The sequence below is a fragment of the Rhizobium sp. Root1203 genome, from assembly GCF_001424945.1.
GTDB lineage: Bacteria > Pseudomonadota > Alphaproteobacteria > Rhizobiales > Rhizobiaceae > Rhizobium.
Map to the genome: position 1 here is coordinate 503865 of NZ_LMCW01000012.1, position 55809 is coordinate 559673.

At 60.9% G+C, this 55809-nt stretch carries 57 protein-coding genes and 1 tRNA gene (2 of these 58 running past the window's edge); 13 read left to right on the top strand and 45 right to left on the bottom strand.

What is annotated here, in order from left to right; genetic code table 11:
- Window positions 1–798: the 5' portion of an L-serine ammonia-lyase gene (locus ASC97_RS13020; RefSeq protein WP_057468741.1), read on the bottom strand. Its footprint begins 609 nt before the window's first position; the window shows 798 of its 1407 coding nt (coding positions 1–798); it begins with the start codon at window positions 796–798; the stop codon falls past the left edge of the window.
- Window positions 799–988: 190 nt separating this feature from the next.
- Between ASC97_RS13020 and ASC97_RS13025 the strand changes: the two genes are divergently transcribed.
- Both ASC97_RS13025 and ASC97_RS13030 read left to right on the top strand, forming a co-directional pair.
- Complete coding sequence (locus tag ASC97_RS13025) at window positions 989–1753, top strand: DUF599 domain-containing protein (protein ID WP_057469353.1); 765 nt, start codon at window positions 989–991, stop codon at window positions 1751–1753.
- Window positions 1754–2740, top strand: a complete 987-nt coding sequence (locus tag ASC97_RS13030) for a heparan-alpha-glucosaminide N-acetyltransferase (protein ID WP_057468742.1) — start codon at window positions 1754–1756, stop codon at window positions 2738–2740.
- Window position 2741: 1 nt separating this feature from the next.
- Here ASC97_RS13030 and ASC97_RS13035 read toward each other — a convergent pair whose 3' ends face one another.
- Window positions 2742–3134, bottom strand: coding sequence for a MerR family transcriptional regulator (locus ASC97_RS13035; protein WP_057468743.1), 393 nt, complete (start codon window positions 3132–3134; stop codon window positions 2742–2744).
- A 76-nt stretch (window positions 3135–3210) separates the two neighbouring features.
- Window positions 3211–4623 (bottom strand): magnesium transporter, encoded by a 1413-nt coding sequence (mgtE, locus tag ASC97_RS13040; protein ID WP_057468744.1) that lies wholly within the window; start codon window positions 4621–4623, stop codon window positions 3211–3213.
- Window positions 4624–4790: 167 nt separating this feature from the next.
- Here mgtE and ASC97_RS13045 point away from each other — a divergent pair, with 167 nt between their 5' ends.
- Window positions 4791–5285 carry a peptide deformylase gene (locus ASC97_RS13045; protein WP_057468745.1) on the top strand — a complete coding sequence of 165 codons (495 nt, stop codon included), beginning with the start codon at window positions 4791–4793 and terminating at the stop codon, window positions 5283–5285.
- A 10-nt stretch (window positions 5286–5295) separates the two neighbouring features.
- Here ASC97_RS13045 and ASC97_RS13050 read toward each other — a convergent pair whose 3' ends face one another.
- The 14 genes from ASC97_RS13050 to pcsA form a co-directional block, all read right to left on the bottom strand.
- Window positions 5296–6000 (bottom strand): DUF502 domain-containing protein, encoded by a 705-nt coding sequence (locus tag ASC97_RS13050; protein ID WP_057469354.1) that lies wholly within the window; start codon window positions 5998–6000, stop codon window positions 5296–5298.
- A 113-nt stretch (window positions 6001–6113) separates the two neighbouring features.
- Window positions 6114–7940, bottom strand: coding sequence for a glutamine--fructose-6-phosphate transaminase (isomerizing) (gene glmS / locus ASC97_RS13055; RefSeq protein ID WP_057468746.1), 1827 nt, complete (start codon window positions 7938–7940; stop codon window positions 6114–6116).
- Between the two features lie 106 nt (window positions 7941–8046).
- A complete protein-coding gene (glmU, locus tag ASC97_RS13060; RefSeq protein WP_057468747.1) occupies window positions 8047–9408 on the bottom strand; it encodes a bifunctional UDP-N-acetylglucosamine diphosphorylase/glucosamine-1-phosphate N-acetyltransferase GlmU in 1362 nt (453 codons plus the stop codon).
- Between the two features lie 82 nt (window positions 9409–9490).
- Window positions 9491–10231 carry a FadR/GntR family transcriptional regulator gene (locus ASC97_RS13065; protein WP_244481457.1) on the bottom strand — a complete coding sequence of 247 codons (741 nt, stop codon included), beginning with the start codon at window positions 10229–10231 and terminating at the stop codon, window positions 9491–9493.
- Window positions 10232–10256: 25 nt separating this feature from the next.
- Window positions 10257–11225 carry a galactofuranose ABC transporter, permease protein YjfF gene (yjfF, locus tag ASC97_RS13070; RefSeq protein WP_057468749.1) on the bottom strand — a complete coding sequence of 323 codons (969 nt, stop codon included), beginning with the start codon at window positions 11223–11225 and terminating at the stop codon, window positions 10257–10259.
- The gene (locus ASC97_RS13075; RefSeq protein WP_057468750.1) at window positions 11222–12238 is read right to left on the bottom strand and encodes an ABC transporter permease; all 1017 of its coding nucleotides are present in this window, start codon (window positions 12236–12238) and stop codon (window positions 11222–11224) included. Before ASC97_RS13075 ends, yjfF begins: the two co-directional genes overlap by 4 nt.
- On the bottom strand, window positions 12235–13758 hold the full coding sequence (gene ytfR / locus ASC97_RS13080; RefSeq protein WP_057468751.1) for a galactofuranose ABC transporter, ATP-binding protein YtfR: 1524 nt from the start codon (window positions 13756–13758) through the stop codon (window positions 12235–12237). Before ytfR ends, ASC97_RS13075 begins: the two co-directional genes overlap by 4 nt.
- Window positions 13759–13877: 119 nt before the next feature.
- Entirely contained in the window at window positions 13878–14840 is a 963-nt protein-coding gene (ytfQ, locus tag ASC97_RS13085) for a galactofuranose ABC transporter, galactofuranose-binding protein YtfQ (RefSeq protein ID WP_037061626.1), read from the bottom strand.
- Window positions 14841–14987: 147 nt separating this feature from the next.
- Complete coding sequence (locus ASC97_RS13090) at window positions 14988–16061, bottom strand: BMP family ABC transporter substrate-binding protein (protein WP_057468752.1); 1074 nt, start codon at window positions 16059–16061, stop codon at window positions 14988–14990.
- Window positions 16062–16110: 49 nt separating this feature from the next.
- On the bottom strand, window positions 16111–17031 hold the full coding sequence (locus ASC97_RS13095; protein WP_057468753.1) for an ABC transporter permease: 921 nt from the start codon (window positions 17029–17031) through the stop codon (window positions 16111–16113).
- Window positions 17028–18113, bottom strand: a complete 1086-nt coding sequence (locus tag ASC97_RS13100) for an ABC transporter permease (RefSeq protein WP_057468754.1) — start codon at window positions 18111–18113, stop codon at window positions 17028–17030. The genes ASC97_RS13095 and ASC97_RS13100 overlap by 4 nt, the downstream gene beginning before the upstream one ends.
- A complete protein-coding gene (locus ASC97_RS13105) occupies window positions 18103–19677 on the bottom strand; it encodes an ABC transporter ATP-binding protein (RefSeq protein WP_057468755.1) in 1575 nt (524 codons plus the stop codon). Before ASC97_RS13105 ends, ASC97_RS13100 begins: the two co-directional genes overlap by 11 nt.
- A 39-nt stretch (window positions 19678–19716) precedes the next feature.
- Window positions 19717–20700: a quinone oxidoreductase family protein gene (locus ASC97_RS13110; protein ID WP_057468756.1), complete on the bottom strand. Its 984-nt coding sequence runs from the start codon at window positions 20698–20700 to the stop codon at window positions 19717–19719.
- An 11-nt stretch (window positions 20701–20711) separates the two neighbouring features.
- Complete coding sequence (gene pcsA, locus ASC97_RS13115; protein WP_057468757.1) at window positions 20712–21440, bottom strand: phosphatidylcholine synthase; 729 nt, start codon at window positions 21438–21440, stop codon at window positions 20712–20714.
- A 248-nt stretch (window positions 21441–21688) separates the two neighbouring features.
- Here pcsA and ASC97_RS13120 point away from each other — a divergent pair, with 248 nt between their 5' ends.
- Window positions 21689–22501: a ferredoxin--NADP reductase gene (locus ASC97_RS13120; protein WP_057468758.1), complete on the top strand. Its 813-nt coding sequence runs from the start codon at window positions 21689–21691 to the stop codon at window positions 22499–22501.
- A 47-nt stretch (window positions 22502–22548) separates the two neighbouring features.
- Here ASC97_RS13120 and ASC97_RS13125 read toward each other — a convergent pair whose 3' ends face one another.
- The 5 genes from ASC97_RS13125 to ASC97_RS13145 form a co-directional block, all read right to left on the bottom strand.
- The gene (locus tag ASC97_RS13125) at window positions 22549–23163 is read right to left on the bottom strand and encodes a GntR family transcriptional regulator (protein ID WP_057468759.1); all 615 of its coding nucleotides are present in this window, start codon (window positions 23161–23163) and stop codon (window positions 22549–22551) included.
- Between the two features lie 107 nt (window positions 23164–23270).
- Window positions 23271–24479, bottom strand: coding sequence for an ABC transporter permease (locus ASC97_RS13130; RefSeq protein WP_057468760.1), 1209 nt, complete (start codon window positions 24477–24479; stop codon window positions 23271–23273).
- The gene (locus tag ASC97_RS13135; RefSeq protein WP_057468761.1) at window positions 24460–25185 is read right to left on the bottom strand and encodes an ABC transporter ATP-binding protein; all 726 of its coding nucleotides are present in this window, start codon (window positions 25183–25185) and stop codon (window positions 24460–24462) included. The genes ASC97_RS13130 and ASC97_RS13135 overlap by 20 nt, the downstream gene beginning before the upstream one ends.
- 11 nt (window positions 25186–25196) lie before the next feature.
- Window positions 25197–26492: an efflux RND transporter periplasmic adaptor subunit gene (locus ASC97_RS13140; RefSeq protein WP_057468762.1), complete on the bottom strand. Its 1296-nt coding sequence runs from the start codon at window positions 26490–26492 to the stop codon at window positions 25197–25199.
- 264 nt (window positions 26493–26756) lie between these two features.
- Window positions 26757–26963 carry a hypothetical protein gene (locus tag ASC97_RS13145; RefSeq protein WP_057468763.1) on the bottom strand — a complete coding sequence of 69 codons (207 nt, stop codon included), beginning with the start codon at window positions 26961–26963 and terminating at the stop codon, window positions 26757–26759.
- A 308-nt stretch (window positions 26964–27271) separates the two neighbouring features.
- Between ASC97_RS13145 and ASC97_RS13150 the strand changes: the two genes are divergently transcribed.
- The 5 genes from ASC97_RS13150 to ASC97_RS13170 all read left to right on the top strand — a co-directional run bounded on the left by ASC97_RS13150 (window position 27272) and on the right by ASC97_RS13170 (window position 30400).
- A complete protein-coding gene (locus tag ASC97_RS13150) occupies window positions 27272–27454 on the top strand; it encodes a hypothetical protein (RefSeq protein ID WP_057468764.1) in 183 nt (60 codons plus the stop codon).
- 215 nt (window positions 27455–27669) lie between these two features.
- A tRNA-Lys gene (locus ASC97_RS13155) sits at window positions 27670–27745 on the top strand.
- A gap of 478 nt (window positions 27746–28223) precedes the next feature.
- Window positions 28224–28553, top strand: a complete 330-nt coding sequence (locus tag ASC97_RS13160; RefSeq protein ID WP_057468765.1) for a DUF6665 family protein — start codon at window positions 28224–28226, stop codon at window positions 28551–28553.
- A 104-nt stretch (window positions 28554–28657) separates the two neighbouring features.
- Entirely contained in the window at window positions 28658–29404 is a 747-nt protein-coding gene (locus ASC97_RS13165) for a cytochrome c biogenesis CcdA family protein (RefSeq protein WP_057468766.1), read from the top strand.
- Between the two features lie 45 nt (window positions 29405–29449).
- The gene (locus ASC97_RS13170) at window positions 29450–30400 is read left to right on the top strand and encodes an AEC family transporter (RefSeq protein ID WP_057468767.1); all 951 of its coding nucleotides are present in this window, start codon (window positions 29450–29452) and stop codon (window positions 30398–30400) included.
- On the opposite strand, the gene ASC97_RS13175 is transcribed toward ASC97_RS13170, so the two are convergent.
- From ASC97_RS13175 to cysG, 5 genes are read right to left on the bottom strand one after another with little or no spacing between them, the layout of a single operon-like run.
- Window positions 30380–31591 (bottom strand): UbiH/UbiF family hydroxylase, encoded by a 1212-nt coding sequence (locus ASC97_RS13175; RefSeq protein WP_057468768.1) that lies wholly within the window; start codon window positions 31589–31591, stop codon window positions 30380–30382. The two genes, ASC97_RS13170 and ASC97_RS13175, sit on opposite strands and share 21 nt — an antisense overlap.
- Before the next feature lie 36 nt (window positions 31592–31627).
- On the bottom strand, window positions 31628–32140 hold the full coding sequence (locus ASC97_RS13180; RefSeq protein ID WP_057468769.1) for a DUF934 domain-containing protein: 513 nt from the start codon (window positions 32138–32140) through the stop codon (window positions 31628–31630).
- Between the two features lie 10 nt (window positions 32141–32150).
- Window positions 32151–33821 (bottom strand): nitrite/sulfite reductase, encoded by a 1671-nt coding sequence (locus ASC97_RS13185; protein ID WP_057468770.1) that lies wholly within the window; start codon window positions 33819–33821, stop codon window positions 32151–32153.
- Window positions 33822–33829: 8 nt separating this feature from the next.
- On the bottom strand, window positions 33830–34144 hold the full coding sequence (locus ASC97_RS13190; RefSeq protein ID WP_057468771.1) for a DUF2849 domain-containing protein: 315 nt from the start codon (window positions 34142–34144) through the stop codon (window positions 33830–33832).
- A 2-nt stretch (window positions 34145–34146) separates the two neighbouring features.
- Entirely contained in the window at window positions 34147–35583 is a 1437-nt protein-coding gene (gene cysG / locus ASC97_RS13195) for a siroheme synthase CysG (RefSeq protein ID WP_057468772.1), read from the bottom strand.
- A gap of 262 nt (window positions 35584–35845) precedes the next feature.
- On the opposite strand from cysG, the gene ASC97_RS13200 reads away from it, so the two are divergent.
- Together ASC97_RS13200 and mazG are read left to right on the top strand one after the other, a co-directional pair.
- The gene (locus ASC97_RS13200; RefSeq protein ID WP_057468773.1) at window positions 35846–36433 is read left to right on the top strand and encodes a nucleoside deaminase; all 588 of its coding nucleotides are present in this window, start codon (window positions 35846–35848) and stop codon (window positions 36431–36433) included.
- A 6-nt stretch (window positions 36434–36439) separates the two neighbouring features.
- A complete protein-coding gene (mazG, locus tag ASC97_RS13205) occupies window positions 36440–37273 on the top strand; it encodes a nucleoside triphosphate pyrophosphohydrolase (RefSeq protein WP_057468774.1) in 834 nt (277 codons plus the stop codon).
- Window positions 37274–37364: 91 nt separating this feature from the next.
- Here the strand turns inward: mazG and hflX are convergent, their stop codons facing one another.
- From hflX to dusB, 8 genes are all read right to left on the bottom strand, one after another.
- A complete protein-coding gene (gene hflX, locus ASC97_RS13210; protein WP_057468775.1) occupies window positions 37365–38696 on the bottom strand; it encodes a GTPase HflX in 1332 nt (443 codons plus the stop codon).
- A gap of 77 nt (window positions 38697–38773) precedes the next feature.
- Window positions 38774–39016 (bottom strand): RNA chaperone Hfq, encoded by a 243-nt coding sequence (hfq, locus tag ASC97_RS13215; protein WP_003539403.1) that lies wholly within the window; start codon window positions 39014–39016, stop codon window positions 38774–38776.
- Between the two features lie 110 nt (window positions 39017–39126).
- Entirely contained in the window at window positions 39127–39990 is an 864-nt protein-coding gene (locus ASC97_RS13220) for a D-amino-acid transaminase (RefSeq protein WP_057468776.1), read from the bottom strand.
- Between the two features lie 62 nt (window positions 39991–40052).
- Window positions 40053–41417, bottom strand: coding sequence for a nitrogen assimilation response regulator NtrX (ntrX, locus tag ASC97_RS13225; protein WP_057468777.1), 1365 nt, complete (start codon window positions 41415–41417; stop codon window positions 40053–40055).
- Window positions 41407–43677, bottom strand: a complete 2271-nt coding sequence (locus ASC97_RS13230; RefSeq protein ID WP_057468778.1) for a sensor histidine kinase NtrY-like — start codon at window positions 43675–43677, stop codon at window positions 41407–41409. Before ASC97_RS13230 ends, ntrX begins: the two co-directional genes overlap by 11 nt.
- 193 nt (window positions 43678–43870) lie before the next feature.
- Window positions 43871–45322, bottom strand: a complete 1452-nt coding sequence (gene ntrC / locus ASC97_RS13235) for a nitrogen regulation protein NR(I) (RefSeq protein ID WP_057468779.1) — start codon at window positions 45320–45322, stop codon at window positions 43871–43873.
- Window positions 45319–46473, bottom strand: a complete 1155-nt coding sequence (locus tag ASC97_RS13240; RefSeq protein ID WP_057468780.1) for a two-component system sensor histidine kinase NtrB — start codon at window positions 46471–46473, stop codon at window positions 45319–45321. Before ASC97_RS13240 ends, ntrC begins: the two co-directional genes overlap by 4 nt.
- Window positions 46470–47471 (bottom strand): tRNA dihydrouridine synthase DusB, encoded by a 1002-nt coding sequence (gene dusB, locus ASC97_RS13245; protein WP_057468781.1) that lies wholly within the window; start codon window positions 47469–47471, stop codon window positions 46470–46472. The genes ASC97_RS13240 and dusB overlap by 4 nt, the downstream gene beginning before the upstream one ends.
- 162 nt (window positions 47472–47633) lie before the next feature.
- Here dusB and ASC97_RS13250 point away from each other — a divergent pair, with 162 nt between their 5' ends.
- Both ASC97_RS13250 and ASC97_RS13255 read left to right on the top strand, forming a co-directional pair.
- The gene (locus ASC97_RS13250) at window positions 47634–48854 is read left to right on the top strand and encodes a bifunctional 2-C-methyl-D-erythritol 4-phosphate cytidylyltransferase/2-C-methyl-D-erythritol 2,4-cyclodiphosphate synthase (RefSeq protein ID WP_057468782.1); all 1221 of its coding nucleotides are present in this window, start codon (window positions 47634–47636) and stop codon (window positions 48852–48854) included.
- A complete protein-coding gene (locus ASC97_RS13255; RefSeq protein ID WP_057468783.1) occupies window positions 48851–49351 on the top strand; it encodes a CinA family protein in 501 nt (166 codons plus the stop codon). The genes ASC97_RS13250 and ASC97_RS13255 overlap by 4 nt, the downstream gene beginning before the upstream one ends.
- Here the strand turns inward: ASC97_RS13255 and ASC97_RS13260 are convergent.
- The 10 genes from ASC97_RS13260 to ASC97_RS13305 all read right to left on the bottom strand — a co-directional run.
- The gene (locus ASC97_RS13260; RefSeq protein ID WP_057468784.1) at window positions 49342–49785 is read right to left on the bottom strand and encodes a type II toxin-antitoxin system RatA family toxin; all 444 of its coding nucleotides are present in this window, start codon (window positions 49783–49785) and stop codon (window positions 49342–49344) included. The two genes, ASC97_RS13255 and ASC97_RS13260, sit on opposite strands and share 10 nt — an antisense overlap.
- 9 nt (window positions 49786–49794) lie before the next feature.
- On the bottom strand, window positions 49795–50364 hold the full coding sequence (locus ASC97_RS13265; protein ID WP_113000488.1) for an AAA family ATPase: 570 nt from the start codon (window positions 50362–50364) through the stop codon (window positions 49795–49797).
- A gap of 40 nt (window positions 50365–50404) precedes the next feature.
- Entirely contained in the window at window positions 50405–50977 is a 573-nt protein-coding gene (locus ASC97_RS13270; RefSeq protein ID WP_057468786.1) for an AAA family ATPase, read from the bottom strand.
- Window positions 50978–51038: 61 nt separating this feature from the next.
- Window positions 51039–52010 (bottom strand): lipoyl synthase, encoded by a 972-nt coding sequence (lipA, locus tag ASC97_RS13275; protein ID WP_057468787.1) that lies wholly within the window; start codon window positions 52008–52010, stop codon window positions 51039–51041.
- Between the two features lie 37 nt (window positions 52011–52047).
- A complete protein-coding gene (locus ASC97_RS13280; protein WP_057468788.1) occupies window positions 52048–52296 on the bottom strand; it encodes a GlsB/YeaQ/YmgE family stress response membrane protein in 249 nt (82 codons plus the stop codon).
- Window positions 52297–52311: 15 nt separating this feature from the next.
- Window positions 52312–52566 (bottom strand): GlsB/YeaQ/YmgE family stress response membrane protein, encoded by a 255-nt coding sequence (locus tag ASC97_RS13285; protein ID WP_057468789.1) that lies wholly within the window; start codon window positions 52564–52566, stop codon window positions 52312–52314.
- Window positions 52567–52667: 101 nt separating this feature from the next.
- A complete protein-coding gene (gene lpdA, locus ASC97_RS13290; protein WP_057468790.1) occupies window positions 52668–54116 on the bottom strand; it encodes a dihydrolipoyl dehydrogenase in 1449 nt (482 codons plus the stop codon).
- A 15-nt stretch (window positions 54117–54131) separates the two neighbouring features.
- Complete coding sequence (locus ASC97_RS13295) at window positions 54132–54713, bottom strand: GNAT family N-acetyltransferase (protein WP_057468791.1); 582 nt, start codon at window positions 54711–54713, stop codon at window positions 54132–54134.
- Window positions 54714–54715: 2 nt separating this feature from the next.
- A complete protein-coding gene (locus ASC97_RS13300; RefSeq protein ID WP_057468792.1) occupies window positions 54716–55357 on the bottom strand; it encodes an SGNH/GDSL hydrolase family protein in 642 nt (213 codons plus the stop codon).
- A 19-nt stretch (window positions 55358–55376) separates the two neighbouring features.
- Window positions 55377–55809, bottom strand: partial view of a pyruvate dehydrogenase complex dihydrolipoamide acetyltransferase gene (locus ASC97_RS13305; protein ID WP_057468793.1) — the 3' end only. The gene runs 911 nt beyond the window's last position; the window shows 433 of its 1344 coding nt (coding positions 912–1344); the start codon falls outside the window, past its right edge — the gene reads right to left on this strand; its stop codon occupies window positions 55377–55379.

Consider the following 55809-nt stretch of genomic DNA (forward strand, 5'->3'; position numbering starts at 1 on the left):
GCTGCGCCACTCCTCCTGGAGCTTGTCGTGGATGGCGCGGGCGCGCCTGCGAACATTGAGGCCCCCCGGCATGATGCCGTCGACCTTCAGTCCGCGCTCGATGCAGGAGCGCATGGCTTCCCATATGCGGTCGAGGCCCGCGTCGAGTTCCTCGCGGCTCCTCTGGCTCTCTTCGTTGGTGCGCTTCATCTGGGCGATGGAAAGCCCCGAGCGCGCTGCCATGTCGAGCATCTGCCTGGCGGTGGAGAACGGATAGGGCACCCTTGCGGCATCCGTCGGCGCCTTCTTCTTTGCGCGCATCGCCTCCAGCTCCGTATCGGTGACGACGAAACCACCACCGACCGAATAGTAGACCCGCCGCAGCAGCATGCGGCCATCCTTGTCGTAAGAGGAGAAGGACATGCCGTTCGCGTGGCCCGGCAGCGGCTGCTTCTTGTCGAAGACAAGATCGTTCTTGGGCTGGAACTGATAGCTCGGATGGTTTGGCGGGGAGATGCGCCCGGATCGCTCGACACGATCGATGATGCCATCCATCTTGTCGGGATCCACGCTATCCGGCTGTTCGCCCATCAAACCCAGGACAACGGCCCTCCCCGTCCCGTGGCCGATGCCGGTATGCGCCAGCGAGCCGTGCAGACTGACCTTGATGGCGGCGACCTGCGCGCCCGACGACGGACGCGGCCATTCGTCCGACAGAATCAGATCGAGAAAGCGGTTGGCCGCCGTCATGGGACCCATCGTATGCGAGCTGGAAGGACCCACGCCGATCTTGAATACGTCGAAAACGGAAAGGAACATGAGTGCGTCCTGTTGAAAATTGGCTAACGAAAGCTACGCCAGAGCCGCCCGCGACCCGTTCGATGCACCGACATAGCATTTCACGCGTGCGACATCATCAAAATGAAACGTCGGAAGTTCCCGGTTATTGCGGCTGCCGTTCGCATCTGTAGAGTGGCGCCGTTCGAAGGGGAACTGAATCAATATAATGATGACGACAGCAGATTACATCGCACTTGTCTTTTTTGCGGTCCTTTGGTTCGGCTACTCACGGCTCCTGCGCGGTGCCAGCCTCTTCGGCAGGACAAGTCTTACCCATGCGATGGGAGAGCGGCGGCGCGAGTGGATTTACAATTCGCTGCGCCGCGATCTGAAGATGATCGACACGCAGATCATGGCGGGCCTGCAGAACGGCACGGCGTTTTTCGCCTCGACCTCGATTTTCGCGATCGGCAGCTGTTTTGCCCTGTTAGGCGCGACGGAAAAAGTGGATGCCGTCTTCGCCGACCTGCCGTTCGTCTTCCATAGCGGGCATGCGGTGTTCGAGATGAAGGTCGGTGGGTTGGCTGCGTTGTTCGGCTACGCCTTCTTCAAGTTCGGCTGGTCCTATCGGCTGTTCAACTACTGCACCATTCTCTTCGGCTCCATTCCCATGGTACGTGACACCGAGCGCGATCTCATCGCCGCCGAACGCGCCGCCGAACGTGTCATCCGGATGAACATCATCGCCGGGGGGCACTTCAACGAGGGCCTGCGTGCGATCTTCCTGTCGATCGGCTATCTCGGCTGGTTCATCAATCCCTATGTCTTCATGCTGACAACCGCGATCGTCATCGTCGTGCTCACGCGCCGGCAGTTCTTCTCCGAAGCAAGGCTGGCGATCCTGGATACCGGGCCGCCATCAAATCTCCACCTTTATCCTATTCCCCGCGGTGGCCCTTCAGACGAGGGCAACGACTCATCCGGGGGATTGTAAATGACTGTTCCGGCGACGGAAACGGCAGCGGGCGCCAGGCCGCCTCGCATCGGCTTGCTGGATACGGCGCGTGGTGCGGCGCTGATCGCGATGGCGACCTATCACTTTACCTGGGACATGGAGTTCATGGGCTATCTCGCCCCGGGAACGGCGGAATCGGGGTGGCTGAAGATCTACGCGCGCGCCATTGCCGCGACATTCCTGTTCATCGTCGGCGTCAGCCTCGTGCTCGCCAATACGCCAGAGATTCGCTGGCGGCCGTTCTGGAGGCGATTCGCAATGATCGTTGCAGCGGCGGCGGCGATCTCCGTCGCCACATGGTTCTTCATGCCCGGCGAATGGATCTTTTTCGGCATCCTCCATTGCATTGCCGTCGTCAGTCTCCTCGGTGTTCTACTGCTGCGCCTTCCTTCGCCGGTGACAACGGCGGTAACGGCATTATCGGCAATTGCCTGGGTCGTCGACACCTGGGTCGCGCCGGGCGTCCTGCGTTCGGCGGTCTTCGACCCGCGCCATTTGGCGTGGATCGGATTTGCCGAGATGCCGCAACGCTCGAACGACTACGTTCCCGTGTTCCCTTGGGCGGTGCCGTTCCTGCTTGGCCTGACGTCGGCCATGATTGCTGTGAAAACAGAGCTCCCGGCGAGGCTTGCGCGCCTGGGGACGGGTTCGACGCTTCTCGCCAAGGCAGGGCGCCACAGCCTCGCGTTCTACCTCATCCACCAGCCCGTGCTTATCTCGATCGCCTATGGACTGACGATCATCGCTCCGCCGGCCCAGCCCGATCCGGTCGAGACTTACCTCAGGCAGTGCAACGTCTCCTGTATGCAGCAGGAAGGGGAAGCGCTGTGCCGCAGCTTCTGTCAGTGCACGCTTGAAAAGCTGCAGGCACAAAATCTCTTCACGCCATTCCAAGCCGGTGCCGTGAAAGCAGACGATGGCCGCATCGTGGCACTTGCAAACGAGTGCAGCGCCGGCGGACCGTAAATCAGGTGCCAACGCCGATTTCGGCGAGACGGCCGAGACAGGCTTCCTCGATGTTGTTGAGTTCGGCCAGCGTGTCATCGATATCCTTGCGCTTCTGCCGCAATTCGTCACGCTTTTCATCGACGCGCGACATCAGCAGCTTGAGCTGGCCAAGTTCGCCCGGGGGCTCCTTGTAGACCTGTATGATCTCGCGGATTTCGGCGATGGTGAAACCGATGCGCCGGCCGCGCAATATTTCCTGAATAAGACGACGGTCGGCGGGTCGGAACAGGCGCGTGCGCCCCCGACGTTCCGGGTGGATCAATCCCTCGTCTTCATAGAATCTGAGCGTACGGGTCGATACGCCGAACTCGCGCGTCAACTCCGTTATGCTATAGTATTTGCTAACCGGCATGGGTCCCCCAACAGTGAGGAAACCATAATATTGACTTTTACGTAATAGTCAATTTGCGCACATCGATCTAAGCCGGCTAAATTCCGAACCACCATGTGGCGATGCCGAGGAATGCGAAAAAACCGGTACAGTCCGTGACCGTGGTGACGAATACCGACGAGGCAATAGCCGGATCGGCGCCGAGCTTGTCCAGAAGCAGCGGCAGAAGAATTCCGGCAAGAGCGGCAGCGAACAGGTTGATGATCATTGCAGCACCGATGACGAAGCCAAGCTGGTAGTCGTGAAACCATGTCGCCGCGATCGCCCCCATGATCACCGAGAACATCGCGCCATTGGCAATGCCGACGCCTGCCTCTCTGCGGATGATTCGGCCGGCGTTGTAGATATCGATGTCGCCGGTCGCAAGCGCGCGTACCGTAACCGTCATCGTCTGGGTGCCGGCGTTGCCACCCATCGAGGCGACGATCGGCATCAATACCGCGAGCGCGATCATTTTTTCGATCGATTCGTCGAAGAGGCCGATGACGCTCGCCGAAAGCAAAGCCGTTCCAAGATTGATCAGCAACCAGAGAAAGCGCGAGCGCACCGTCGAGATGACGTTGTCGGACAGCTCTTCGTCGCCGACACCGCCGAGGCGTTTGATATCCTCGTCTGCCTCTTCATGAATGACGTCCACGACATCGTCGATGGTCAGCACGCCCACGAGCCTGTCGTTCTCATCGACGACCGCGGCCGACAGAAGGTCGTACTGCTCGAAGAGTTGGGCCGCTTCTTCCTGGTCCATCTCCGCGGGAATCGGATGATTGGTCTCCCGCATGATGGTTTCAATCTTCGACTGCCGCTTGGTACGCAGGATCTTGTCGAGGTCGACGGCGCCGAGCAGCTTGAATGTCGGGTCGATCACGAAAATCTGCGAGAAGGAATAAGGCAGGTTCTCTTCGTCGCGCATGTAGTCGATCGTCTGACCAACAGTCCAGAACGGCGGAACGGCGACGAATTCCGTCTGCATGCGGCGTCCGGCCGAGCTCTCGGGATAGTCGAGCGCGCGGCGCAGGCGCACGCGTTCGGTAAACGGCAGCTGCGCCAGGATCTCTTCGCGATCCTCCTTGTCGAGATCCTCGAGGATGTAGACGGCGTCGTCCGAATCGAGTTCGCCGATCGCCGCCGCAATCTGGTCGTTCGGCATCTGGTCGACGATTTCGCGGCGAATCGCCTCGTCGACCTCGGTGAGCGCCGTCATGTCGAACTGGTCGCCAAGCAGGCGCACGAGCGCCAGGCGCTGGTCCGGCTGGATCGATTCGAGCAGGTCGCCTATTTCGGATTCATGCAGGCGCGCAACGTGCTGGCGCAGGAAAATGGTATCGCGATCGGCGATGGCGGCACCGACCAGCGCCAGGAAATCGCCTCGGACGTGTCCGTTCTCATCGTAGATGTCGGCTTCGCTGTCCTCCGGACGCGTGCGGACGAGCTCTTCTGCTTCGTTCGTCATCCTTTGCCGCCCTCGCATCTGATTCGAAGTTCGACATCTTCGAAACGCCGGAATTGTCTCGTGCTAGCGGAAAGCCGCTATCGCGTCCAGCCGCAAACGATGTGCCGGGATGACAATCTGCCTGTCTGTCGATAGTTTCCGCGCATCTTGAATCAGGAGCATCTTTCGTGCCCGTCCGCCCCATTCTGCGCTATCCCCATGCCGGCCTGAAAGTGGTCTGCGAGCCCGTAGTCGCCTTCGACGAAAACCTGCGGGCGCTTGCCGCCGATCTGCTGGATACGATGCGCGCCGCCCCCGGCGTCGGCATCACGGCCGCTCATGTCGGTGTGTTCCAACGTGTGACGGTGATCGAGCTCAGCCGCGACGACGGCGTGCGTTACTACATGAACCCGCAGATCATTTCCCTGTCGCAAGAGACGCTCCGCCACACCGAAGGCAGCGTTTCCATGCCGGGAATGACCGATGACGTGACGCGAGCGAAGGCGATCCGGTTTCGCTACCGCGACCTCGACGGCCTGCCGCACGAGGAAGAGGCCGATGGCTTTCTCGCCGTCTGCATCCAGCACGAGATCGACCAGCTCGACGGAATTTTCTGGATGCAGCGCCTCTCGAAGCTGAAACGCGACAGGCTGATCAAGAAGTGGGAAAAAACAGGCGCCTGAACCGCCGCTCTCACATCTCGACCGGTGCGGGTTCGGGCAATCTGGGGCGCTCGGGCCTCGGTATGCGCGACACAAGCTCCTCAGGCGTCACGAGGCCGCCTGAAATCAGAAGCTTGGCGGCATCTTCCGGCGACATGTCGAGAAAGACGATCTTCTCGCGCGGCACGAAGATCAGAAATCCAGCCGTGGGAACCGGGGTTGGCGGCAGGAAGACACTGACCATGTCGTGGCCCATCGCATTGAATTTCGATGCGATCTCACCCTTCGCGTCGGTTGCGACAAAAACAAGAGACCACAGACCGGCGCTTGGATATTCAATGAGGCCGACCTTCTTGAAGGAATTGCTGCGTTCCTTCAGCACGGTCTCGAAGATCTGCTTCACGCTCTTGTAGATGACGCGGACCAGCGGCACGCGGCGCACCAGGGATTCGCTGAACTGAACGATGGATTGACCGATCAGGTTCTTGCCGAGGAAGCCGATGAGCGTGATCATGATCAGCGCGATCAGCAGACCGGAGCCGGGCACGGCGAAATTCAGATAGTTGTCCGGGTCGTAGCGGGCCGGCAGGTAAGGCTTGACCCAGCTGTCCGCCCAACGAACCACCGACCAGGTGAGCCACAGTGTGATCGCAATCGGGGCGCAAATGATCACGCCGGCCAGAAAGTTGTTTCTGATCCGTGCGGCGACCGACAATCGGGGCATTTTTTCGGTCATCGTTTGCTGATGAACTCCGTTGAGCATACCGGCAATCGGAAATCAGTGCCCCCGTGATCTCCACGGCGAAGCTGCCAGAATTTACCGTGCCGCACAAGCCTTTGCGGCTGACCTCACTCCACCGTGACCGATTTCGCGAGATTGCGCGGCTGATCGACATCCGTCCCCATGAAGACCGCCGTGTGATAGGCAAGCAGCTGAATCGGCAGCGAGAAAATCATCGGCGCGATAATCTCGTCGACGTTCGGCAAGACGATCGTCGCCATGGTCGGAAGCTTCGAAGCGGCGGCCCCGGCCTCGTCGGTGATGAAGATGATCCGGCCGCCGCGCGCCGCGACCTCCTGCATGTTGGAGACGGTCTTCTCGAAGAACCGGTCATAGGGCGCAATCACGATGACCGGCATATTCTCGTCGATCAGCGCGATGGGTCCGTGCTTCAGCTCTCCGGCGGCATAGCCCTCGGCATGGATGTAGGAGATTTCCTTGAGCTTCAGGGCGCCTTCCATGGCGAGCGGGAAGCTCGTCCCGCGACCGAGATAGAGAACGTCGCGGCATTTGGAAAGCTCGCGGGAAAGGCTTTCCATCTGAGGCTGGATGGTATTCAGCACCCGGCTCATGATGCGCGGCATTTCCGCGAGATGGCGGACGAGTTCCTTCTCCTGCTCGGCGCTGATCGTTCCCCTCGCCTTTCCGGCGCCGAGCGCCAGCGATGCGAGAACGGCGAGCTGGCAGGTGAAGGCCTTCGTCGAAGCAACGCCGATCTCCGGTCCGGCCATGATCGGGAAAATGGCATCGGCCTCACGCGCGATCGTCGATTCCTTGACGTTGACGACCGCACCGATCTTCAGCCCATGCTCCTTGCAATAGCGTAGCGATGCCAGCGTATCAGCAGTTTCACCCGACTGGGAGATGAAGAGCGCCGCCTGCGTGGGCGACAGCGGCAGTTCGCGATAGCGGAATTCCGAGGCGACATCGATCTCTACGGGCAGGCGCGCGTAGCGCTCGAACCAATATTTGCCGACGAGGCCGGCCAGATAGGCTGTGCCACAGGCGGAAATGGCAAGGCCGGTCGTCGCCTTGAAATCGATCGCTGCCGCGTTGACACTGACTGTGTTGCTCGCAAAATCCACGTAGTGGCTGAGGGCATGGGAGATGACTTCCGGCTGCTCATAGATTTCCTTCTCCATGAAATGCCGATGATTGCCCTTGTCGACGACATAGGCGGTGGTTTGGGAAATCTGCCGCGGCCGTTCGATCTCCTTGCCGGCATAGTCCAGGATCGCCGCGCCGTCCTTCGTCAGGACAGCCCAGTCACCATCGACGAGGTAGGTGATCTCGTTGGTAAAGGGCGACAGCGCGATCGCATCGGAACCCAGGAACATTTCACCCTTGCCGTAGCCGATGGCAAGGGGCGGGCCCGAGCGCGCCGCCATGATCGTGCCGGGATCGTTCTGCAGCATCACCGCAAGCGCATAGGCTCCGCTCACACGGTTGAGCATCTTCATCATCGCAGCGCGGGGTTCCTGCCCGTCTCTGAGGTATTTGGCGATCAGATGGGCGACGACCTCGGTGTCGGTCTGCGTGTGGAAGATCGCACCCTCCGCCGTCAGCTCGTCGCGCAGTTCGGAAAAGTTCTCGATGATGCCGTTATGGACGACGGCGACGCCGTCCACGAAATGCGGATGCGCGTTGGTCTCATTGGGCACGCCATGCGTCGCCCAGCGGGTGTGCGCTATTCCCGTCGTGCCTGGCAGAGGTTCGGCATCGAGACGCTTCTCGAGGTTGAACAGCTTGCCTTCGGCGCGCCGCCGCTCCAGTGCGCCGTTGTGGACGGTCGCAACGCCGGCCGAATCATAGCCGCGATACTCGAGCCGCTTCAGCGCATCGACAAGCCGCTCCGCGACCGGACTATTTCCAACGATCCCAACAATTCCGCACATACAAATCCCCAGAGCCTTCCGTTTCGGAGGCAAGTCGTAGCTATTTTCTCTTATTTCTCAATCGGCTCGGCGGTCACTTTCGATTTCCAGCCGTTACGAAAGACGGTCAACCCGCGGCCTTTTTCGCGGCCTTGATGGCGAGCGCGCGTTCACGCAGGAGGGTCGCGCGGCCGGGTTTCACGTCTTGGCGGGCGCGCCCGAGCGCCAACGCATCTGCCGGCACATCGGAGGTGATGACGCTGCCGGATCCGACATAGGCGTTATCGCCGATGCTGACGGGCGCCACCAGCGACGAGTTCGAGCCGATAAAAGCGTTCTCGCCGATCAGCGTTTCGCTCTTGTTGACGCCGTCATAGTTGCAGGTAACCGTGCCCGCTCCGATGTTTGCACCGGCGCCGATCTTCGCATCGCCGATGTAGGTCAGGTGATTGACCTTGGCGCCCTGGCCGATCTTGCCGTTCTTGACTTCGCAGAAATTGCCGACCTTCGCACCGACTGCCAGATCGGCGCCCGGCCGCAGCCGGGCGAACGGGCCGACCGCCGCGCCGGCGCTGACATGCGCGCCTTCGATATGGGAGAAGGCATGGATGACGGCGCCGCCCTCGACAACGCTGCCGGGTCCGAAGACGACATTCGGCTCGATCAGCGCGTCCTGACCGATGAGCGTGTCGTAGGAAAGGAACACTGTTTCAGGTGCAATCATGGTGACGCCCGAGATCATCAGTTCACGCCGGCGGCGTTCCTGCCACAGGCGTTCGATCGCAGCGAGTTCGGCGCGGTTGTTGCAGCCGGTCATCTCGACCTCAGGCGCATCGACCGCTGTTACGCGGCCACCGAGCGAACGGGCGATCTCGACAAGATCCGTCAGATAATATTCGCCCTTTGCATTTCCGTTGCCGATGCGGGAGAGCAGATCAAGCGCCTTACGGCCGTTGATCGCCATCAGTCCGCTGTTGCACCAGGTGACGGTGCGCTCGGCATCTGTCGCGTCTTTCTCCTCCCGGATGGCGATCAGTTCGCCGTCCTTGACGAGGAGGCGGCCGTAGCCGGTGGGTGTGTCGGTGTGGAACCCGATAACGACAATATCGCTTCCCTCCGCAAGCCCCTGGCGTGCGGCCTTCAACGGGCCGTCGGTCTGCAGCGGCACATCGCCGTAGGTCACAATGATATCGTCGTAACCGCGGGCAATCGCTTCCCTTGCCGCAAGAACCGCATGGCCGGTGCCGAGGCGTTCCTTTTGCAGGCAGGTCTCGATTGCAACACCGCCGACGCCTGCCGCCCTTGCCACCTCTTCCGCATCGCGTCCGACGACAAGCGCCACCGAGGCGATATCGGACTTTGCCACGGCATCGACGACATGTGCGATCATCGGCCGGTTCGCAACGGCGTGCAGAACCTTCGATTTCGACGATTTCATTCGCGTGCTGTCACCTGCGGCGAGAATGACGGCTAGGCAGGTACGTTCCATAGTCTGCTCCAAGAATGCGTTAAAGGCAGCGCTTTGCTGCCTCATAGCAGCAAGACAAACGACGGACAAAGGTCAAAATGGATCAGGCGGGAGTCTTGGTCATCGACGCATAGGATTCACGCACGTGGTTACGACCCTCGACGATGACCGCTTCCATGGCCTTGCGGGCACCCTGAACGTCTCCGCTCACGACCGCATTGACGATGCGCATATGCGTGTTCGCGATGTTGGAGAAGCCGTTCTGCGAGGGCGGCGTGCTGATCCGGAACATACCGACAAGAGCAGCTTCGATCAGACTTCCCAACGTATGCATGAAGGGATTGTGAGCCGCATCGGCGATCGCCAGGTGAAAGCGCAGATCGGCGAGAGCAAGACTTTCGGTCGTATGGCCGGGCTGCGCCATCTCCAGAGCGAGGCTGGTCAGATGCTCGATATCGGTCCCGGTCGCGCGCTCTGCCGCAAGGCCCGCTGCAAACGGCTCGACCGCAAGGCGGATATCGTAGAGCTGCAACAGGAACTCTTCCGTGACGCCGTTGTCGAAATGCCAGGCAATGACCTCGCTGTCGAACATGTTCCATTGGTTCTTTTCGGTCACTCGCGTGCCGACGCGGGCCTTGGCGACGATCATGCCCTTGGCAGCGAGCGTCTTCATCGTCTCGCGAAGGACGGTCCGCGACACCTTGAAACGTTGCGCGAGCTCGAGATCGCCGGGAAGAATGCTTCCTACGGGATATGTTCCTGCGACGATCGCCCGACCGAGCTCATCCACGACCTGCGCATGGCTGGTGCGCGATCTTCGCTGCATCTTCACCGTATCAAGCATTCGATTTCGCAAACAACACCCCCCGTCAGGCATACCTCTTGTTCAAACGAGACAGGAACAGAATGCCCTTCTGCATCAGGATGAATGCAAAAAGCAGCAGGCCGATCAGTATCTTCGTCCACCAACTGGAAAGCGTTCCGTCGAAGGTGATGTAGGTCTGAATAAGCCCCTGGATGAGAAGCCCTATAAAGGTTCCCGCCACAAATCCCGCTCCTCCCGTCAGCAGTGTCCCCCCAATGACCACCGCCGCAATCGCGTCAAGTTCGACACCGACCGCTGCCAAGGAATAGCCGGCGGACGTATAAAGCGAAAAAACGATTCCGGATAGACCTGCCAGAAATCCCGACAGCGCGTAAATCTGGATCGTCGTGCGTCCGACCGGGACGCCCATCAGCTGCGCCGTCTGCGCACCGCCCCCGAGTGCGTAGACGTTGGTGCCGAAACGGGTTCGGTGTGCAATGAATATGCCGGCGGCAAAAACCAGGAGCATCACAATCCCGACCAGCGTCAGGCGCCCTCCGCCCGGAAGCTTGTAGTAAAGGCCCGACAGCGTGGTGTAGTAGTCGTGGTTGATCGGGATGCTGTCGATCGACAGGACGAAGGCCATGCCGCGGGCCAGGAACATGCCTGCGAGCGTTACGATGAAGGCCGGCATCTGCAGATAGTGGATCACCGCGCCCATGGCGCCGCCGAATGCGGTGGTAATGACGAGCACAAGCGCGAAGGCCAGCAGAGGATGGATGGTGGTGTTCTGCAGCATGACTGCCAGGAACACGCCGGTGAAGGCGATAACGGAACCGATCGAAAGGTCGATGCCTCCCGAAATAATCACGAACGTCATGCCCACGGCTGCTATGCCGAGGAAGGCGTTGTCGGTGAGAAGGTTTCCAATCACGCGCGTCGACAGCATATTCGGATACTGCATCGCGCAGACTGCATAGGACAGAACGAAGATTACGATCGTCGCCAGCAGGGGCAAGTATTTCGAGTTCATTTCTGGGGTTCCCCTCTCAGGCTCGGCCGGCGTCCCAGGAAAACGGCCGCCGACTGCACCGCGGGCGACTGGATGACGAGGATGACAAGCACGATCACGGCCTTGATGATCAGGTTGAACTCGGGCGGGAACCCCGACAGCAGAATGCCTGTGTTGACCGCCTGGATGATCATCGCACCGATCAGGGAGCCGACGATGCTGAACCGTCCGCCAAGCAGGGAATTGCCGCCGACGACCACCGCCAGGATGGCGTCGAGTTCGAGCCACAGACCGGCATTGTTCGCATCCGCTCCCTTAATGTCGGCCGCAACGATGATGCCTGCGATCGCGGCGCAGAGCCCGCTCAGTATATAGACCGCCATCAGCAGCACCGGCGTCCTCACGCCGGACAGCGTGCTGGCGTGCCTGTTGATCCCGGTGGCTTCGATCAGCATTCCAAGCGCAGTCCGCCTCACCAACAGCGTGACAAGCGCTCCGACGACCAGCCAGATCACGACGGGCATCGGCATGAAGGCGAAGGATCCGCTGCCGAAGAAGATCAACCCGTCGTCGTTGAAGGTCATGATCACACCCTCGGTGATGAGCTGGGCAATGCCGCGGCCGGCAACCATCAGAACCAGTGTCGCAATGATCGGCTGGATGTTGAGGATCGCGACCAGAAAGCCATTCCACGCTCCGCAGGCGAGGCCTACGAGGATGGTCACGAGCAATGTCCAGACGAGCGAGTTGCCGGATACGATCGACGATGCCGCCACCGCGCCGCAGATCGCGATGACCGCGCCGACAGAAAGGTCGATGCCTTTCGTGGCGATCACCAGCGTCATGCCGATTGCCAACAGAGCAACCGGAGCGCCGCGGTTCAGCACATCGATTATGCTGCCATACAGCCGGCCGTTCTGAATAGTTACATTAAAGAACTGCGGGAACATGATGAAATTCAACAGAAGAATTACGGCCATAGCAATCAGCTGTGGCGCAAGGCGTATGAGCAGCGCCCTTTGCGAGGAGGTCATGCGTCCTCCGTTTTCTTCTGCACGGCGGCAATGGCCTGTACGATGCGTGTGGTGCTGACGTTGTCGCCCGTCAGTTCCGCCACATGCTCCCTATCGCGCAATACCAAGATACGTGAACTATAAGCTATAAGCTCTTCTAATTCCGACGAAATCACAATCAATGACATGCCTTTTTCACACAGTTCCTCGATCAGGCGGATGATCTCGGCGTGCGCGCCGACATCGATGCCGCGCGTGGGCTCGTCCAGGATCAGGAAATCCGGATTGGTCGCCAGCCAGCGGGCAAGGATAGCCTTCTGCTGGTTTCCTCCGGACAATAGACGGATCGGCTTTTCCCGATCCGTCGTGCGGATATCCAACGCCTTGATGTATTGGTCTGCCAGCGCGTTCTGCTCGCCGCGCGACAGGGGTCTGGCCCAACCCCTGCGGGCCTGCAGCGCCAGCGCAATGTTTTCGCGGATCGACAGGTCGCCGATGATACCGTCCGTCTTGCGGTCTTCCGGGCAGAAGCCGAAACCATTGCGGATCGCCGCCCGGGGGCTCGACAGCGAGACCGGCTTGCCATCCACCTTCGCGGTGCCGCTGTCGGCATGCTCGATACCGAACAGCAGCTCCGCCGTCTCGGTTCTCCCGGAGCCAAGCAGACCCGCGACGCCGACGACTTCGCCGACACGAACCTGAAGGTCGAATGGCTTCACCTTGCCGCGTTTGCCGTAGCCCTCGAAGCTGTATCTCACCGGTCCGGCAGCAATCGAGCGCTCCTTGACCGCGGCCTCCGCATGCGCCAGTTCATGACCCAGCATCATCGAGATCAGCGCTTGTCGCGGCAGTTCTGGCGTGTCGCGCGTGCCCACCAGCCTGCCATTTCGCAGGACGGTGATGCGGTCGCTGATTTCGTACACTTGTTCCAGGAAATGCGTAATGAAGACAATTCCTAATCCACGTTTCTTAAGGTCTCGCATGATGCGGAACAGCATGGCTACTTCCTGCGCATCGAGACTTGCCGTCGGCTCGTCGAGGATGAGCACCTTGCCGGACAAATCGACCGCGCGCGCTATGGCAACGACCTGCTGGACGGCGACCGAAAAACGGTCCAGTTGGGCGGTCACATCGATGTCTACTCCATATTCCTGGAGCAGCGAGCGGGCCTGCCTGTTCATGGCGCGAGTGTCGATCATGCCGAACCGCTTCGGCTGGCGCCCGATGAAGAGGTTTTCTGCAACGCTGAGATTGGGCAGGAGATTGACCTCCTGGTAAACCGTTCCGATGCCGAGCTTCTGGGCGGCGAGCGTATCGGCAGGATCGATCTCGGCGCCCTCCAGCATCAGGCTACCTTCGTCACGGCGATAGGCACCGGTAATGCATTTGATCAGCGTCGATTTGCCGGCCCCGTTTTCGCCGAGCAGCGCGTGCACCTCGCCCTTGCGAAGGGTGAAGTCAACCTTGTCGAGCGCAACCGCGCCGGGGAAGAATTTCGATACCCCGGATGCGGCAAGGACGTTCTCGAAATCGTGAATCATGAAGGCGCTTTTTCCTGATATTGACCCATATTGCCGCGCCGTAGCCGGACATGATGACCGGCAAAGCTCAGGCAGTTCCGCACCGGCCCATGACGGGCCGGTGCGGTTCCAACATCAGATCAGTAGCCAAGGCCCTTCTTGGACTCGTAGACTTTCTTCGGATCGTCAGCCTGGGTGTAGAGCTTCGATTCCGTCTGGATCCACTTCGGCGGAGCCTTCTTGTCCTTGAGGTAGGCGTCCAGAGCGTCGAAGGCCGGACCAGCCATGTTCGGCGTCAGTTCGACGGTCGCGTTGGCCTCGCCGGCTTCCATCGCCTTGAAGATATCGGGAACGGAGTCGATCGAGACAACGAGGATATCCTTGCCTGGCTTCAGGCCGGCTTCCTTGATCGCCTGGATGCCGCCGACGGCCATGTCGTCATTGTGAGCGTAGAGGGCGCAGATGTCCTTGCCACCATTCTCAGCCTTCAGGAAGCTCTCCATGACTTCCTTACCCTTGGTGCGGGTAAAGTCGCCGGTCTGGCTGCGAACGATCTTGAAGTTCGACTTGCCGGCAATGGCTTCCTCGAAGCCCTTCTTGCGGGCAATCGCTGGCGACGAGCCGGTGGTGCCCTGAAGTTCAACGATGTCGCATTTCTTGTCGCCGACTGTCTTTACCAGCCAATCGCCGGCAACCTTGCCCTCATGAACCTGATCGGAGGTGACAGCGGTCAGGTAGAGATCCTCAGGCGCCTTGATGTTGCGGTCGAGCAGGATGACCGGGATATCGGCTTCCTTGGCTTCCTTCAGGACGGCGTCCCAGCCGGTCTCGACGACGGGGGCGAGAAGGATGGCGTTGACGCCCTGAGCGATGAAGGATCGGATCGCCTTGATCTGGTTTTCCTGCTTCTGCTGGGCATCGGCGAACTTCAGATCGATGCCGCGCTTCTTGGCTTGCTCCTTGGTGACGGTCGTTTCAGCGGCACGCCAGCCGGATTCCGAGCCGATTTGCGAGAAGCCTACGACGAGCTCGGCAGCAGACGCCGAACCGAACATGCAGGCAGCAAGAATCGTGGCACTCAAGAGTGCAGTCTTCAATTTCATGATTTCCTCCCAAAGCCGCCTCCTAGCGGCACGCATAAGGAAAATCATATAGTATTACTTTTGTAAATGCACATTGTTGCATGCAGCGCAGCAAAAAGGGCGCCCGACCGGGGCGCCCTTTCGCATCTGCTAATTGAGCTCTGACGTTTACTTCGGCAACTTGTCGTCAACGCCTTCGACGTAGAAGTTCATGCCGAGCAACGTACCGTCATCTGCCTTCTCGCCGGCCTTCAGCCAAGGCGTCCCGTCCTGCTTGTTGATCGGGCCGGTGAACGGATGCAGCTCGCCCGACTTGATCTTGGCTTCGGTTTCCTGGGCCATCTTCTTCACGTCGTCAGGCATGTTGGTGTAGTCAGCCATCTTGAGGATGCCGTCCTTCAGACCATCCCAGCTCTGCTCGGACTTCCAGGTGCCGTCCAGGAGCGCGTGAACGCGCTTGGAGTAGTAGTTGCCCCAGGTGTCGACGATCGCCGTCAGCTGAGCCTTCGGACCGGCTGCAATCATGTCGGAAGCCTGGCCGAAGGCGTGGATGCCGCGCTCTTCGGCAACCTGCATCGGGGCCGTCGTATCGGTGTGCTGCGTCAGCACGTCGACGCCCTGGTCGACCATTGCCTTTGCGGCATCGGCCTCCTTGCCTGGGTCGAACCAGGTGTTCACCCAGATAACCTTGAGCTTGAAGTCCGGGTCGATCGACTTGGCGCCCTGCTCGAAGGCGTTGATGCCCATGACCACTTCCGGAATCGGGAAGGAGGCGATGTAGGCGGCGCCATGGTTCTTCGACGTCTTTGCTGCAATCTGGCCGAGGATGTAGCGGCCTTCATAGAAGCGCGAGTTGTAGGTCGCGAGATTCGGGCCGGACTTGTAGCCGGTGCCGTGCTCGAACTTCACGTTCGGGAACTTGGCGGCAACCTTCACGGTGGCGTCCATGAAGCCGAAGGACGTGGTGAAGATCAGCTTGCAGCCGGAGCGGGCGAGACGTTCGATGGCACGCTCGGCATCCGGGCCTTCCGGCACATTTTCGAGGTATGGCGTGTCGATCTTGTCGCCGAATTCCTTCTGGATCTGTTGGCGTCCGAGATCGTGCGCCTGCGAATAGCCGCCGTCCGTATGCGAGCCGACGTAAACGAAGCAGATCTTCGTCTTGTCCGCGGCTTGGGCGGCGGACCCGACGCTCAGGATCGCAGCTGCCGAGGCAGCGAAAGCGAGTGCTAGTTTTTTCATGATAACCCCTGTTGGTTTGAGTTTGCGGAAGCCCGTCTGATTTTTGTGTTTACCGTTCCGGGACGAAAGGCTTTCCCAGCGACGCAGGCGTATTGATCAACGTCGTGCGGCGATTATGAGAAATGATGACAAGAACCACAATAGTGGCGGCATAGGGCAGCATCGACAGGAACTGTGCCGGGATGCCGACGCCGAAGGCCTGGGCGTGCAGCTGCAGGATCGTGACGGCGCCAAAGAGGTAGCCGCCGGCGAAGACGCGCCATGGACGCCACGACGCGAAAACCACCAACGCAAGCGTGATCCAGCCGCGACCGGACGACATGTTCTCCACCCATTGCGGTGTGTAAACCAGCGAAAGCTGCGCCCCGGCGAGACCCGCGCAAGCGCCGCCGAACATCACGGCGAGATAGCGGGTGCGAACAACGTTGATCCCCAGCGCATGCGCGGAGCCGTGGCTGTCGCCGATCGCACGGAGCTTGAGGCCCGTGCGGCTGCGGAACAGGAACCAGCTGACCCCCAGCAGAAGCGCAACCGACAGATAGACCGTCAGATCCTGCCTGAACAGCACGGACCCCAGAAGCGGAATATCGGAGAGGTATGGAACGACGATCGGCGCGAGGCGAACGCCCGGCACGCTGACGTAGCCCTCGCCCAGCATGCCGGATACACCGAGACCGAGGATCGTCAGCGCAAGGCCGGTCGCCACTTGGTTGGCGACAAGCGTGAGCGTCAGAAACCCGAAGAGCAGCGAGAAAAGCGCGCCCGCGCCGATCCCGGCAAGCAGCCCGATGTATGGCGAGCCCGTGACCTGTGCGCCGGCAAAGGCTGCGACGGCACCCATGATCATCATGCCCTCGACGCCGAGGTTGAGCACGCCGGATCGCTCGGCCACCAGTTCGCCCAAGGCCGCGATGACGAGCGGTGTCGATGCCGTGATGACGGTCAGCAGGATTGCTTCAAAGATGCTCATGCGACGCCTCCCCGCAGCCGCGACCAGACGATGCGGATCTTGTAGTAGATCAGCGTATCGCAGGAGAGCACGAAGAAAAGCAGCAGGCCCTGGAAGACGCGGGTGACCTTGTCGGACACGCCGATCGAAAGCTGCGCTGCTTCGCCGCCGAGATAGGTCAGCGCCAGCACCAACCCCGAAGCGACGATGCCGAGCGGATTGAGACGGCCGAGAAACGCAACGATGATCGCCGTGAAGCCATAGCCGGGCGAGATCGCCGGCTGCAGATGGCCGATCGAGCCGGACACCTCGGAAATGCCGGCAAGCCCCGCCAGCGCGCCGGAAAACAGAAAACTGAACCAGATCATTCTCTTCGACGAGAATCCCGCGAAACGCCCTGCCCGCTCGGATTGACCAAGCACGACGATCTCGAAGCCTCTCAGTGTGTATTTCAGCATGAACCAGGTGAGAATGGCGGCGACGATGGCGAAAACAAATGCCCAGTGCGCGCGGCCGGACTCCTCCCAGATCGCAGGTAATGTCGCCTCGGGGCCAAACGGCACGCTTTCGGGGAAATTGAAGCCCTGCGGGTTGCGCCAGGCGCCACGGATCAACCAGTCGAGGAAAAGCTGCGCGATATAGACCAGCATCAGGCTCGTCAGGATCTCGTTGGTGTTGAAGTGAGCCTTCAGAAGCGCGGGGATCGCGGCAAAAAGCGCGCCTCCTATCGCTCCCATGAGCAACATCAGCGGCAGCACCATCGGCGAATGCCACTCGGTGAACAGGATGGGCAGAACGCAGCCGGCAATCGCCCCCATCGTAAACTGGCCTTCGGCGCCGATGTTCCAGTTGTTCGAGCGATAACAGACCGCGAGGCCGACCGCGATCAGGATCAGGGGCGCTGCCTTGACGGCCAGTTCGTGCAGCGACCAGACTTCGAGCAGCGGCTCAAGGAAGAAGGCATCCAGCGCCTCGACCGGATCCTTGCCGAGAATCACAAACATGATCGCACCGGCGACCAGTGTCAGCACCAGCGCCAGCAGTGGCGATACGAAACCGTATAGCCGCGAACCCTGGGGCCGCTTTTCGAGTTCAATGCGCATTGGCCGTCTCCGGTGCGGTCGTGCTTTCGTGCAGGCCGCCCATCAAGAGGCCGATTTTTTCACGCGACAATTCGCCGGCCGCAAAGGGCTGCGACAGCCGCCCCTCCGAGATGACTGCGATTTCGGTCGCAACTTCGAAAATCTCGTCAAGGTCCTGGCTGATGACGACGACGGCGGAACCGTTGCGCGCGAGATCGACAAGCGCCTGCCGAATGCGGCTCGCCGCCCCGGCGTCAACGCCCCAGGTCGGTTGGTTGACGACAAGCACCGCGGGCTGGCGATCGAGCTCACGGCCGACGATGAACTTCTGCAGGTTGCCGCCGGAAAGCGAGCCGGCGGCGGGATCCTCGCCGCTCTTGCGCACGTCCATTTCCTCGGAGATGCGCCTGGTTGCGCTCCTCACCGCACTGCGACGAATGATGTTCAGAAAGCCCCCGCCAAGGAACGATCTGCGGTCCGACTGGCTGCGCGCCAGCACCAGATTGTCGGAAAGCTTCATGGCAGAGACGGCAGCATGGCCGTGGCGTTCTTCGGGAACGAAGCCGGCGCCGAGCAGGCGGCGGGCTGTAATCCCAAGTGTCCCCACCGGCTTGCTGCGGATCGTGACCGCGGCCGAGGTCGAGACCGGGTACTCGCCTGACAGCGCATCGAAAAGCTCACCCTGACCGTTCCCGGCAACACCGGCGATCGCCAGGATTTCACCCGACCGCACGGCCAGCGAAACATCCCGGAGTGGCATGGCGAAAGGAGTGCGAGCAGCGACGGACAGGTTTGACACCGCGAGCTGGACATCGCCCTTGTTGCCGCGATCCGGGTGCGTGACTGTAGCAACATCGTTGCCGACCATCATGCGCGCAAGCGAGGACGGCGTCTCCTGGCGCGGGTCGCACGCGCCCGTCACCTTGCCATGCCGCAGGACGGTGGCACGATCGCAGATCCGCTGCACCTCTTCGAGGCGATGACTGATATAGAGAACGGAGCGGCCTTCCGCCTTCAGCTTGAACAGCGTTTCAAAAAGCCTGTCGGCCTCCTGAGGCGTCAGAACGGAGGTCGGCTCGTCCAGAATGATGAGTTTCGGATTCTGAAGAAGCGCGCGCACGATCTCGATCCGCTGGCGCTCGCCGACCGAGAGATCGGCGACATGGGCGTGCGGATCGAGCGGCAGGCCATAGGCAAGCGACAGCGACCTCGCCTGTTCGGCGATCTGGCCGATCGGAATGCCGTCGTCCAGGGAAAGCGCGATATTCTCGGCAACGGTCAGCGCCTCGAACAGCGAAAAATGCTGAAAGACCATACCTATGCCGAGCTTTCTTGCGGCACCTGGAGACGTGATCGATACCGGTCGACCTTCCCAGACCACTCTTCCATCCGTCGGCTCAAGAACGCCAAACAGCATCTTGACCAGAGTCGATTTGCCGGCGCCATTTTCGCCGAGAAGAGCGTGGATTTCACCCGGCGCGATTTCGAGATCTATCTGGTTGCAGGCAGCAAAGCTGCCAAACAGCTTCGTCAGCTTCTGAACCGACAATAACGCGCCGGATTCCGGCACATCCGATGAAGACACGTTCCCCTCATTTCCCGCTGCCGACCTGCCCGTTATGGGTCATTCTGGGATCAGCAGTGTAGTTCCGGTCGTTTTTCTTGACTCCAGGTCCGTGTGGGCCTGCCCAACCTCACGCAACGGATAGGTTTGGTTGATATTGATACGCACTTTATTGCTCAAAACAACATCAAATAGCGCGTTTGCACAATCAGTTAGCTCTTCGCGCGTAGCGATGTAGGAGAAAAGCGTTGGACGCGTTGCAAAGAGCGAGCCCTTCTGCGCAAGCATTGCCAGTGTGAAGTTTTCGATCGGCCCTGAGGACTGCCCGAAGGAAACGAACATGCCAAGTCGTTTCAGGCAATCGAGCGACTGCGGAAAGGTATCGCGGCCGATGGAATCATAGACGACATCGACACCCCTGCCGCCCGTGATATCCCGCACCCGGTCGACAAAACTCTCAGTATTGTAGTTGACGACCTGATCGTAGCCGTGGTCGAGCGCCATACGCACCTTGCTGTCAGATCCTGCGGTGCCGATGACGGTTGCGCCGAGCACCTTCGCCCACTGGCCGGCAATCTGGCCGACGCCGCCCGCTGCCGCGTGGAACAGGATCGTGGAGCCGGGGCCGACCTTGAAGGTCCTGTTCAGCAAATATTCTGCCGTCATGCCCTTCAGCATCATCGCAGCGGCCGTCTCGAGCGGGATGCCGTCCGGTACCTTCACGAGATGCTTCGTCTCGATATTGCGTTCGGCACTGTAGGCGCCGTCCGAACCGGCATAAGCCACGCGATCACCGAGCTTGAAGTCATCGACGCCGGGGCCGATAGCGGTGACCGTGCCCGCAGCCTCCTTGCCCGGCACGAAGGGCATGTGCGGCGTTTTGTAGAGACCCGTACGGAAATAGACGTCTATGAAGTTCAGGCCGATCGCGGCATGCCTGATCTGGACTTCGCCGGCTGACGGCGGTGGCAGATCGACGTCGGCATATTCCAGAACCTCAGGCCCGCCGGTCCTGTTCAGCACTATCGCTTTTGTTCTGGCCATGGGACTGCCTCCTACGCGTTTCGTCCCAGCGCCGGGAAGAACTGCAGCGCGGCGCCGATGCAATAGAGATAGATGCCGCTCAAAACGAAGAGGACAAGCGCCCAGTGCGGAATGCTGAAATGCATCAGGAGCGCGTACATCCCCAACGCCGACCACAGCAGGAAGATGCCGAGATTCAGCGGACGCAGGCGTTGAACGCGGACGGGATGCAGAAAGTTGATCGGCAGGAACGTCAGGACCACCGACACGGTGACGACGACAAGCGCGGTGACCGCGCTGGCATCGATGACGAAGAGAGTGAAAACGATCATGTTCCAGACAACAGGGAAGCCCGAGAAGAAATATTCATCGGTCTTCATGCCCATGTCGGCGTAATAGATGGCGCTGGATACCACGATCATCCCTGCCGCGACAAAGGACCATGGCTCGCCGATCATGCCGCTCTGGTAAAGGGCAAATGCCGGCAGCAGCACATAAGTCACGTAGTCGATGATGTTGTCGAGCGTATCGCCGGACCAGTTCGGCAGAACTTCCTTGACCTTGACCTTGCGCGCGATCGGCCCGTCGATGCCATCGACAAGAAGCGCAAGGCCGAGCCACCAGAACATGTCGATGAAGCGATGTTCTGCGGCCGCCACCACGCCCAGGAACGCCAGAAACGAGCCGGATGCCGTCAAAATATGGACGGAAAAGGCGCGCATTTCCGCATAAGGTACACGCTTGTACTTGAAAATCTTCATGTTTCCCCGAGCAGCCTAGGCCAATCGCACCCGGCAGGCGCGATTTTTTGCTTAATATGCATCCTTTGCATCGGTTCGCCAGCGCAAAAGCGACGGATGGTCACAGGGCGTTCGAATCCTGACAATGACACGCATATTTCGTGCAAGTCCCCAGAGAAAGAATGGAATACCTTTCACCGAAGGCCTATTTGTAATATCTCGCTCGCATCGAAAAGATCATTCGAAGAACTACGGGATCCGAAACCGCAATGAACGCCCCTGCCAAGACCGAAGACTTCGCCTCACCGATACCTGCCGGCGTCTACGCCGAGACCGTGCTCAGCGTCACGCACTATACGGATCACCTGTTCCGTTTCACGATGACGCGCCCGCAAGGTTTCCGCTTCCGCTCCGGCGAATTCGCGATGATCGGTCTGATGGTCGAAGGCAAGCCGATATTCCGCGCCTATTCCATCGCCAGCCCGGCCTGGGCCGAGGAACTCGAGTTTTTCTCGATCAAGGTTCCGGACGGTCCGCTGACCTCCCACCTGCAGGCAATCAAGCCGGGCGACCAGGTTCTGATGCGCAAGAAGCCCACGGGCACGCTGGTGCTCGATGCGCTGACCCCCGGCCGTCGTCTCTACATGTTCTCGACCGGCACCGGCATCGCGCCTTTCGCGAGCCTTATCCGTGATCCCGAGACCTACGAGAAGTACGAGGAAGTCATCCTCACCCACACGACCCGCGACGTTGCCGAGCTGAAGTACGGTTTCGACCTCGTGCAGGAGATCCAGCAGGACGAACTGCTCAAGGAAGTCGTGGGCGACAAGCTGCGCCACTACGCGACCGTCACCCGCGAAGAATTCGAGTATCGCGGCCGCATTACCGACCTGATCTCGTCGGGCAAGCTGTTTACCGACCTCGGCGTGCCGCCTCTGGATCCTGCGATCGATCGCGGCATGATCTGCGGCTCTTCCGCCATGCTCAAGGACACCAAGGCGCTTCTGGAAAACGCGGGCCTCAACGAAGGCGCCAACAGCAAGCCCGCGGAATTCGTCATCGAACGGGCTTTCGTCGGCTAAGCCCCACGGCACGGACTGAGATCACGGCCCCGGAAACGGGGCCGTCTTTATTGGTGACTGAGATAATCGATGAGCGACATCATCGCCTTGCGGGCATCGGCTGCCTTGCCTTGCTGAATGGCACGGATGACAGCGACGTGCAGCGAGATCGACCGATCCATGCGGTCGGGGTTTGCCTTCGAGTACCATAGCCTGCGCGAATGCGTCTGAACGGGCGCAAGCGCCGAAATGATGAAGGCGTTTGGACATGCCTCTTCAAGAATTTCGTCGAACGCCTTGTCGGCGGCAAAAAACGCAGCCAGATCACCGCTGACGGCACAATCGCCCATCGTACGCGCACAGTCTACAAGCCGATTTCGCTGCTCGTCGGTCGCATGTTCCGCCACGAGCGCTGCCGCGATCGGTTCGAGTTCACGGCGGACCTGCATGACGTGGCTGTGGTCACTCGGCTTGATCTCGGCGATCTGCAAACCGACACGCGGCTTCACGACCATCAGGCGCTGCCAGGCGAGTTTCTGGATAGCCTCCCTTACCGGCGTGCGGCCATGGCCGGAGAGATCGATAAGCTGCTTCTCGGTTACAAGCGCACCGGGCGGCAATGCCAGCGTCACGATCGCGTGCTCCAGCGCCAGATAGGCAAGATGGCTCTGTGAATTCTGCATCGCAGGTCCGTGTTCGCTCTGATATATCTTAATGGGGCACGCCATGAATGCAATGGCAGGTTGCCTTGATATATCAGAGCGATGCTTAGCGCCACAGCCAACCGCCGCTATTCGTGGTGAAGCGCCTCGATCGGGTTCAGCTGCGCCGCGCGGCGCGCCGGGAAATAGCCGAAGATCATGCCGATCGCCGCCGAGAAGACAAACGCTACGGCGATCATCATGGGGCTTACGACGAACGGGACCTTCAGCAGCGTCACGGCGCCGAAGCCAAGACCCAGTCCCAGCAGAATTCCGGTCACCCCGCCAAAGATGGAGAGGGCGACGGCCTCGACGAGGAACTGTAGCAGAACCTGCTTCTCCAATGCGCCGATAGCCAGTCTGATGCCGATCTCGCGCGTACGTTCAGTGACCGACACAAGCATGATGTTCATGATCCCGATGCCGCCGACGAGCAGACTGATCGCCGCAACCGCGCCCAGCAGGCTGGTCAGCAACATGGTCGTGCCTGTCATGGCATCGGCGATCTGCGTCATGTCGTTGACGCTGAAATCGTCCTCACGGCCGGGAACGATCTTGCGCCGCTCGCGCAACAGGGTTTCCGTTTCCGACTGCACCTTCGCCGTCGAGACGCCGTCGCGCGCCGAAATCACCACCATCGAGACATTTGCATTGGCTTTGCCGCCGATCCGGCGCTGATAGACCTTGACCGGGATGAGGACGACATCATCCTGGTCGTTGCCCATGCCGGACTGGCCGCGCTTGGCGAGCACGCCGATGACGCCGCACGACACCTTGCCCACCCGGATCTGCTGGCCGATGGGGTCCGCGGCACCGAAGAGCTGCGACCGGACGGTCTCGCCGAGGATGCATCGGGCACGACCGCGCTCTTCGGCAGCCTCGAAGGTGCGGCCGACCGCCACGTTCCAGTCCTGGGCGATCAAGTAGTCGTTGGTCGTTCCCATGACGGTCGTCGAATGGCTCTGACCACCGTAGATGACAGTCGCCGTCGTCTGGTTCAGCGGCGCAACCGCGCGCAGACCGCCAACCTGATCGCGGATGGCATCGACATCGGCAACGGTGAATCGCCGCGCCTCTGAGCTGGCGCGACCGGGACCGAACTGGCCCGGGCGCGCAAACAGCATGTTCGTTCCGAGGCGCGACAGCTCGGATGTCACCTGGGCCGTCGTGCCGTTGCCGATCGTCACCAATGCGATGACGGCAGCGACGCCGATGACGACCCCGAGCACCGTCAGGAACGAACGCAGCATGTTGCGGCTGATCGCCCGCAGGGCGAGCTTAAGCGTCTCGAAGAACATGCTCTGCCTTCCCGCCGTCGGCACCGTCCGTTTCGAGCCTGCCGTCGACAAAGCGCAGCAAACGCTGCGCATAGGCTGCAATGTCTGGCTCGTGGGTCACCATCACAACCGTGATGCCCTGCTCGCGGTTGAGCCGCGTCATGAGGTCCATGATTTCGACACTCGTCCTGGTGTCTAGGTTGCCTGTCGGTTCGTCCGCAAGCAGCAGCGAGGGGCGCGTGACGATTGCCCGTGCGATGGCGACGCGTTGCTGTTGGCCGCCGGAGAGTTCCTGCGTCTTGTGATGTTCGCGCCCGGAAAGACCGACAAGGCCCAACGCCTCCTTGGCCAGACGGTGACGCTCGCCGCCGTGCATGCCGCGATAGATCAGCGGCAGTTCCACATTCTCCACTGCCGACGTCCGCGGCAGCAGATTGAAACCCTGGAAAACGAACCCGAGCATGTGACGGCGCAGCATCGTCAGCTGCGCGCGATCGAAGCCTTGCGTGGAAATTCCCTGAAAGAGGTAGTCCCCTGCGGTCGGCACGTCGAGACAACCGAGGATGTTCATCGCCGTCGACTTGCCGGAGCCGGAGGGGCCCATGATCGCGACGAACTCGTGCGTGCCGATCGAGAGATCGACGGCATCGAGCGCGCGGATCGCCGCTTCGCCGCGACCGTAGATCTTGGACACCTGCCTGAATTCGATGAGTGGCGGGCTCGTCATATCCGGCCTTCCTATTTCGACTGCTCGGTCGAATCGGTCACCAGGGGGTCGTTCTCTTTCAGTTCGCCGGAAACGACCTGGGTGAACTGACCGTCCGACGAACCGACCTGGATCACGACAGGCGCCGGCTTGCCCGCCTTCAATACCCACACCCGACGCTTGGCTCCGGTCAGGGCCTCGCCGCCCTGGTTGCCGCCGCTGCGTGGCCCCATCCGCGGTGGCCGGAGCAAGCCGAACAGACCGCGCCCACGCGACGTTTCGGCAGCGGGGGGCGCGTAGCGAAGTGCCTGATTCGGGACCATCAACGTGTTCTGGACCGCTTCGACCGTCACGTCGGCGGTGGCCGTCATGCCCGGACGCAAGAGCAGCTCGGGGTTGTCGACCGACAGGATCGCCTTGTAGGTCACGACGTTGTTCGTCGTCTCCGAGGCGAAGCGGATCTGCTTTATCACGGCCGGGAACGAGCGATCGGGATAGGCATCGACGGTGAACGTTGCCTTCTGTCCGACCGCGATCTGTCCGACGTCGGCTTCGTCGACATCGACCTGGAGTTCCATCTTTCTGAGATCGCCGCCGATGACGAACAAGACCGGCGCCGACAGGGAGGCGGCAACGGTTGCCCCGGGATCGACCGAACGCGTCAGAATGACGCCGTCGATCGGCGAAACGATCTTGGCCTTTGCAAGGTTTACGTCGGCAAGCTGCAGATCGGCTTCCGCCGACAGCACGGCGGCTTCGTTTATGTCCTTCGCGGCAACGGCTGAATCAAGCTTGTAGCGCGCGTCCTCGAGGCTCTGCTGGGTGGACACGTTGCTCTGCACCAGATTGCGTATGCGTTCGTAGGAGCTTTGTGCGGATTCGAGATCGGCGTTGGCCTTGACCACGTTGGCCTTGGCCGAATCGAGTTTGGCGCGCGTGCTCTTGACGTCCGCTTCCAGCTTGTTGGTGTCCAGCACGGCCAGAACCTCGCCGGATTTGACCTCGCTGTTGTAGTCGACGTTGACGTCGCGGACGGTGCCGGACAGTTCGCTGGAGATGTCCACCTGTTCGGTGGGTTGCACCGAGCCCGTCGCCGTTACCAGCACGGTGAGATCGCCACGCTTGGCAGGCTGGGTTGTGTAGCTCAACTGGCTGGCACCCTGCCTCGAATAGACGTAGGCCGCGGCGGCTCCTGCCACGATCAGCAGCAGCACAATCAGCGTGCGCCTCAACCACCGCCCACTCTTCCGGCCGGACGCCGCGAGAATGGCGGCCAGGTCCGCGCCTCCGGTGCCCTTCGCCTGGCTGACATTCCCAGTATCGTTCATTCCGCGCCTCGATCAATTTCGGCCAATCCGGCCGTCCGTCCTCGAATAGCAACGTGAAGCTGAACGTACGATTAGCAGCGACGGCATTGGCACGGCGACGCACGAAAAGGAAATGAAATCTTGGTAATGAAAGTCTGGTTTTTCCCGACCTCCCGCAACCCTACCGGTTGAACGCGCGCTTCACCGCGCTTGAGCAGCTTCTCCCGACGAACCGCGAGCGCCTTTGCATGTATCGAAACGACAATGCAAAGGCGTCAGATCGCATCACCCTCCGAGCGCAGCCAGTGAAACCGGCGGGCGGCGCTTGGCTGCCATCAAGAGGTCCAGCTCGGTCGCCGACGGGCCAAACTTTTCAAAAAGGCGGGTCGCTTCTTCCTCATCAAGCCGGTACTTCCGCGCGAACTCTATGAGGCTATAGGGACGACCGCGCAAAACCTTTCGTGTTGTCGCGTGTTCGATCACGTTGGTCATAGCAATCTCCTTTCGATGTAGTGGTAGTTAGAGCGCTACACGGATTTGTGAAGCCGTATGGGGGCGCCGAAGAGGTTGATTTACTTAAATTTTTTTGCGGAACATTCTGGCTGGTCGTGCATTTTAGTGCGTTGGTGAAAACGCATCGCCGTTTGCTGCCGCGTGTTTCGAGTGTCCCCCAAAAAATGAACCCGCAGACGCTCGTAAGAAGCATCACGAAATATTAAACCAAGGAACCCCATTGCGCCGACCGGGTTACGCCCCTGAGGTCCGACGTGGCCTCACCTTCAAAACCCAAGGAGACCGAAATGGCAAACCAAGGTGGAACCCACGATCAGCACGTCAAGGCCGGCAAGAAGAGTCATAAAAACGCCGGCGCCTCCGGAAGCGAGCGCAACATGTCTTCGTCAGGTTCCCGCGCGCAGCAGGCTGACAGCACGAACGACAAGCAGATGAAGGGTGGCCAGCAAAGCCAGAAGGGCAAGCACTGAAGCCTTATCGCGAAACCCTTCGGCAAGCCGACGATCTGCGGCCCGCGCTCAGGCGCGGGCTTCGTTGGTGGGATCATCAGTCGAACTTTGCAGGCTCACCGTAAGAAATGTGCCTAATGCACAGAAGAAGGTCTATTTTTCGGTTGACCGCGATGGGGCCTCTGCATATGTTCCGCGCACTTCCAGCCGGGGCGCATTCAAGCCTTGGAACAAGGGAGAGCGTAGCTCAGCTGGTAGAGCAACTGACTTTTAATCAGTAGGTCTCGGGTTCGAACCCCGACGCTCTCACCATAGTAAAATCAGACAGATAGTGACACTTCTACTCTATAGGCATTGCTGATCCGTCGTTTCGGTGGTCAGGTACGTTGGCAAGCGACTTCGCTTCCGACGGCTCGCTGTTGATTATCCGACCTCGCGTGTCGGTATCCAGTTTCCATTTCGCCGAAAACCTGCCAAAAGCCCGTTCGGGCGCGACTGCCGTTAACTTTAGAACGGGGTCGGGCGGCAGATTGACGTCACGCTGCTGCCACGAGATCACGTGGCCGTCCCTTGTCGCCCCGCAATGAGCCGATGCCCCGGCGCGATTCGGCGACCTTTCCCCCAATCGCGAACTGAAAGCGGAATTGCCGCTTCTTGCTGCCCGCAAACGCCTCCCTTTACGAACGCCGATGACGGCCATAAACTTTCACATGTCCGTCCCGCATGAGTGGGTGGCATCAAAGTGCGGGATGCCGCCAGCTGGCCGAACGGCGATCATGGAGAGTATCTGATGAGCTTTCGTCCGCCGCAATCGCTCAGGCAACCATTTTCGGTTGAAAGCGGGTTCAACGTCCTTGAATACGAACTCATGGCCGAGCGCGCGAATTCCCTCGGGCGGCACGGACGCAAGGTCGAATCGGCACTTCACGAGCTGAAGGCATGGAACCCCGAGCGCCAGGGCGACGGTGCCAGGGAACGACTGTTGAACGAAGCTTCGGATGCGGTCTGGGCGTTGTTCGTCCAACGCGAGATTTGCGGCTTGCGAAACAGCCGCGACGTCATTCAGCGCTACGGCATACCCGACGAGGTGCTGGCGCGCCTCGGGTCGACGCGCCGCTGACTGCCGCGAGCCTCTATCACCCCCAAGCGCGAAAAGGTGATTGGCGAGACCGGGTCTGCTGCGGTAGGACTTGCCGCAATATTGCCTGCGCCGGAGATGACCGAGTGACGATTGCTGATATTTCCTTGCTGAGCGCGTTGTTTGCCGGCGCGCTTTCGTTTCTGTCGCCGTGTGTCCTACCCCTGGTACCGCCCTATCTCTGCTACATGGCGGGCGTCTCCGTCGAGCAGTTCCGCGGCGGCGCCGTCACGGTGGCACCTGACGTTCGTCGTGGAATCCTGTTTTCAGCGCTTTTCTTTACGCTCGGCTTCGCCACGGTGTTCGTGGCGCTGGGTGCCGGTGCGTCGAGCATCGGGATGGCGCTTCGCCAGCATCTCGATCTGCTGGCGAAGATCGGCGGCCTGATCATCATCATCATGGGCCTGAACTTCCTGGGCCTCTTCCGAATCGGACTGCTAGCGCGTGAAGCCCGCTTCCAGCGAGGCGGAAAGCCGGCGACGCTGACCGGGGCTTATGTCATGGGCCTTGCCTTCGCCTTCGGCTGGACGCCCTGCATCGGTCCCGTTCTCGGCGCGATCCTCGGCGTTGCCGCCTCGCGCGAGACGGTCGGCTCGGGTGCCGGACTCCTGGCCGTCTATTCGCTCGGGCTTGCCATTCCGTTCTGGATCGCAGCCGGCTTCTCGGGTGCGTTCATGGGCTTCCTTGCGCGCTTCCGGAGACATCTCGGTGCGGTCGAGAAGGTGATGGGGGGGTTCCTGATCCTGACGGGCCTCGCATTCATGTTCGGATTTGTCAGCGATGCCGCGATCTGGTTCCAGCAGACCTTTCCAATCCTGATGAAAATCGGCTAAGCGGATATCGTCCTTCCCCGCCGATCTTCACCACTGGAATAGCACTTGGCCGATATCGTCAGTCTTCTTTTGCCGTTCTTCGGCCTGATCCTCATCGGCTACATCGCGGCAAAGGCCACAAAACAGCCGGCAGAAGCGCTCGGATGGTTGAACACCTTCATCATCTACGCTGCCCTGCCCGCGCTTTTCTTCAAGCTGGTCTCGCGCACGCCATTCGAAGACCTGACGCGGCTCGATTTCATCGCAACGGATCTGGCCGCCACCTATTCGATCTTCATCGTACTCTTCGCGATCGGACGATGGGTCCGCGGCAATTCGCTGGCCGACTGCACGATCCAGTCGTTTGCCGGCGCCTACGGCAATATCGGCTACATGGGACCAGGTCTGGCGCTGCTGGCGCTTGGAGAGGATGCGGCAGTCCCGGTCGCCCTCATCGTCTGCCTTGAAAACGCGCTGCACTTCATCATGGCACCGGCGCTGATGGCGGCTGCGGGCGATGACCGCCGCTCTCGCGGGCAACTCGTCTTCGACATCGCCCGGAAAGTGGCCCTCCACCCATTCATTCTGTCGACGGCACTGGGCTTCGCGGCGGCAGCCTTCCATATCGATCAGCCGCTCGCGTTCCAGCGGTTTGTCGACTATCTCGCTCAGGCGGCTGCGCCATGCGCGCTGTTTGCGATGGGAGTCACGCTCGCGCTCCGCCCGCTGAAGCGGATTCCGGCGGAGATCGCCTACATCGTTCCGGCAAAGCTTATCATTCACCCTGTTGTGGTGTATCTCGCGCTCACGGCGGTCGGCGGATTCGAGCCGGTATGGGTCTATGCCGCCGTCCTCCTCGCCGCGCTGCCCACGGCGACGAATGTTTTCGTTATCGGCCAGCAATACGGCGTCTGGCAGGAACGCGCCTCGGCGACCATCCTGATCACCACGCTGCTCTCGGTCGCGACGGTGTCGCTTTTCCTGATCGCGATAAAATCAGGCTTTCTTCCGGCGTAGGCTTTCCCTTATCGCAGCCGGAATATCGCGTAAACCGCGACCGGGCTCGATCCCCTCGCGCATGACGACGCTGCGGAGCGGGGGGAACGCCGACAGTATATGCAGTCCGGCCGCGCGCAGCACCTGTACGGGAAGGAAATCCGACAGCAGCGACCGGTTGAGGAGATCCACGCTCGCGGTGCGTGTCATGATATCGGCACGGCGCTTTCGGTCGAACTGGTCTCCGGCATCTGCCGCGACAGGCAGTTCGGGACGCGTGCAGAGAATATCGGTCAGCGCCATCACGTCGCGAAGGCTGAGGTTCAGTCCCTGTGCGCCGATCGGCGGAAAGACATGCGCTGCTTCGCCGATCAGCGCGGCGCGGCCCTTGCCGGAGCGGTGGGCCATCATGCCGGAGAGCGGCCAGATCTGAACGCCATCCTCGACGTCGACCTTGCCGAGCATGGACTGCATGCGCGCCTCGACGACATCGCTCAGTTCGGCAAGCGAAAGTTCGTTGCGCGCCTCGGCGTCCAACGGGTTCTGGACCCAGACGAGACTCGATCGGTTCCCGGGCAATGGCACCTGTGTGAACGGGCCGCTCTCGGTATGGAATTCGGTCGAGACGTTTTCGTGCGGTAGCGAGTGGGCAAAATTCAGGACCATCGCCGTTTGCGGATAGGACCAGGTGCGAACGTCGATCCCGGCAGTTTCCCGCAGCTTCGACCGGCGGCCGTCGGCACCTACGGCAAAGCCGGCAGCGAACACATCGCCGTCGGCGAGCGTGATCGAGACCGCATCGGAGGCAATCTCAATCGCCTCCGCGAATGCACTGAAGCGCGTGATATTGCCTTCAGCGGCAATCGCGGCTTCCAGTACCTCCATCAGCGCCTTGTTCGGAAAATTGTAGCCGAAAGCATCAAGCCCGACCTCCGCCGAGCGGAAGGTCGTCGGTGGCGCCCGCAGCAGCCGATTCGTGCCGTCGACGATCCGCATCGTGGCGAGCGGGGCGGCCGACGGTCTCAGCTTCTCCCAAAGTGTGAGACGGTCGAGGAAGCGGATCGACTGGTCCATCAACGCAGTCGTGCGCCGGTCTTCCCTTGGTGCCGGCGGCGCAACGAGTGCTACGTTGCGTCCACCGCGCGCCAGGGCAATTGCGGCGATCATGCCGGCAAGGCCGCCGCCGATCACCGCTATTTCAAAAGTCTTCATTGCACCGTTCCATCGACTGATGACGGCGAGCCGACCCTATGCCGCCGGCTTCGCCTGACGGCGCCAACTATAGCTCTTGCCGACGTCCGCGTCACGGGCAGCAGGCTGATAATAATGCGGAATCCCCGGCAGGCGCTTCTCGGAAAGGCGCTTCAGCGCAGTCTCGTTGGTGACTGCGAAGCTGTCGATGCCGACTCGCAGCATCAGCGGCACCTGGTCGATCAGGACATCGCCGACGGCGCGCAGCTCGTTGGTATAGCCGAGGCGATCCCGCAGCAGCGACGCATGGCTGAAGGCGCGTCCGTCGTTGAACGCCGGGAATGCGACCGCCACGAGTTCTAGCCGGTACAGATAGGGCTCAAGCTTGCGGACGTCATCGGCCGGCTTGATCAGCACCCCGAAGTTGACGTCGTTGCTCTCGTCGGCCTTGGCGATCAGCTCGTCGAGGCTGAGGAGAGGCTTCTGCCCCTCGCCCGCCTTCAGCTCCTCCGTTTCGATCACCCATGGATCGTTTGCGACGAAGCCGGTTTCTCTCCAGATCTTGGTCATCGTCTTCTCCTTATGCCGCCTGCGCTGCCGAACCGTAGAGCGCGTCCTTGAACGGCTGCGGGCCGACACGGCGATAGGCTTCGAGGAAGATCTCCGATGGATCCTTACGGAGTCCCAGATAGGTATCGACGATGGTTTCGATTGCGTCCGTCACCTTGTCCGGCTCGAATCCCCGACCGATGATCTCACCGATGGAGGTGTGCTCGTCGCCGGAGCCGCCAAGCGTGATCTGGTAAAGCTCAGCACCCTTCTTCTCGACGCCGAGCAGCCCGATATGGCCCACGTGATGGTGGCCGCAGGCGTTGATGCAGCCGGAGATCTTGATCTTCAGCTCACCGATCTCGGCCTGACGTTCGGCAGCGCCGAAGCGGGTCGAGATTTCCTGCGCGAGCGGAATCGAACGCGCATTGGCCAGCGCGCAGTAGTCGAGCCCGGGACAGGCAATGATGTCGGTGATCAGGCCGGCATTGGCTTCGGCAAGGCCGATCGCCACGAGACCGCGATAGACGGCTTCGAGGTCGGCGAGCGCCACGTGCGGCAGGATCAGGTTCTGCTCGTGGCTGACGCGGATTTCGTCGAAGGCGTATTCCTCGGCGATATCTGCAACCGCGTCCATCTGGCTGTCCGAGGCATCGCCCGGAATGCCGCCGATCGGCTTCAGCGAAATGGTCACCATGCCGTAGTCGGGGTTCTTGTGTGGCTGAACGTTCTGGTGCACCCAGCGGGCAAAGTCCGCATCGGCCTTCTTCCAGCGGGCGAGGTTTTCCCATCCCTCGGCGCGCTCGGGAAGAGAAGGCGGCGCGAAGTAGGCGCTGATCGCCTGTACGTCAGCTTCCGGAAGCTTGAGTTCCGTGTCCTTGAGCTGAGCGAACTCGACCTCTACCTGTCGAGCCAGTTCTTCGGCACCGGTTTCGTGCACCAGGATCTTGATGCGGGCCTTGTATTTGTTATCGCGGCGTCCGTGCAGGTTGTACACGCGCATGACGGCAGTCGTGTAGGACAGCAGATCCTCTTCCGGCAGGAAGTCGCGGATGAGCTTGGCGATCATCGGCGTGCGGCCCTGGCCGCCGCCGACGTAAACGGCAAAACCGATCTCACCCTTGTCGTTCTTCTTGAGGTGCAGGCCGATATCGTGAACCTGGATCGCGGCACGGTCGCGCTCGGCGCCTGTCACGGCGATCTTGAACTTGCGCGGCAGGAACGAGAATTCCGGGTGAACCGACGACCACTGGCGGAGAATTTCCGCATAGGGACGCGGATCGGCGACTTCGTCGGCGGCAGCGCCTGCAAAATGGTCGGCCGTCACGTTTCTGATGCAGTTGCCCGAGGTCTGGATGGCATGCATCTCGACGGTTGCAAGTTCGGCGAGCACGTCAGGCATGTCCGACAGCTTCGGCCAGTTGAACTGCAGGTTCTGCCGCGTCGTAAAATGGCCGTAACCACGGTCATAGGTGCGCGCCACGTGCGCGAGCATGCGCATCTGTTTGGAACTCAGCGTGCCGTAGGGGATGGCGATGCGCAGCATGTAGGCATGGAGCTGCAGGTAGACGCCATTCATCAGGCGCAGCGGCTTGAACGCGTCCTCGGCAAGCTCGCCGGAGAGGCGGCGCTGGACCTGGTCGCGAAACTGCTCGACGCGCTCGGCGACAAAAGCGTGGTCAAATTCGTCGTAACGGTACATCTGCTTCCTCAGACTGCGATGAATTCGGGATCGGCCGGCTTGTAGCCGGGCGCATATTCCATGGTCGGACCCTGCGCGCGAATTCGCTCGCGAAGGCGTAGCGGCCAAAGAACCCCTTCGGTTTCCTGAACCTCGATGACATTGACGTCAACGACCTTGTTGTCGGCATAGGACTTCTTGCCGATTTCTTCCAGTGCGGTAACTGCTTCTGCGTGGCGAGCAACGAGCGCTTCCTGCAGAGAGGCCACCCATTCGCCGTTGGCGTCAAGCCACACGGCAATGCCATCCGTCAGCCGGTTGGCGGTCAGAACCTTGTCTACCATATTCAGCTCCTTGCAAATTCCTCGACCCGCGCACGTTCACGCACCAGCGGTTCGGACAGTTCGAAATTGGCACCTGCGACCGCATCGCCGATAATGACCATAACCGGTCCGGTCAACTCGTCACGATGCTGCAGATCAGGGAGATCCCGCAGAATTCCGTGCAGCAGCCGGCGATCCGCGCGGCTGGCGTTCTCGATCACGGCAACCGTAGTCTCCGGGGGAAGGCCGGCCTGCATCAGGCGCTCGGCGACCGAAGCCGCGACGGTGCGCCCCATGTAGACGGCAATCGTCGCACCCGAGACGGCCAGGCTTGCCCAATCAGGCAATACGTCGCCGGTGAGATCGTGGCCTGTCGTAAAGACCAGCGAGGATGCGACACCGCGCAGCGTCAGAGGCAGTTCGAAATCGGCAGCCGCCGCGAATGCGGAGGTGATGCCGGGAACGACCTCGTAGGAAATACCCGCGACGCGCAAAGCCGCCATTTCTTCGCCCGCGCGGCCATAGACCAGCGGATCGCCGGATTTCAGGCGAACGACGCGCTTGCCTTGGCGACCGAGGTGAACGAGCAGGTCGTTGATCTCTTCCTGTGATTTGGAATGACAGCCCTTGCGCTTGCCGACGGAGAGGCGTTCCGCATCGCGGCGTCCCATGTCGACGATTTCCTGCGGCACCAGCGCATCGAAGACGATGACGTCTGCTTCCATCATCACGCGCTGCGCGCGCAACGTCAGCAGATCCACGGCACCCGGGCCAGCGCCGACGAGCCAGACATGCCCGCGAACCTTGTCCAAGGACTGCAGGAGGCCGTCGGCGACGCGTTTTGCCTGCGGCAGGTTTTCGTTCGCAACGGCGTCGGCGACCGCTCCGGAAAAGAACCGGCGCCAGAATAGACGGCGAGCGGCACCCTTCGGCACACGATGCTCGACCGTCTTGCGGTAGCTGGTCGCAAGCTGCGCCAGTCGTCCAAGCGACGGCGCGAGCAGCTGATCGACCTGAGCGCGGATCATCTGGGCAAGCACGGGTCCAGCGCCTTCCGTACCAATCGCCACGGCTACTGGGGCGCGGTTGACGAGCGCCGGCGTGAAGAAGTCGCAATAGTCGGGCTGATCGACGGCGTTGGCCGGAATGCGCTCGGCGCGTGCAGCGTCCACAATCGCGCGATCCTGAGCGTCATCTCCTGTCGCGGCGAAGACCAGGACGGCTCCGCGCACCTGCTCGGCGGCAAAGCCTGCCCGCACCAACTGAATGCGGTTCGCGATCAGATAGGCATGATAGTCCGCTTCCGGCTTGTCGGCATATGCAACGACGCGCGCCTGCGTGTTCAGCAGCAGACGCACCTTTGCAAAGGCTTCATCGCCATTGCCGAAAACGGCCGCAACCTTGCCTTCAACGCGGAAGAAAGCAGGAAACACCGACAGCTGTTCACTCTTGGAAGGCATCGTCAATCCATTTCGAAGTTGCCGGAATATGCACTCTCCGCCCAGCTAAATGAAGAAACAGAAATTCGAAAGCCCGCACGGGCGCGTATTCTTTTACTCGGCTTGTCCGTGATTTGAGCAAAAGTCACCGGTGAGGCGTCATGAACACACCGGCATCTGCCGCAGCGCAATATAAAGCCTGTGACAAATCAGGTCCACGGCCGAAATCGGCATTTGCCTCGCCGGTTGCTGACGATAGAGTGCGCTCACCAAGGAGAAAGTCATGCCCGACAACACAATCGCCGCCCGCCTGCTCCATGTCATGGAGCACGATATCCTGCCGATGACCGAGCGTGGCGTCGCCCTCGGCAACAAGGTCTTCGGCGCTGCCATCCTGCGCAAATCCGATCTGTCGCTTGTCGTGGCAGAAACCAACAACGAACTGGAGAACCCGCTCTGGCATGGCGAAGTGCACACCCTGAAGCGTTTTTATGAGCTCGGCGAAAAACCCGCCACGACGGACCTGATCTTTCTGTCGACGCACGAGCCCTGCACGATGTGCATGTCGGCGATCACCTGGGCCGGTTTCGATAACTTCTATTATTTTTTCAGCCACGAAGATTCGCGCGATGCCTTCGCAATCCCGCACGATCTCAAGATCCTCAAGGAGGTATTCGGGCTGGAGCCCGGCGGCTATCGACGCAGCAACGCCTTCTGGAACAGCTTCGCCATCGCCGATCTCGTGGAAACCGAAAAGGATGGCCTCAAGGCCGACCTAAAAACCCAGACCGCACGGATCAAGGCGCGCTATGACGCGCTCTCCACCGCCTATCAGTCGTCGAAGGGCGAAAACGACATTCCGCTGAACTGAGATACCATGGAACCTTCAAAGGACATTTCACGCCTGATCGAGATCATGGCGGCGCTGCGCAATCCGGAAACCGGATGCCCGTGGGACATCGTGCAGACGTTCGAGACGATCAAGCCCTATACGATCGAGGAGGCCTACGAGGTTTCCGACGCGATCGAGCGCAACGACATGGACGACCTGTGCGACGAGCTTGGCGACCTGTTGCTGCAAGTCGTTTTCCACGCGCGCATGGCCGAGGAAGCGGGCGAATTTTCCTTTGGCGACGTCGTCGAGGCGATTACCGCCAAGATGATCCGCCGCCATCCGCATGTTTTCGCCCGCTCCGACGCCGATACGCCCGATGCGGTGAAGAAGCAGTGGGACGACATCAAGCAGGCGGAGAAACGCGAACGCATCGAGCGGCGGGCCAGTCGCGGAATTTCCGAGGATTTCAAGGCGGGCTATCTCGGCTCGGTGCAGCGGAGCTTTCCTGCCCTCACCGAGGCGCTGAAGCTGCAGGAACGAGCAGCAAAGGTTGGCTTCGACTGGTCGGCGCCCGAACCCATCCTCGACAAGATCGAGGAGGAAATCGGCGAGCTCCGCGTGGCGTTGCAAGAAGGGGATCAGCAGAAGGTCAGCGACGAACTCGGCGACCTGATCTTCGCTGTCGCCAATATCGGCCGGCACGTCAATGCCGATCCGGAACAGGCGTTGCGCGGAACGAATACAAAATTCAGACGTCGTTTCAATCACATCGAAACGACACTTCAAGCAGAAGGTGAAACGCTGGAGGCGGCCACGCTCGAGCGGATGGAAGAAATCTGGCAGGCAGCGAAGGCAATCGAACGCCAACTGGGCTGAGCGCTAGAGAGCTCCCTTTTCGCCGACTTGCGAAAGCGCTTTATCTTCAATTCCAGGCGCAAAACTGCTGCGCGGCTTTACTGGAATTGCTCTACTGCCAATCGTCGCGCTGTGCCTTCGGGCCGTTGCCCAGGCGGCGCTCGAGTTCGACGGCCTCGCTTTCGGACAGGCGCAGATCGAGCGTGATCGATCCGTCCTCGTTGTCCTCGCGGCTGTCGATGATCGCGTGATCGTAAAGCCAGGGGAGCAGCGCCAGCTTGTCCACGGGCAACCTCACCGTCGCTTCCGTCAACACGCCAGACAGCCTGCGGCTGATCTCGTCCATCAAGCCGTCGATGCCCTCGCCCGTGACGGCAGACAATGCGACGACATTCGGAGTTGCCTGCGCCTTCTGGACAAGGGCCTCGTGGAATTCCGGTTCCAGGCGATCGATCTTGTTCCAGACCTCGATGATGCGTTTTTCGCCCTCGGCCTCGTCGATGCCGAGGTCCTTGAGGATACGCAGCACGTCGGCGCTCTGTGCCTGATTGTCGACGTCGGCCATATCGCGCACGTGCAGAACGAGGTCGGCCTCCAACACCTCTTCAAGCGTCGCGCGGAAGGCGGCAACAAGGTGCGTGGGCAGGTCGGAGATGAATCCCACCGTGTCCGACAGAATGACCGTTCGGCCGTGCGGCAGCTTCATGCGACGCAGCGTCGGGTCCAGCGTCGCAAACAGCATGTCTTCGGCAAGTACGCCGGCGCCAGTGATGCGGTTGAACAGCGTCGACTTGCCGGCATTGGTATAGCCGACGAGCGCCACGATCGGATGCGGCACCTTCTTGCGCTTGGCACGATGTAGCTGGCGGGTTCGCACCACCTGCTCAAGCTCGCGCTCGAGCTTGATGATGCGGTCCTGCAGCATGCGACGGTCGGCTTCGATCTGGGTTTCGCCCGGACCACCCATGAAGCCGCCACCGCCGCGCTGGCGTTCAAGATGGGTCCAACTGCGGACCAGACGGCCCTTCTGGTAATTGAGATGCGCGAGATCGACCTGCAGCGTGCCTTCCTTGGTGGAGGCGCGGCGTCCGAAGATCTCCAGAATGAGGCCGGTACGGTCGATGACCTTGGCGTTCCATTCCTTCTCGAGATTGCGCTGCTGGACGGGTGTCAGCGGATGGTCGACGATGACGAGGCCGGAATCGTTCTCGTCGAGCGACGCCTTGATCTCTTCCAGCTTGCCGGTGCCCATCAGCGTCGCCGGGCGAGGATCGTTGACCGACACGACGAGGCCATTCACCACGTCGAGATCGATTGCCTGTGCAAGGCCGATTGCCTCTTCGAGGCGGCTTTCGGGTGTCCGTGTGACGGTCGCCTGGCCATCGGACGCACTGCGTCCGCCGCGGGCCTTCTTGAGCACGGGCACAATGACGGTCGCACGCATGTCATCCCGGTGCTTTACAGATTCCGGGACGATCGAATCGTTCTTGGTATCGCGTGTCGAGATGACGGCTTGTCCTGTTAGGAAGCGGCTTCTTCGCTCTCGAACATCTGCATCGGCTGGCCGGGCATGATCGTCGAGATCGCGTGCTTATACACGAGTTGCGAGTGACCGTCACGGCGAAGCAAAACGCAGAAATTGTCGAAGGAGGTGACGACCCCCGTCAGCTTGACACCGTTGATAAGAAAAATTGTCAGTGAAATCTTTTGTTTGCGAACAGTATTGAGAAATAAGTCCTGCAAATTCTGAGAACGTTCCGCCATCGCGCCGATTCTTTCTTGATTGCCGGCTTGGTCTCGCCGGTGAAATAGTATTCAACCTCGCCTGCAGGCAGCCGACAACCCTCATCCCCGCCACCCAGAAAGCCTTGGTATCAAATCGCAATCTTTTCCGCAACGTCGAAAAAGGCTTCTCGAATTTTCGCGGACATACTGCCTGGATGCCCATTGGCGATCGTCTGGCCGTCGACGGAAATGACGGGGAAGCAGATGCTGGTTGCCGCCGTAATGAAGACTTCACGCGCACCCAACATCTCGGAAACAGAGAATTTGCGCTCCTCAATCTTCAACCCCAGTTTAGTGCCGACATCCACGAGCGTACTGCGCGTGATGCCGCGCAGAATTCCATGCTCGGCCGGCCGCGTGACGAGGGTTCCGTCGCGATCGACCATCCAGACGTTGGTCGCGGCGCCCTCCTTCACCATACCGTCCGTATCGACGTAGATCGCTTCCTGGGCGCCCGCCTCCTTCGCCTGCTGGCGGGCCATAGCATTCGGGAGGAGCCCGACGGACTTGATATCAACGCGGTCCCAGCGGTTGTCTGGAACGGTGATCGCCTTGATGCCGTTGGCATTCTTCTTTGCGATGATCGCCGGATCGGTGCTCTTTGCAGTGATCACCAGAGATGGGCGCGTGCCTTCCGCCGGGAACACATGATCGCGCCGGGCAACGCCGCGGGTTACCTGCATGTAGAACAACCCGTTGCGAACGCGGTTACGGCGCAGCGTTTCGCGAATGACCGACGTCAGGGCGGCGCGGGTCATAGGCCAGGCGATGCGCAGTTCTCCAAGCGAGCGGTCCAGCCTGTTCAGGTGCCGCGTCAGATCGACGATATAGCCGTGTCTAATTTCGCAGACCTCGTAGACGCCGTCCGCGAACTGATAGCCCCGATCCTCGATATGCACCATGGCGTTCGAATGCTTGACGTAGCGGCCGTTCACATAGGCAATTCTGGGCATGGAAAACCTGATTCACGAAAATTCCGGTGGAACGAAGAGCGGCGCGGGGCGCCGCCCTTCAGTCAGACGCCGAGCGACTTCAGCTTGCGGTGAAGCGCCGACCGCTCCATGCCGACGAACTCGGCCGTGCGCGAAATATTGCCGCCGAAGCGGTTGATCTGGGCGATGAGGTAGTCCTTTTCGAACATTTCACGCGCCTCGCGCAGTGGCAGCGTCATGATGTGATAGTCGTTCTTCGCCGATACTTTCGGCAACATGTCACCGAGATCGGTTGGCAGCATGTCAGCCGTAATGGGTGCGTCAGGGCCATCGGAGCGGGCCAGGATCATCAGGCGTTCGATGTTGTTGCGAAGCTGGCGAATATTGCCCGGCCAGTCATGCGCCTGCAGCACCGCCATGGCGTCGTCGCCGATGCGGCGCAGGCGGATGCCCGCCTGCTCGGAGATCTGCCGCATCAGCTGATCGACCAGGAACGGGATATCTTCGCGACGCTCGGCGAGCGCAGGAACGCGGACCGGCACGACGGCCAGGCGATGGTAGAGATCCTCGCGGAACCAGCCCTCGGCGATGCGGCTTTCAAGATTGTAGGCGGTGGATGAGACGATGCGCACATCGACCTTTACCCGTTTTGATCCACCGACCCGCTCGAACTGCTGATCGACAAGCACGCGCAGGATCTTGTTCTGTGTCTCCCGCGGCATTTCTCCGACTTCGTCGAGATAGAGAATACCGCGGTGCGCTTCCTCCAGCGCACCGATCTTGCGGGCCTGCCCCGGCGATCCTTCTGTTCCGAAGAGCGCGACTTCCATGCGATCCGGCGTGATGTTGGCCGCATTGAGGGCGACGAACGGGCCGCTCGAGCGCGTCGACTTCTTATGAATCATCCGGGCGACCAGCTCCTTTCCGGAACCGGACGCACCGAGAATCATGATGCGGCTGTTGGTCGGGGAAACCTTTTCGATGTTCTGGCGCAGCTGCGAAACCGCAACCGAGGTACCGATCAGCTCGACGGGGTCTCCGGCCTTCCGCTTCAGCTCGGACACTTCGCGCTTGAGCTTGGAGTTTTCGAGCGCGCGTTCGGCGATCAGAATCAGCCGATCGGCCTTGAAGGGCTTTTCGATGAAATCGAATGCGCCGCGCTTGATCGCCGACACCGCTGTCTCGATGTTGCCGTGGCCGGAGATCATCACAACCGGAATATCAGGGTGGCGCGTCTTGATCTCGTCCAGCAAGGAGAGGCCATCGAGCTTGCTGCCCTGCATCCAGATGTCGAGGAAGATCAGCCTCGGAGCGCGGTCGGAGATTGCCGCGAGCGCGCTGTCACTGTCATGCGCCATGCGGGTTTCGTGGCCCTCGTCAGAGAGAATGCCTGAAACAATCTCGCGAATGTCGTGCTCGTCGTCGACGACCAGAATATCAGAGGCCATATGCGCTTTCCTTGTCATTTGCAGCCGGAACGGCGGGCATGGTTTCCAGGCGTGGCAGATGCACGCGGATCATGGCACCTCGTCCCAGGTCAAAATCGGCGGGTGCGTCGTGCAATTCGAGCTGTCCGCCATGTTCTTCAATAATCTTCTTGACGATGGCGAGCCCGAGACCGGTCCCCTTCTCGCGCATCGTCATGTAGGGTTCCAGGATGCTGTGGCGGTTCTCCACCGGCAGCCCGCGACCGTTGTCGATCACATCAACAGTAAACCGGTCGCGCGCCGGATCGAGCGCCGCGCGGACGAGAACCTTGCGCTCTTCGCGCTCATTGCTCGGCACGGCCTCGATTGCCTCAACGGCGTTCTTGATCAGGTTTCCGAATGCCTGACCGAGCATTCGGCTGTCGAACTGCCCTTCCAGTGGCCCATCTCCGAGTTCCTGCAGGAAATTGACGTGGCTGTTGCCCATCTCGCGCAGGAAGACCGCGTCGTGGAGGATCTTGCGCAGATCGCTCGGCTCCTTGGTTGGTTTCGGCATGCGCGCGAAAGAGGAGAACTCGTCAACCATGCGGCCGATATCACCCACCTGCCGGACGATGGTTTCGGTGCATTGATCGAAGACACCCCGGTCGGCCGGATCGATCTGTTTGCCGAAGCGCCGCTGAATTCGCTCAGCCGAGAGCTGGATCGGCGTCAACGGATTCTTGATTTCATGGGCAATGCGCCGTGCGACGTCACCCCAGGCAGTCGACCGCTGCGCAATCACGAGATCGGTAATGTCGTCCAGCGTGATCACGTAGGATTCGCTCAAGTCGCGCACTTCCTCACGCGTCACCTGCACGCTCAGCGTCCTCACCGTCCCGCCGCGAACCAGGGCGATCTGCTTGCGGAAGTCGCCGCGATAGCGAGCAGCTGCCTCGGTCAGAACCTGATCGACTTCGGGAGCGATCTCGGAGAGATTCTTGCCCAGCATTTCGGACGCCGGCAGCGCCATCAGCGTTTCAGCCGAACTGTTCACGATCGTCAAGCGACGGTCGTGCTCGACGCCGATGACTGCGGCCGTTACGCCGGACAGAACCGCCTCGATGAAACGACGACGATCGTCGACCTCGTCCTTGGCTTCCAGGATTTCATCGCGCTGCGTGCGAATTTCGGAGATCATCTTGTTGAAGGTGCGCGACAGGTTGGCAACGTCGCCGTCCACCACGTGCACCGGCACCACGACATCCATATTACCGGATGCGACGCTGTCGGCAGCCGTGATCAGCAGCCTGATCGGCCGCACGATACGGTCCGCGACGGCAATCGCCGTCCAGATCGCCGCCAGCAGCACGATCAAGGCAAAGCCGATATAGAGAACGGCGAAGGCGATCTGCAGCGAGAAGCGGCCGGCTTCCATCGATTTATATTCGTTGGCATTCTCCTCCATCATCCGCATCGCGGTCATGACCTTGGGGTCGACCGCGCGAACCGTGTAGAGGAATGCTCCGTCGATCGCTTCCAGCTTGATGATGGCACCGACGAGGTTGGTCACTCCCGGCGGGATCAGGGTCGGTTGTCCGGCAGACGCCTTGTTGAGCGCATCCGTCGGGATCGCCGGCAACGGCTTCTCGGTTTTGATGTCCGCCTGCGTGATGACCGTACCATCAGCCTGGACCAGAAACGCGCCAAGCAGCCCGCGGCCGCGCGCCTGTCGGGTCATCAGGTCCGCAAATCCAGTGCGATCAAGGGAGAACAGTGGGCGATTGCGCTCCAGGTCGTTGCCCATCGAAACCGTCTGCCCCTGAAGGTAGCTCGCATTCTCCATCATGTAAGCCTGCCCGATGTTGCGGGAGGAACTGACGATCGATTGCGTTCGCAGGGCGAACCAGCGGTCAAGGCCGGCGTTCAGTGTGATGCTGGCGAAGATGGCGACGAGGATGGCCGGCGTGATCGCGACGATCGAAAACAGCAGCACGATGCGGATATGCAGCCGCGCCGCCGCACGGCCGCGCTTGCGTGCCTTGAAGAGGCGCAGGACCTCGCGCCCGATCAGCGCCATCAATCCCAGCACGAAGAAGGAATTCACCACCACGGAGGTGATCACGACGGGCGACGTCGGCGCGATCGGGGTCACTCCGAGAAGTACAAACAGCGTCAGTGTGGCACAGAGAAGCGCGCCCCCGGCAAGAATCAGCCCCGGCAGAGCAAACAGCGCGCGGCGATCGGTTACGGCCGTGACCGGATCGCCTTCCACAGCTGGCGGCACCGCATCCTGCTTCATTCGCTTAAATCTCCTCGCGGCGGATCGTAGCATCCGCAGCAACGTTGGATCGGGCCGGAAACCGCAACACTGCCCGCCCGACAACGTCGGACGAGGGACCGGATGGGTCTAGAACAGCTGCGAAAACACAAACCCCTTGCGTGACTTATAAGCAACGCAATGTGGCGAAAATGCAACGCAGCCTGTCACATTGTCAAGCCGTGCGGGAGCTTCTGTACACGGATACACCGAGTTCCCTGATCTTCTTGCGCAGCGTGTTGCGGTTGAGGCCAAGCAGATCGGCAGCCTTTATCTGGTTGCCGCGCGTGGCTGTCAGCGCTGCGAGAATGAGCGGATATTCCATCTCCGTCAGGATGCGGTCGTAGAGCCCGGGGGGAGGCAAGTTGTCGCCAAAGCTCGCAAAATAGGTCCGCATGTTTTCTTCGACAGCCTGCGCAATGGTCATGTTGCCGTTGCGGATCGGTCCCTTCTCGATCGGACTATCAGGAACGTCAGACCGCAGTTCGGACTCGATGATCTCGCGCGTGATGACATCCTGCGGATAGAGCGCCATGAGACGCCGAATAAGGTTCTCGAGTTCGCGAACATTGCCTGGCCAGGCATAGGCCTTCATCAGGTCCAGCGCCTCCTGATCGAAGCGCTTGGTCCCCAGCCCTTCCTTTTCGGCTTGCTGGATGAAGTGCCGGACGAGGTCCGGAATGTCCTCCGCGCGGTCCCGCAGCGGCGGCAGACGCAACGGAACGACGTTGAGGCGGTAATAGAGATCTTCGCGGAACAGGCCCTGGTTGATGGCTTGCTTCAGGTCCTTGTTGGTCGCCGCCACGATGCGGACATCGGTGCGGATCGGTGTACGTCCGCCGACGGTTGTGTATTCGCCCTGCTGCAGGACGCGAAGCAGGCGCGTCTGCGCATCCATCGGCATGTCGCCGATTTCGTCCAGGAACAGCGTGCCGCCTTCGGCCTGTTCGAAGCGGCCCGTCGAACGCGTCTGCGCGCCGGTAAACGCCCCCTTTTCGTGGCCGAACAGTTCCGATTCGATCAGATCGCGCGGAATGGCAGCCATGTTGATGGCCACGAAAGGACCATTGCGACGCTTGCCGTAGTCGTGAAGCGCCCGGGCGACGAGTTCCTTGCCAGTGCCTGACTCACCGGTGATCATCAGCGTCAGATCTGTCTGCATCAGGCGCGCGAGCACGCGGTAGATTTCCTGCATCGCCGCTGAGCGGCCGACCAGCGGCATGCCGTCCTGCATGTCCTCGTCGAGCTTTGCCGGCTTGCGTTTCGGCTCCGCCAGCGCGCGCCCGATGATGCCGATCAGCTCCGTCAGGTCGAATGGCTTCGGCAAATAATCGTAGGCGCCCTTCTCCGATGCCTTGATGGCCGTCATAAAGGTATTCTGCGCGCTCATGACGAGGACCGGGAGGTCTGGACGAGCCTTCTTGATGCGCGGCAGCAAATCGAACGCGTTTTCATCGGGCATCACGACGTCGGTCACGACGAGATCGCCCTCGCCTGCCGAAACCCAGCGCCACAACGTTGCGGCGTTGGAGGTGATACGCACATCATAACCGGCGCGGCTCAAGGCCTGATTTAGCACGGTACGAATTGCCGCATCATCATCTGCGACGAGGATCGTTGCTGTCATCGAGAAGGTCCTGTGGGGTTCATGATCGTTGCGTCCTCAAGCGAAGCATCCTTGGATGCCGGCATCAGAACACGGAAGGTCGTCTTGTTGCTCTGGCTGTCGCATTCGATGATCCCACCGTGATCGCCGATAATCTTAGCCACGAGCGCAAGTCCGAGGCCGCTGCCATTCGTCTTGGTGGTGATGAACGGGTCGAAGAGATGCGGCAGCAGATCGGACGGCACGCCGGGCCCATTGTCCTGAACGCAGAATTCCAGCGGCAGCGAAATCTTCTCGCGCGTTCCGGCGACTGACAGGCGGATGCCGGGCCGGTAGGCGGTCGTCAGCACGATCTCGCCGTCCGGCCGGTCGCCGACTGCCTCTGCAGCATTCTTGACGAGGTTGAGGAAGACCTGAACGAGCTGATCGCGGTTGGCATAGACGGACGGCAGCGACGGATCGTAGCTCTCAGTGATCCGCAGATGGCGCGCAAACCCTGCCCTGGCGACCGCCTTCACATGATCGAGAACGGAGTGGATATTGACCGGAACACGGTCCACCGGCCGCTCATCGGAGAAAACCTCCATGCGATCGACGAGCGAGACGATACGGTCTGTTTCGTCACAGATGAGGCGGGTCAGAGCACGATCTTCATCGTCAGCGGACTGCTCGAGCAGTTGTGCCGCGCCGCGAATCCCCGAAAGCGGATTCTTGATCTCATGCGCGAGCATCGATGCCAAGCCGGTCACCGAGCGGGCTGCCGCGCGATGGGTCAGCTGCCGATCGATCTTGTCGGCCATCGAGCGCTCCTGGAAAACGATCACGACGGAGCCCGGTTCGCTGACGACCGGTGCCACGTAGATATCCACCAGCTTGTCCTGGCCGAGCCGCGGCGAGCTCAGGTCGACGCGATATTCGTTGATTGGTGCGCGGCGCTCCCGCACCTGATCGATCAGCGCTAGAAGCGGACTGCCGAACGGGATGAACGTCGAGATCCTGTAGCGGGCGAGGTGCGAAGCGCTGGCGCCGAAAAATGCCTCGGCTTCCCAATTGGCAAATGCCACAAGCCCGGCCTCATTGACCATGACGACCGGATTCTGGATGGCGTTGAGTACCGACATGGCAACGGCACTGCCGGCGTGGTCGGCCGATAGCGGCACATCGTTGGTCATGCGGCCTCCCGGGTTTCGTTGTCCGATGCCGAGGCAATCAGGGCATCGTGGAATCGCCGCGAAACCTCACCGGGATCCCGCGCAGTCATGATCGCAGCCTTGTCGGTCGCTGCAATTGCCGGAGCGAATCGCTCCAGATACCAGCCGAGGTGCTTGCGCGCGTGGCGTACGGCAACCTCCTCGCCATAGAACTCAAGCATCATCCGGTAGTGCTCGGTGGCAATACCGGCGATCTCCCACGCCTGCGGTGCCTGCTCGCCGGCGAGCACGCCGGCATGCCAAGGCCGCCCCTGGCACCCGCGACCGATCATCACCGCATCGGCGCCGGAGCGTCGCAGAATCTCATGCGCATCCTCGACGGTCTCGACATCGCCGTTGGCAACCAGTGGAATGGAGAGGACATCGCGGACGGCACGGATTGCGTCCCAATCGGCACGCCCCTCGTAAAACTGCATGCGCGTTCGGCCATGAATGGTCACGAGCTCGACACCGGCATCCTCGGCGCGCTTGGCGATCTCGGGCGCATTGATGGTGTTCTCATCCCAGCCCAGCCGCATCTTCAATGTCACAGGCACGTTGACGGCCTTGACGGTGGCTTCGATGAGACCGAGGGCATGGTCGGGATCGCGCATCAGTGCTGAGCCGGAATAACCGCCGATCACCTTCTTGGCAGGGCAGCCCATGTTGATGTCGATGATATCGGCACCATGGTCTGCGGCAATTTTCGCCGCCTCCGCCATCCAATGCGCCTCGCGCCCGGCCAGCTGCACCATATGCGGCTGGAATCCCGCAGCCTCCAGTCGAGCCCAGGATTCGGAGGTATTGTTGACAAGTTCGCGGCTTGCCACCATTTCCGTCACGACCAGGCCAGCACCATGGCGCCACGCCAGTTGGCGGAAAGGCATATCGGTCACGCCGGACATCGGTGCCAGGACGATGCGGTTGCGCACCGTGACGGATCCGATCCGCAATGGGGATGCGAGGTCTATTTCACACAAATGATTATCTTTCGGGCACGCCGGACAGGTGCACTATTTTTAGACAGGTTTAAATGGCTTGCCAAGGGGGCAGTGCCCGAATTGATATTTTTCGGGCAAATGCTGGAATTCGGTGCGCCAAGCCGTTAGAGCACCAGTGCAAATTCTGCTTTTTGGGGATTTATGCCGCAAATGCATCCAACGCAACCGATATCGATCGGAATTGTCATCGTGGCCGCCGGTCGCGGCGAGCGCGCGGGCGCGCCAGAAGAGGGGCCGAAGCAGTATCGCCCGATCGGCGGCAAACCCGTGATTGCCCATACGCTTGAAAAGTTCATCGCGTGGCAGGCGGCACGGCAGATCGTCGCGGTGATTCATCCCGACGACAAGGCCCTATTCGCCAAGGCGGCCGGCAGGCTTGCGTCTGCCGTCCCGATCGAGGTCGTCCACGGCGGCACCACGCGCCAGCAATCGGTTCTGGCGGGCCTGCGCCATTTGAGGTCCAAGGCAGTAACGCATGTCCTGATCCACGACGCGGTACGGCCGTTCATCGAACACGAACTCCTGGACCGGATTGCCGCCGCCCTGTCGGATGGCGCGGAGGCCGTTTTGCCGGCGATGGCCGTCGCCGATACCCTGAAGCGTGCGGATGCTGCCGGAACGGTGATCGAAACTGTTCCCCGTGCGCAGCTCTATGCCGCCCAGACGCCGCAATCCTTCGCCTTCGAGCCGATCCTTGCAGCACACGAGAAGGCAGCGGCCGCAGAGCGCGCCGATTTCACCGACGACGCCGCCATTGCCGAATGGGCCGGCATTCCGGTTATGATCGTCGAAGGAAACGCGGACAACGTGAAGCTGACAGTGAGGCGCGATATCGCAATGGCGGACAACAGACTTTCAAGCGCAGTGCTGCCGGACGTACGCACCGGCAACGGCTACGACGTGCATCAGCTTGAGCCCGGCGACGGTGTGACGCTGTGCGGCGTCTTCATTCCGCACGACCAGAGGCTCAAGGGACATTCGGATGCCGACGTTGCCCTTCACGCACTGACGGACGCATTGCTTGCCACCTGCGGCGCCGGCGATATCGGCGACCATTTCCCGCCATCGGATCCGCAATGGAAAGGCGCTCCGTCGCGCATTTTCATCGAGCATGCCGCCCGGATCGTGCGCGAACGCGGCGGCACGATCATGAACGCCGATGTGTCGCTTATCGCCGAAGCCCCGAAGGTGGGACCCCACCGCGACGAGATGCGCGCCAAGCTCTCGGAATTTCTCGGCATTTCAATCGACCGCTGCTCGGTCAAGGCCACCACCAACGAGACGATCGGCTTTGTTGGACGCCGTGAGGGCATCGCTGCGATCGCCACGGCGACTGTCGTCTATCAAGGCGCCCGGCCATGAGCCTGTTCCCCGCCGATATAATCGCCGAGGCGGAAGCGCTCGTGCGCGATTTCACCGCAGCGGGCATCATGGTCTCGACGGCCGAATCCTGCACGGGCGGCCTGATTGCCGGCGCGCTGACGGAGATCGCAGGCTCCTCGGCGGTCGTGGATCGCGGCTTCGTCACCTATACGAATAGAGCCAAAATGGAGATGCTGGGCGTCCAGGAGGGCACACTCACCCGCTATGGTGCCGTCTCGGAAGAGACGGCACGGCAGATGGTGCACGGCGCCCTCTTCCGCTCGCATGCCGACATCGCGATTGCGGTGACCGGCGTGGCCGGTCCGGGCGGCGGATCGGCGGAGAAGCCGGTCGGGCTCGTTCACCTTGCGGCCAAGTCACGCACGTCAGGGCTTGTTCACCGAAAGATGCTCTACGGCGATATCGGCCGCGATCAGGTGCGGCTTGCCACGGTCAGAACGGCACTCGCCATGATCAGGCAGCTCGCTCAAGCATAGATCTTCCCCGCGCGCGTCTCAAACGCCTCGGAAAACATCCTGAAGGCCCGGTCGAACATCGAGCCCATGAGCGCGCCGAGGATGCGGCTCCTGAACTCGTAGTCGATGAAGAAGTGGACGTTGGAACCCGTTGACGTGTCTTCGAATCGCCAGCGATTGTCGAGATATTTGAACGGCCCGTCGATGTATTTGACGTCGATGACACGCTCAGCCTTGTTGAGCAGGACCTGCGTCGTGAAGGTTTCGCGGATCGCCTTGTAGCCGACGGTCATATCGGCGATCAGCAGGACCTTGCCGTCGCGCTCCTTGCGGCTGCGGATGGAAAGGGCTTCGCAAAGCGGCAGGAATTGCGGATAGCGCTCGACGTCGGCGACGAGGTCGAACATCTGATCTGCGGAGTGTGGGACGGGGCGATGCGTTTCGAACTGAGGCATGATCGGCAGTTAAGCGGGAGCGCGGAGAAGATCAAGAAGGTGACGCATTTCTTGATGCGATTTCAACTGAAGGACGGGAACGTCGGGCGCGAACCGGTCGATTCCATCAACGATCAGCGGCACGAAGCGGCGTTCGAAATTCCATATGAAGCTCAGAAACTCAAGATCGAGTTTCTCCGGGCAACCCGCCGCCATCTCCGGTCGCGGTCTGCCTCGCCAGCGCAACCAACGACGGGTGACGCCAAGCACGCATCGCCAGCGCGGCAACCGGACCCACAGGACAAATTCGGTTCTCGGCAAGCGCAGATCGAATGTAGATGAACCGGTGCCATCCATCAGCCACCGTTCGGTCACAACCGCGGCGGCGATCATGTCCCGCTCTTCGCCCTTCGGTCGCTTGACCCAGCCAGGCAACCAGTAGAACTCACGGTCCATCGATATGTGGCGGACATCGAGCCGTTCGCCTATCTGCTTCGAGAGTGTCGTCTTCCCGCCGCCAGAGCAGCCGATGACCAAAATGCGATTGGAACGCTTCAAAATTCCGGCGGCTTGAGCTAGATCGGTAACAAACCTCGGCATGTTCCATTCCTGCAGATAGATATCGAAACGACTTGATCACTCAGGCGGCCGGAACGACGCGATGAAGCAGCGCCCTCATCTCAGCCCTGCTGCTCAGCTGCACGATCGGAACGAATGGACCGTGGAGCCGGACACCCTCCATAAATTCGGGCACATCGTCGCGCTCGAAATTCCAGACATATGAGATGAAATGCCAGTCCGGTATTCGCTCGAGGCATCCCGGCGCCATATCGGGCCGGGTTTTCCCGCGGTAGACGAAGCCGCGTCTGACTATGCTCCAGAGGCACAGCCAGCGCGGCACCCGCACCCAGAGGACGATATCGGCGCGTGGCAATCGCAGATCGAGGGACTTGGGATTGTTGCCGTCGATGATCCAGCGATCTTCGGCGACGATTCCGGCGATCAACTGTCGCTGCTCGGCCCGCGGTCTCCAAACCCAACCGGGCAACCAGAAGACTTCGCGGTCCATGGAGACGTAGCGCAGGCCGAGAGTGCGGGACAGTTTCTGCGAAAACGTGCTCTTGCCGCCACCGGAACAGCCAAAGACAACGATCCTGCGCGCATGGCGCAGTCTGTCTGCAGCATCCTCGATGCTTGAGATACCGTTGGGCATGTGCGGGCTCCCGAAATGGAGCAGCGCAATTTACACAACTTTAGATATCAGACAACCGCATTTACTCGGCCGCCACAAGCAGTTTCTTCTCGCGCGCGGCCCTCAGGCGGGCAAAGTCGTCGCCGGCATGGTGCGAGGAGCGCGTCAGAGGGCTGGAGGCCACCATAAGGAAGCCCTTGGTATAGGCAACGGTCTCGTAGGACTTGAACTCGTCAGGGGTGACGAAGCTCATGACCGCATGGTGCTTGCGGGTGGGCTGCAGGTATTGGCCGATCGTCAGGAAGTCCACATCCGCCGTGCGCAGGTCGTCCATCAGCTGCAGCACTTCGTTGCGCTCTTCTCCGAGGCCCACCATGATGCCTGATTTGGTGAACATCGTCGGGTCCAGTTCCTTCACCCGCTGCAGCAGGCGGATGGAGTGGAAGTAGCGGGCGCCGGGGCGAACGGTCAGGTAGTTGCCGGGCACGGTTTCCATGTTGTGGTTGAACACGTCGGGCTTGGCGGCGACGACACGCTCCAGCGCTCCGGGCTTCTTCAGGAAGTCGGGCGTCAGGATCTCGATCGTCGTTGCCGGCGACGCGGCGCGGATCGCCCAGATCACCTTCTCGAAGTGCTCGGCGCCGCCGTCTGCCAGATCGTCGCGGTCGACGGATGTGATGACGACGTGGCTGAGGCCCATCTGCTTGACCGCCTTGGCCACATTTTCGGGCTCGGCCATGTCGAGCGCGTTCGGCTTGCCTGTCGCGACGTTGCAGAAGGCGCAGGCCCGCGTACAGATCTCGCCCATGATCATGAAGGTCGCGTGCTTCTTGTCCCAGCACTCGCCGATATTGGGGCAGCCGGCTTCTTCGCAAACGGTGACGAGCTTATGCTCCTTCACAATCGAACGCGTTTCGGCATAACCCTTGGAGGTCGGCGCCTTGACGCGGATCCAGTCCGGCTTGCGCATGACTTCCGTGTCCGGGCGATGCGCCTTTTCCGGATGCCGCACGCGTTTTGCGTCGGGATTGATCGTGTCGAGAATGGTTACCATAGCAGTTCAACTCTCCGCCGCCCCATGCGGCTAGACCCTATCGGCGTGCAAGCCGCGCGACGAATATCAGCAGGCAGGCACCAAGGAAACCCGTTATGAAGTAACCGAGCCTGCCACCGGCCACTTCAAGATGAAACTGCGCCAGGATCGCAGTCGCCACAACCGAGCCGACGATACCGAGCACGATGTTCAGCAATATGCCGTAACGGGCTTCCATCAGCTTGCCGGCAAGCCAGCCCGCAAAACCGCCGATGATGATTGCTGCAATCCAGCCTACGCCTTCCATCCTGTCCTTCGCCCCTTACGCTATCGCTCTTGCGATCAGCACCACGATGATGGCACCGATGGTCGCGTGAATGATCTGCACCACGATCGCATTCTCAATCCCCAGCGAAATCCCGAGCGCGTTGAAGAGAAACCCTCCGACGAACGCGCCGATGATGCCGCTGAGCAGGCATCGTATCAATCCGCCTCCTCCGACGATCAGGCTGGCGAGAAAGCCCGCGACCAGACCGATCAGGAGAAAGATGAGCAATGCCTGCGTACCCATAGACATGATGATTTCCTTTCGTTTTTTCCACCCCTGTCGGGACGGCTTGCGCCGCCCTCGGGGGACGGCTTGTGCCGCCTCGGGATAAAGGGCGGCGCAGGAAATTATCAAGCGTTCAAAACCCGGCCGTAAGCGTCGAGAACGGCTTCCTTCATGCTTTCGGATACCGTCGGGTGCGGGAAGATGGTGTGCATCAGCTCTTCTTCCGTCGTCTCTAGGTTCATTGCCACGACGAAGCCCTGAATGAGCTCGGTCACTTCAGCGCCGACCATGTGCGCGCCGAGCAGTTCACCGGTCTTCTTGTCGAAGATGACCTTGACCATGCCCTGGTCTTCGCCGAGTGCGATCGCCTTGCCGTTTGCAGCGAAGGAGAACCGGCCGACACGTATGTCGCGGCCCTGTTCCTTGGCCCTGGCTTCGGTCAGGCCGACGGACGCGACCTGAGGGTTGCAGTAGGTGCAGCCTGGCACCTTGCTCTTGTCGGTGGGATGCACGTTCGGCAGACCGGCGATCTTTTCGATGCAGACGACGCCCTCGTGCTCGGCCTTGTGGGCAAGCATCGGCGGGCCGGCGACGTCGCCGATGGCGTAGATGCCCGGCACGTTGGTCTTGCCGTAGCCGTCGATGACCACGCAGCCGCGGTCCGTTTTGACGCCGAGTGCCTCGAGACCGAGGTTTTCAATGTTGCCCTGCACGCCCACGGCCGAAATCATCCGGTCAGCCGTGATCTGCTGAACCTTGCCGTCGGCCGTTTCGACATGGGCGGTCACGCTGTTGGCAGCCTTCTCCACCTTGGTAACCTTGGCGCTCGTGAAGATCTTGAGGCCGCGCTTTTCCAGTTGCTTGCGGGCAATCGCAGTGACTTCGGCGTCTTCGACCGGCATGATGGTCGGCATGACTTCGACGACGGTGACGTCAACGCCCATCGAACGATAGAAGCTTGCAAACTCGATGCCGATCGCGCCAGAGCCCATGACGATCAGCGACTTCGGCAGGACATCGGGCTTCAGCGCTTCGAAATAGGTCCAGATCAGCTTGCCATCCGGCTCGATGCCGGGCAGAGCGCGCGGACGGGCGCCAGTGGCGATGATGATGTGCTTGGCGGTGTATGTGCCCTCCGCGCTCTTGATGTTCTTCGGCAGCGGATGCTGCGGCTCGACGGCCGGCTTGCTGGACTTGGTGACGACGATTTCACCGGGCTTGGTAATCTTGGCTTCGCCCCAGATCACATCCACCTTGTTCTTCTTCATCAGGAAGCCCACGCCGGTATTGAGGCGGGCGGAGACGCCGCGCGAGCGGGCCACGACCGCCTTCACATCGGCGCTGACCTTGCCCTCGAGAACGAGGCCGTAGTCCTTCAGGTGGTTGGAATGGTCGAGAATCTCGGCAGAGCGCAGCAGCGCCTTGGTCGGAATGCAGCCCCAGTTCAGGCAGATGCCGCCCAAATGCTCACGCTCGATGATTGCGGTCTTGAGGCCCAGCTGACCGGCGCGCACAGCGGCGACATAGCCGCCCGGACCGGAGCCGATGATGATGACGTCGTAATTCTCAGCCATATTTTCCTGCCTTTGTTATCGGGCGTCGCGGGTGAAAAGCACCCACTCGTGTTTCCTGCTGCTTTCGAAAAAAGACACCGCATCGATGCGCGCCGTCTCCGAAAATCCGTTCTTCCCATAAAGCGTCAGTGCCGCTTCGTTATAGCCTGCGGTGATCAGGCTGACCGGCAGTTTTCCCGCCCGCTCGATCTGGTCTTCCAATATCCGGCTGGCGATCCCGATGCCTCGTAGGTGGCTGTAGACAGCGAGCGTTTCGATAAACCAGCTTCCAATCACCATCTTCTGCAGATCGATTACCGGCTTGAGAGCCGGGTGATCCGGTTGGATGTCACGTATGCCTTCACCCAGCCCGTAGCCGATCGCGGCTCCGGCAATCTCGCCGTAAGCCTCGGCAATGACGGCGTCACCCCAGGCACCACGGCCTTCGTCCCGGCGCATCTTCCGTCGGCCCAGTTCCAGCGGCGTGTCGCCGCCGCCGTTTCCAAGGTCGGTCAGCCAGAGCCACGAGGCAAAGCCGTGCGAGGCAATATCCACGAGAACCGCCAGTTCGGCCGCATCCTCCCGCACCGCGGGACGCAGCGACACGAAAGACCCCATGGTCAAAGCCCCAGCATCATCCGCACGGTCGACTCAAGACCGCGCCCGAGAGCGCGGGTATTCTCCGCATCAAGATGTATGCCGTCGAGCGGCGTCGTCTTGGCAACGGAATTGCCGTCGAAGAAGCCACAACCAAGCTCGTCGGCGAGATCGCGATAAAGGGTCGCAAGCTTGGCCGACTCCTCGATGCCTCCGACGAAGGACGCCGCGAACGGCACGTTTGCCGTCTCGCAGACCTTCGGCGGCGCGACGATCAGGATATCCGGCGCGTCGAATTCGAAAGGCCAGGCATGATTGCGGATCAGCCTGACCAACCGGGCAATGCCCTGGCAGGCGGCAAACGCCGATCCCGCCACGACCGGCTTCATGTCGTTTGTGCCGAGCAGGAGGATGACGAGATCGAGCGGCGCATGCGTCTGCAGGATCGTCGGCAGGACGCGTGCACCGTTGCGATCGCAATCGGCGAGATGATCGTCGAATGCAGTCGTGCGACCGTTCAGGCCCTCGGCAATGATCCTGACCTCGTTGCCGAGGGCTGCCTGCAGCGTGCTCGGCCATCGGTCCTTGTAGTCGTGACGACCGATGGAAACGGCGTCGTAACCCCAGGTCAGCGAGTCGCCGTAGCAAAGAACGGTCTTCGTCATTTCCGTCTCCGCTTTCGTCTCAGACGAGCATGCCCATCGGATTTTCGATGTAGCCCTTGAATGCCTGCAGCAGCTCTGCACCGAGGGCGCCGTCGACGCAGCGATGATCCGTCGACAACGTGACGCTCATCACGGTTGCGATCACCATTTCGCCCTTGCGGACGATGACCCGCTGTTCGCCGGCGCCAACCGCCAGGATCGTTGCATGCGGCGGGTTGATGACGGCCGCGAACTGCTTCACGCCCATCATGCCCATGTTGGAGACCGACGTGGTGCCGCCCTGGAATTCTTCGGGCTTCAGCTTGCGATCCTTGGCGCGCTTGCCGAGGTCGCGCATCTCGTTGGAGATGACCGACAACGTCTTTTCCTCGGCCTTGCGGATGATCGGAGTGATCAGGCCGCCCGGGATCGAGACGGCGACGCCGACGTCGACGTGCTTGTGCTTGACCATA

What these genes read in the sequence shown, in the direction of transcription:
- ASC97_RS13280 (WP_057468788.1), bottom strand. Translation starts at nt 52,296, where the DNA reads ATGGAAGGCGTAGGCTGGATTGCAGCAATCATCATCGGCGGTTTTGCG.
- glmS (WP_057468746.1), bottom strand. Translation starts at nt 7,940, where the DNA reads ATGTGCGGAATTGTTGGGATCGTTGGAAATAGTCCGGTCGCGGAGCGG.
- ASC97_RS13250 (WP_057468782.1), top strand. Translation starts at nt 47,634, where the DNA reads ATGCCGCAAATGCATCCAACGCAACCGATATCGATCGGAATTGTCATC.
- ASC97_RS13220 (WP_057468776.1), bottom strand. Translation starts at nt 39,990, where the DNA reads ATGCCCAGAATTGCCTATGTGAACGGCCGCTACGTCAAGCATTCGAAC.
- ASC97_RS13095 (WP_057468753.1), bottom strand. Translation starts at nt 17,031, where the DNA reads ATGAGCATCTTTGAAGCAATCCTGCTGACCGTCATCACGGCATCGACA.
- ASC97_RS13160 (WP_057468765.1), top strand. Translation starts at nt 28,224, where the DNA reads ATGAGCTTTCGTCCGCCGCAATCGCTCAGGCAACCATTTTCGGTTGAA.
- pcsA (WP_057468757.1), bottom strand. Translation starts at nt 21,440, where the DNA reads ATGAAGATTTTCAAGTACAAGCGTGTACCTTATGCGGAAATGCGCGCC.
- ASC97_RS13190 (WP_057468771.1), bottom strand. Translation starts at nt 34,144, where the DNA reads ATGGTAGACAAGGTTCTGACCGCCAACCGGCTGACGGATGGCATTGCC.
- ntrX (WP_057468777.1), bottom strand. Translation starts at nt 41,417, where the DNA reads ATGGCCTCTGATATTCTGGTCGTCGACGACGAGCACGACATTCGCGAG.
- ASC97_RS13025 (WP_057469353.1), top strand. Translation starts at nt 989, where the DNA reads ATGACGACAGCAGATTACATCGCACTTGTCTTTTTTGCGGTCCTTTGG.
- ASC97_RS13270 (WP_057468786.1), bottom strand. Translation starts at nt 50,977, where the DNA reads ATGCCCAACGGTATCTCAAGCATCGAGGATGCTGCAGACAGACTGCGC.
- mgtE (WP_057468744.1), bottom strand. Translation starts at nt 4,623, where the DNA reads ATGACGAACGAAGCAGAAGAGCTCGTCCGCACGCGTCCGGAGGACAGC.
- lipA (WP_057468787.1), bottom strand. Translation starts at nt 52,010, where the DNA reads ATGGTAACCATTCTCGACACGATCAATCCCGACGCAAAACGCGTGCGG.
- ntrC (WP_057468779.1), bottom strand. Translation starts at nt 45,322, where the DNA reads ATGACAGCAACGATCCTCGTCGCAGATGATGATGCGGCAATTCGTACC.
- ASC97_RS13265 (WP_113000488.1), bottom strand. Translation starts at nt 50,364, where the DNA reads ATGCCGAGGTTTGTTACCGATCTAGCTCAAGCCGCCGGAATTTTGAAG.
- ASC97_RS13260 (WP_057468784.1), bottom strand. Translation starts at nt 49,785, where the DNA reads ATGCCTCAGTTCGAAACGCATCGCCCCGTCCCACACTCCGCAGATCAG.
- ASC97_RS13100 (WP_057468754.1), bottom strand. Translation starts at nt 18,113, where the DNA reads ATGCGCATTGAACTCGAAAAGCGGCCCCAGGGTTCGCGGCTATACGGT.
- yjfF (WP_057468749.1), bottom strand. Translation starts at nt 11,225, where the DNA reads ATGAACTCGAAATACTTGCCCCTGCTGGCGACGATCGTAATCTTCGTT.
- ASC97_RS13200 (WP_057468773.1), top strand. Translation starts at nt 35,846, where the DNA reads ATGCCCGACAACACAATCGCCGCCCGCCTGCTCCATGTCATGGAGCAC.
- ASC97_RS13180 (WP_057468769.1), bottom strand. Translation starts at nt 32,140, where the DNA reads ATGACCAAGATCTGGAGAGAAACCGGCTTCGTCGCAAACGATCCATGG.
- ASC97_RS13145 (WP_057468763.1), bottom strand. Translation starts at nt 26,963, where the DNA reads ATGACCAACGTGATCGAACACGCGACAACACGAAAGGTTTTGCGCGGT.
- glmU (WP_057468747.1), bottom strand. Translation starts at nt 9,408, where the DNA reads ATGGAACGTACCTGCCTAGCCGTCATTCTCGCCGCAGGTGACAGCACG.
- ASC97_RS13125 (WP_057468759.1), bottom strand. Translation starts at nt 23,163, where the DNA reads ATGCAGAATTCACAGAGCCATCTTGCCTATCTGGCGCTGGAGCACGCG.
- ASC97_RS13240 (WP_057468780.1), bottom strand. Translation starts at nt 46,473, where the DNA reads ATGACCAACGATGTGCCGCTATCGGCCGACCACGCCGGCAGTGCCGTT.
- ASC97_RS13090 (WP_057468752.1), bottom strand. Translation starts at nt 16,061, where the DNA reads ATGAAAAAACTAGCACTCGCTTTCGCTGCCTCGGCAGCTGCGATCCTG.
- ASC97_RS13030 (WP_057468742.1), top strand. Translation starts at nt 1,754, where the DNA reads ATGACTGTTCCGGCGACGGAAACGGCAGCGGGCGCCAGGCCGCCTCGC.
- ASC97_RS13110 (WP_057468756.1), bottom strand. Translation starts at nt 20,700, where the DNA reads ATGGCCAGAACAAAAGCGATAGTGCTGAACAGGACCGGCGGGCCTGAG.
- ASC97_RS13120 (WP_057468758.1), top strand. Translation starts at nt 21,689, where the DNA reads ATGAACGCCCCTGCCAAGACCGAAGACTTCGCCTCACCGATACCTGCC.
- cysG (WP_057468772.1), bottom strand. Translation starts at nt 35,583, where the DNA reads ATGCCTTCCAAGAGTGAACAGCTGTCGGTGTTTCCTGCTTTCTTCCGC.
- ytfQ (WP_037061626.1), bottom strand. Translation starts at nt 14,840, where the DNA reads ATGAAATTGAAGACTGCACTCTTGAGTGCCACGATTCTTGCTGCCTGC.
- hfq (WP_003539403.1), bottom strand. Translation starts at nt 39,016, where the DNA reads ATGGCGGAACGTTCTCAGAATTTGCAGGACTTATTTCTCAATACTGTT.
- ASC97_RS13295 (WP_057468791.1), bottom strand. Translation starts at nt 54,713, where the DNA reads ATGGGGTCTTTCGTGTCGCTGCGTCCCGCGGTGCGGGAGGATGCGGCC.
- ASC97_RS13255 (WP_057468783.1), top strand. Translation starts at nt 48,851, where the DNA reads ATGAGCCTGTTCCCCGCCGATATAATCGCCGAGGCGGAAGCGCTCGTG.
- ytfR (WP_057468751.1), bottom strand. Translation starts at nt 13,758, where the DNA reads ATGATTCACGATTTCGAGAACGTCCTTGCCGCATCCGGGGTATCGAAA.
- ASC97_RS13140 (WP_057468762.1), bottom strand. Translation starts at nt 26,492, where the DNA reads ATGAACGATACTGGGAATGTCAGCCAGGCGAAGGGCACCGGAGGCGCG.
- ASC97_RS13050 (WP_057469354.1), bottom strand. Translation starts at nt 6,000, where the DNA reads ATGACCGAAAAAATGCCCCGATTGTCGGTCGCCGCACGGATCAGAAAC.
- hflX (WP_057468775.1), bottom strand. Translation starts at nt 38,696, where the DNA reads ATGCGTGCGACCGTCATTGTGCCCGTGCTCAAGAAGGCCCGCGGCGGA.
- ASC97_RS13285 (WP_057468789.1), bottom strand. Translation starts at nt 52,566, where the DNA reads ATGTCTATGGGTACGCAGGCATTGCTCATCTTTCTCCTGATCGGTCTG.
- ASC97_RS13175 (WP_057468768.1), bottom strand. Translation starts at nt 31,591, where the DNA reads ATGAAGACTTTTGAAATAGCGGTGATCGGCGGCGGCCTTGCCGGCATG.
- ASC97_RS13130 (WP_057468760.1), bottom strand. Translation starts at nt 24,479, where the DNA reads ATGTTCTTCGAGACGCTTAAGCTCGCCCTGCGGGCGATCAGCCGCAAC.
- ASC97_RS13075 (WP_057468750.1), bottom strand. Translation starts at nt 12,238, where the DNA reads ATGACCTCCTCGCAAAGGGCGCTGCTCATACGCCTTGCGCCACAGCTG.
- ASC97_RS13135 (WP_057468761.1), bottom strand. Translation starts at nt 25,185, where the DNA reads ATGACGAGCCCGCCACTCATCGAATTCAGGCAGGTGTCCAAGATCTAC.
- ASC97_RS13150 (WP_057468764.1), top strand. Translation starts at nt 27,272, where the DNA reads ATGGCAAACCAAGGTGGAACCCACGATCAGCACGTCAAGGCCGGCAAG.
- ASC97_RS13230 (WP_057468778.1), bottom strand. Translation starts at nt 43,677, where the DNA reads ATGAAGCAGGATGCGGTGCCGCCAGCTGTGGAAGGCGATCCGGTCACG.
- ASC97_RS13065 (WP_244481457.1), bottom strand. Translation starts at nt 10,231, where the DNA reads ATGCTTGATACGGTGAAGATGCAGCGAAGATCGCGCACCAGCCATGCG.
- lpdA (WP_057468790.1), bottom strand. Translation starts at nt 54,116, where the DNA reads ATGGCTGAGAATTACGACGTCATCATCATCGGCTCCGGTCCGGGCGGC.
- ASC97_RS13185 (WP_057468770.1), bottom strand. Translation starts at nt 33,821, where the DNA reads ATGTACCGTTACGACGAATTTGACCACGCTTTTGTCGCCGAGCGCGTC.
- ASC97_RS13035 (WP_057468743.1), bottom strand. Translation starts at nt 3,134, where the DNA reads ATGCCGGTTAGCAAATACTATAGCATAACGGAGTTGACGCGCGAGTTC.
- ASC97_RS13300 (WP_057468792.1), bottom strand. Translation starts at nt 55,357, where the DNA reads ATGACGAAGACCGTTCTTTGCTACGGCGACTCGCTGACCTGGGGTTAC.
- mazG (WP_057468774.1), top strand. Translation starts at nt 36,440, where the DNA reads ATGGAACCTTCAAAGGACATTTCACGCCTGATCGAGATCATGGCGGCG.